The organism is Aquicoccus sp. SU-CL01552 (assembly GCF_040365005.1).
GTDB lineage: Bacteria > Pseudomonadota > Alphaproteobacteria > Rhodobacterales > Rhodobacteraceae > Antarcticimicrobium.
Genome location: NZ_BAABWV010000001.1, coordinates 505,785 through 562,120 on the forward strand (window position 1 = coordinate 505,785; position 56,336 = coordinate 562,120).

General features: G+C 67.0%; 51 protein-coding genes and 1 pseudogene (2 of these 52 cut by a window edge). 20 read left to right on the forward strand and 32 right to left on the reverse strand.

Annotated elements, in window-relative coordinates; translation table 11 throughout:
- Together ABWV23_RS02415 and ABWV23_RS02420 are read left to right on the forward strand one after the other, a co-directional pair.
- A protein-coding gene (locus tag ABWV23_RS02415) for a DUF983 domain-containing protein (RefSeq protein ID WP_353344539.1) crosses the window boundary here: on the forward strand, positions 1-300 show its 3' portion. It extends 99 nt beyond the left edge of the window; the window shows 300 of its 399 coding nt (coding positions 100-399); the start codon falls outside the window, past its left edge; it ends in the stop codon at positions 298-300.
- Between the two features lie 26 nt (positions 301-326).
- Positions 327-1,034 carry an NUDIX hydrolase gene (locus tag ABWV23_RS02420; protein WP_353344541.1) on the forward strand — a complete coding sequence of 236 codons (708 nt, stop codon included), beginning with the start codon at positions 327-329 and terminating at the stop codon, positions 1,032-1,034.
- A gap of 15 nt (positions 1,035-1,049) precedes the next feature.
- On the opposite strand, the gene ABWV23_RS02425 is transcribed toward ABWV23_RS02420, so the two are convergent.
- From ABWV23_RS02425 to ABWV23_RS02435, 3 genes are read right to left on the reverse strand one after another with little or no spacing between them, the layout of a single operon-like run.
- The gene (locus ABWV23_RS02425; RefSeq protein WP_353344543.1) at positions 1,050-1,952 is read right to left on the reverse strand and encodes a DMT family transporter; all 903 of its coding nucleotides are present in this window, start codon (positions 1,950-1,952) and stop codon (positions 1,050-1,052) included.
- Between the two features lie 21 nt (positions 1,953-1,973).
- On the reverse strand, positions 1,974-2,870 hold the full coding sequence (locus ABWV23_RS02430) for a fatty acid desaturase (RefSeq protein ID WP_353344545.1): 897 nt from the start codon (positions 2,868-2,870) through the stop codon (positions 1,974-1,976).
- Positions 2,863-3,066, reverse strand: a complete 204-nt coding sequence (locus tag ABWV23_RS02435) for a DUF2061 domain-containing protein (protein WP_353344547.1) — start codon at positions 3,064-3,066, stop codon at positions 2,863-2,865. Before ABWV23_RS02435 ends, ABWV23_RS02430 begins: the two co-directional genes overlap by 8 nt.
- 106 nt (positions 3,067-3,172) lie before the next feature.
- On the opposite strand from ABWV23_RS02435, the gene ABWV23_RS02440 reads away from it, so the two are divergent.
- Positions 3,173-4,033, forward strand: a complete 861-nt coding sequence (locus ABWV23_RS02440; RefSeq protein WP_353344549.1) for a helix-turn-helix domain-containing protein — start codon at positions 3,173-3,175, stop codon at positions 4,031-4,033.
- A gap of 11 nt (positions 4,034-4,044) precedes the next feature.
- On the opposite strand, the pseudogene ABWV23_RS02445 reads toward ABWV23_RS02440, so the two are convergent.
- The 3 genes and pseudogenes from ABWV23_RS02445 to bcoG all read right to left on the reverse strand — a co-directional run.
- Positions 4,045-4,158 (reverse strand): annotated as a pseudogene (locus ABWV23_RS02445) (3-oxoacyl-[acyl-carrier-protein] reductase); the annotation flags it as partial.
- 26 nt (positions 4,159-4,184) lie between these two features.
- Positions 4,185-5,660, reverse strand: a complete 1,476-nt coding sequence (locus ABWV23_RS02450) for a carnitine 3-dehydrogenase (protein ID WP_353344551.1) — start codon at positions 5,658-5,660, stop codon at positions 4,185-4,187.
- A gap of 81 nt (positions 5,661-5,741) precedes the next feature.
- The gene (gene bcoG, locus ABWV23_RS02455; RefSeq protein WP_353344553.1) at positions 5,742-6,659 is read right to left on the reverse strand and encodes a 3-dehydrocarnitine:acetyl-CoA trimethylamine transferase BcoG; all 918 of its coding nucleotides are present in this window, start codon (positions 6,657-6,659) and stop codon (positions 5,742-5,744) included.
- Between the two features lie 78 nt (positions 6,660-6,737).
- On the opposite strand from bcoG, the gene ABWV23_RS02460 reads away from it, so the two are divergent.
- Positions 6,738-7,724, forward strand: coding sequence for a GlxA family transcriptional regulator (locus ABWV23_RS02460; protein WP_353344555.1), 987 nt, complete (start codon positions 6,738-6,740; stop codon positions 7,722-7,724).
- A gap of 54 nt (positions 7,725-7,778) precedes the next feature.
- Here ABWV23_RS02460 and ABWV23_RS02465 read toward each other — a convergent pair whose 3' ends face one another.
- Positions 7,779-8,825 carry an aldo/keto reductase gene (locus ABWV23_RS02465; RefSeq protein ID WP_353344557.1) on the reverse strand — a complete coding sequence of 349 codons (1,047 nt, stop codon included), beginning with the start codon at positions 8,823-8,825 and terminating at the stop codon, positions 7,779-7,781.
- Between the two features lie 195 nt (positions 8,826-9,020).
- Between ABWV23_RS02465 and ABWV23_RS02470 the strand changes: the two genes are divergently transcribed.
- The 3 genes from ABWV23_RS02470 (at position 9,021) to metG (ending at position 12,738) form a co-directional block, all read left to right on the forward strand.
- Complete coding sequence (locus tag ABWV23_RS02470; protein ID WP_353344559.1) at positions 9,021-9,632, forward strand: ImuA family protein; 612 nt, start codon at positions 9,021-9,023, stop codon at positions 9,630-9,632.
- A 94-nt stretch (positions 9,633-9,726) separates the two neighbouring features.
- Complete coding sequence (locus ABWV23_RS02475; RefSeq protein WP_353344561.1) at positions 9,727-10,971, forward strand: MFS transporter; 1,245 nt, start codon at positions 9,727-9,729, stop codon at positions 10,969-10,971.
- A 54-nt stretch (positions 10,972-11,025) separates the two neighbouring features.
- Positions 11,026-12,738 carry a methionine--tRNA ligase gene (metG, locus tag ABWV23_RS02480; RefSeq protein WP_353344563.1) on the forward strand — a complete coding sequence of 571 codons (1,713 nt, stop codon included), beginning with the start codon at positions 11,026-11,028 and terminating at the stop codon, positions 12,736-12,738.
- Positions 12,739-12,815: 77 nt separating this feature from the next.
- Here the strand turns inward: metG and ABWV23_RS02485 are convergent, their stop codons facing one another.
- From ABWV23_RS02485 to atpD, 19 genes are all read right to left on the reverse strand, one after another.
- Positions 12,816-13,034 (reverse strand): hypothetical protein, encoded by a 219-nt coding sequence (locus ABWV23_RS02485; protein ID WP_353344565.1) that lies wholly within the window; start codon positions 13,032-13,034, stop codon positions 12,816-12,818.
- Between the two features lie 207 nt (positions 13,035-13,241).
- Positions 13,242-14,612, reverse strand: a complete 1,371-nt coding sequence (locus ABWV23_RS02490) for an aspartate aminotransferase family protein (protein WP_353344567.1) — start codon at positions 14,610-14,612, stop codon at positions 13,242-13,244.
- 36 nt (positions 14,613-14,648) lie between these two features.
- Entirely contained in the window at positions 14,649-16,124 is a 1,476-nt protein-coding gene (locus tag ABWV23_RS02495; protein WP_353344569.1) for an NAD-dependent succinate-semialdehyde dehydrogenase, read from the reverse strand.
- Between the two features lie 103 nt (positions 16,125-16,227).
- Positions 16,228-16,722 carry an Lrp/AsnC family transcriptional regulator gene (locus ABWV23_RS02500; RefSeq protein ID WP_353344571.1) on the reverse strand — a complete coding sequence of 165 codons (495 nt, stop codon included), beginning with the start codon at positions 16,720-16,722 and terminating at the stop codon, positions 16,228-16,230.
- A gap of 108 nt (positions 16,723-16,830) precedes the next feature.
- A complete protein-coding gene (locus tag ABWV23_RS02505) occupies positions 16,831-17,085 on the reverse strand; it encodes a hypothetical protein (RefSeq protein ID WP_353344573.1) in 255 nt (84 codons plus the stop codon).
- A 144-nt stretch (positions 17,086-17,229) separates the two neighbouring features.
- Positions 17,230-18,492, reverse strand: a complete 1,263-nt coding sequence (locus ABWV23_RS02510; RefSeq protein WP_353344575.1) for an FAD-dependent oxidoreductase — start codon at positions 18,490-18,492, stop codon at positions 17,230-17,232.
- Positions 18,489-19,322: an ABC transporter permease gene (locus ABWV23_RS02515; RefSeq protein WP_353344577.1), complete on the reverse strand. Its 834-nt coding sequence runs from the start codon at positions 19,320-19,322 to the stop codon at positions 18,489-18,491. The genes ABWV23_RS02510 and ABWV23_RS02515 overlap by 4 nt, the downstream gene beginning before the upstream one ends.
- Positions 19,315-20,082 (reverse strand): ABC transporter ATP-binding protein, encoded by a 768-nt coding sequence (locus ABWV23_RS02520; protein WP_353344579.1) that lies wholly within the window; start codon positions 20,080-20,082, stop codon positions 19,315-19,317. The genes ABWV23_RS02515 and ABWV23_RS02520 overlap by 8 nt, the downstream gene beginning before the upstream one ends.
- A 64-nt stretch (positions 20,083-20,146) precedes the next feature.
- Positions 20,147-21,166: an ABC transporter substrate-binding protein gene (locus ABWV23_RS02525; RefSeq protein ID WP_353344581.1), complete on the reverse strand. Its 1,020-nt coding sequence runs from the start codon at positions 21,164-21,166 to the stop codon at positions 20,147-20,149.
- Between the two features lie 37 nt (positions 21,167-21,203).
- Positions 21,204-21,875: an FCD domain-containing protein gene (locus ABWV23_RS02530; RefSeq protein WP_353344666.1), complete on the reverse strand. Its 672-nt coding sequence runs from the start codon at positions 21,873-21,875 to the stop codon at positions 21,204-21,206.
- Between the two features lie 127 nt (positions 21,876-22,002).
- A complete protein-coding gene (locus ABWV23_RS02535; RefSeq protein ID WP_353344583.1) occupies positions 22,003-22,899 on the reverse strand; it encodes a F0F1 ATP synthase subunit gamma in 897 nt (298 codons plus the stop codon).
- Positions 22,886-24,400, reverse strand: coding sequence for a F0F1 ATP synthase subunit alpha (locus ABWV23_RS02540; RefSeq protein WP_353344585.1), 1,515 nt, complete (start codon positions 24,398-24,400; stop codon positions 22,886-22,888). Before ABWV23_RS02540 ends, ABWV23_RS02535 begins: the two co-directional genes overlap by 14 nt.
- The gene (locus ABWV23_RS02545; protein WP_353344587.1) at positions 24,397-25,182 is read right to left on the reverse strand and encodes a F0F1 ATP synthase subunit B family protein; all 786 of its coding nucleotides are present in this window, start codon (positions 25,180-25,182) and stop codon (positions 24,397-24,399) included. Before ABWV23_RS02545 ends, ABWV23_RS02540 begins: the two co-directional genes overlap by 4 nt.
- A gap of 3 nt (positions 25,183-25,185) precedes the next feature.
- On the reverse strand, positions 25,186-25,476 hold the full coding sequence (locus ABWV23_RS02550) for a F0F1 ATP synthase subunit C (protein WP_353344589.1): 291 nt from the start codon (positions 25,474-25,476) through the stop codon (positions 25,186-25,188).
- Positions 25,477-25,504: 28 nt separating this feature from the next.
- Positions 25,505-26,242 (reverse strand): F0F1 ATP synthase subunit A, encoded by a 738-nt coding sequence (locus ABWV23_RS02555; RefSeq protein ID WP_353344591.1) that lies wholly within the window; start codon positions 26,240-26,242, stop codon positions 25,505-25,507.
- Positions 26,243-26,246: 4 nt separating this feature from the next.
- Complete coding sequence (locus ABWV23_RS02560) at positions 26,247-26,531, reverse strand: N-ATPase subunit AtpR (RefSeq protein ID WP_353344593.1); 285 nt, start codon at positions 26,529-26,531, stop codon at positions 26,247-26,249.
- A complete protein-coding gene (locus tag ABWV23_RS02565; RefSeq protein ID WP_353344595.1) occupies positions 26,521-26,859 on the reverse strand; it encodes an AtpZ/AtpI family protein in 339 nt (112 codons plus the stop codon). Before ABWV23_RS02565 ends, ABWV23_RS02560 begins: the two co-directional genes overlap by 11 nt.
- Positions 26,856-27,260, reverse strand: coding sequence for a hypothetical protein (locus ABWV23_RS02570; RefSeq protein WP_353344597.1), 405 nt, complete (start codon positions 27,258-27,260; stop codon positions 26,856-26,858). The genes ABWV23_RS02565 and ABWV23_RS02570 overlap by 4 nt, the downstream gene beginning before the upstream one ends.
- The gene (gene atpD, locus ABWV23_RS02575; RefSeq protein ID WP_353344598.1) at positions 27,257-28,699 is read right to left on the reverse strand and encodes a F0F1 ATP synthase subunit beta; all 1,443 of its coding nucleotides are present in this window, start codon (positions 28,697-28,699) and stop codon (positions 27,257-27,259) included. The genes ABWV23_RS02570 and atpD overlap by 4 nt, the downstream gene beginning before the upstream one ends.
- Before the next feature lie 229 nt (positions 28,700-28,928).
- Here atpD and ABWV23_RS02580 point away from each other — a divergent pair, with 229 nt between their 5' ends.
- On the forward strand, positions 28,929-30,236 hold the full coding sequence (locus tag ABWV23_RS02580; RefSeq protein ID WP_353344599.1) for a Glu/Leu/Phe/Val family dehydrogenase: 1,308 nt from the start codon (positions 28,929-28,931) through the stop codon (positions 30,234-30,236).
- Between the two features lie 61 nt (positions 30,237-30,297).
- On the opposite strand, the gene ABWV23_RS02585 is transcribed toward ABWV23_RS02580, so the two are convergent.
- The gene (locus ABWV23_RS02585; RefSeq protein WP_353344600.1) at positions 30,298-31,203 is read right to left on the reverse strand and encodes a GlxA family transcriptional regulator; all 906 of its coding nucleotides are present in this window, start codon (positions 31,201-31,203) and stop codon (positions 30,298-30,300) included.
- Positions 31,204-31,326: 123 nt separating this feature from the next.
- On the opposite strand from ABWV23_RS02585, the gene ABWV23_RS02590 reads away from it, so the two are divergent.
- The 4 genes from ABWV23_RS02590 (at position 31,327) to ABWV23_RS02605 (ending at position 36,392) form a co-directional block, all read left to right on the forward strand.
- Positions 31,327-32,487, forward strand: coding sequence for an acyl-CoA dehydrogenase family protein (locus ABWV23_RS02590; RefSeq protein ID WP_353344601.1), 1,161 nt, complete (start codon positions 31,327-31,329; stop codon positions 32,485-32,487).
- Positions 32,487-34,523: an acetate--CoA ligase family protein gene (locus ABWV23_RS02595; RefSeq protein WP_353344602.1), complete on the forward strand. Its 2,037-nt coding sequence runs from the start codon at positions 32,487-32,489 to the stop codon at positions 34,521-34,523. The genes ABWV23_RS02590 and ABWV23_RS02595 overlap by 1 nt, the downstream gene beginning before the upstream one ends.
- Complete coding sequence (locus ABWV23_RS02600) at positions 34,516-35,301, forward strand: carnitinyl-CoA dehydratase (RefSeq protein WP_353344603.1); 786 nt, start codon at positions 34,516-34,518, stop codon at positions 35,299-35,301. Before ABWV23_RS02595 ends, ABWV23_RS02600 begins: the two co-directional genes overlap by 8 nt.
- A 110-nt stretch (positions 35,302-35,411) precedes the next feature.
- A complete protein-coding gene (locus tag ABWV23_RS02605) occupies positions 35,412-36,392 on the forward strand; it encodes a ribose-phosphate diphosphokinase (RefSeq protein ID WP_353344604.1) in 981 nt (326 codons plus the stop codon).
- Here ABWV23_RS02605 and ABWV23_RS02610 read toward each other — a convergent pair.
- Positions 36,364-37,416, reverse strand: coding sequence for a hypothetical protein (locus ABWV23_RS02610; protein WP_353344605.1), 1,053 nt, complete (start codon positions 37,414-37,416; stop codon positions 36,364-36,366). The genes ABWV23_RS02605 and ABWV23_RS02610 overlap by 29 nt on opposite strands.
- 411 nt (positions 37,417-37,827) lie before the next feature.
- Between ABWV23_RS02610 and ABWV23_RS02615 the strand changes: the two genes are divergently transcribed.
- Positions 37,828-38,622 carry an HAD-IIB family hydrolase gene (locus ABWV23_RS02615; RefSeq protein ID WP_353344606.1) on the forward strand — a complete coding sequence of 265 codons (795 nt, stop codon included), beginning with the start codon at positions 37,828-37,830 and terminating at the stop codon, positions 38,620-38,622.
- Positions 38,615-39,841 (forward strand): glycosyltransferase family protein, encoded by a 1,227-nt coding sequence (locus tag ABWV23_RS02620; RefSeq protein ID WP_353344607.1) that lies wholly within the window; start codon positions 38,615-38,617, stop codon positions 39,839-39,841. Before ABWV23_RS02615 ends, ABWV23_RS02620 begins: the two co-directional genes overlap by 8 nt.
- Before the next feature lie 24 nt (positions 39,842-39,865).
- Here ABWV23_RS02620 and ABWV23_RS02625 read toward each other — a convergent pair whose 3' ends face one another.
- Positions 39,866-41,608: a sugar phosphorylase gene (locus tag ABWV23_RS02625; protein ID WP_353344608.1), complete on the reverse strand. Its 1,743-nt coding sequence runs from the start codon at positions 41,606-41,608 to the stop codon at positions 39,866-39,868.
- A 555-nt stretch (positions 41,609-42,163) separates the two neighbouring features.
- Between ABWV23_RS02625 and urtA the strand changes: the two genes are divergently transcribed.
- The 5 genes from urtA to urtE are packed head-to-tail and all read left to right on the forward strand — an operon-like array spanning position 42,164 to position 48,164.
- Positions 42,164-43,444, forward strand: a complete 1,281-nt coding sequence (gene urtA, locus ABWV23_RS02630) for an urea ABC transporter substrate-binding protein (protein WP_353344609.1) — start codon at positions 42,164-42,166, stop codon at positions 43,442-43,444.
- A gap of 60 nt (positions 43,445-43,504) precedes the next feature.
- Positions 43,505-45,469: an urea ABC transporter permease subunit UrtB gene (gene urtB, locus ABWV23_RS02635; protein WP_353344610.1), complete on the forward strand. Its 1,965-nt coding sequence runs from the start codon at positions 43,505-43,507 to the stop codon at positions 45,467-45,469.
- Between the two features lies 1 nt (position 45,470).
- A complete protein-coding gene (gene urtC / locus ABWV23_RS02640) occupies positions 45,471-46,730 on the forward strand; it encodes an urea ABC transporter permease subunit UrtC (RefSeq protein WP_353344611.1) in 1,260 nt (419 codons plus the stop codon).
- Positions 46,727-47,467 carry an urea ABC transporter ATP-binding protein UrtD gene (gene urtD / locus ABWV23_RS02645; protein WP_353344613.1) on the forward strand — a complete coding sequence of 247 codons (741 nt, stop codon included), beginning with the start codon at positions 46,727-46,729 and terminating at the stop codon, positions 47,465-47,467. The genes urtC and urtD overlap by 4 nt, the downstream gene beginning before the upstream one ends.
- 1 nt (position 47,468) lies before the next feature.
- Positions 47,469-48,164: an urea ABC transporter ATP-binding subunit UrtE gene (gene urtE, locus ABWV23_RS02650; RefSeq protein WP_353344615.1), complete on the forward strand. Its 696-nt coding sequence runs from the start codon at positions 47,469-47,471 to the stop codon at positions 48,162-48,164.
- Positions 48,165-48,227: 63 nt separating this feature from the next.
- Here the strand turns inward: urtE and ABWV23_RS02655 are convergent, their stop codons facing one another.
- Complete coding sequence (locus tag ABWV23_RS02655; protein ID WP_353344617.1) at positions 48,228-49,019, reverse strand: alpha/beta fold hydrolase; 792 nt, start codon at positions 49,017-49,019, stop codon at positions 48,228-48,230.
- 434 nt (positions 49,020-49,453) lie between these two features.
- Between ABWV23_RS02655 and ABWV23_RS02660 the strand changes: the two genes are divergently transcribed.
- Positions 49,454-51,382 (forward strand): FAD-binding monooxygenase, encoded by a 1,929-nt coding sequence (locus tag ABWV23_RS02660; RefSeq protein WP_353344619.1) that lies wholly within the window; start codon positions 49,454-49,456, stop codon positions 51,380-51,382.
- Between the two features lie 19 nt (positions 51,383-51,401).
- Here ABWV23_RS02660 and ABWV23_RS02665 read toward each other — a convergent pair whose 3' ends face one another.
- Positions 51,402-54,554 (reverse strand): FliH/SctL family protein, encoded by a 3,153-nt coding sequence (locus ABWV23_RS02665; protein ID WP_353344621.1) that lies wholly within the window; start codon positions 54,552-54,554, stop codon positions 51,402-51,404.
- Positions 54,555-54,566: 12 nt separating this feature from the next.
- Positions 54,567-56,336, reverse strand: the 3' portion of a protein-coding gene (locus tag ABWV23_RS02670) for a hypothetical protein (RefSeq protein WP_353344623.1). It continues 1,752 nt past the right edge of the window; only the last 1,770 of its 3,522 coding nucleotides appear in the window; its start codon lies off the right edge, out of view — the gene reads right to left on this strand; its stop codon occupies positions 54,567-54,569.

Sequence of the window (56,336 nt, forward strand, 5' to 3'; positions counted from 1 at the left end):
GGGGCGGTGCTGCACAGCTATCTCAAGGTGAATGACTCCTGCCCGGTGTGCAAGGAGGCGTTTCACCACCACCGCGCCGACGACGGCCCGGCCTATCTGACCATCCTGATCGTCGGTCACCTGATGGGCCCGCTTTTGCTGGTCGTGTTCGAGGCCTTTCGTCCCGAACCACTGGTGTTGTTCACCATCTTTGCGGTTGGCTGCCTCAGCCTCTCGCTTTACCTTCTGCCCAGACTGAAGGGCGCGGTGGTTGCTTTCCAATGGGCGCGACGCATGCACGGGTTCGACGAACTCACCTGACCCTTCCAACACGAAACGGAGGGGACATGAGCACAACGACACAGGACAAGACCGCGATCCGCAACGCCGCCACGGTGATCGTGCTGCGCGACCGGATGGAGAATCCCTCCATCCTGATGGGCCAGCGCGGCGCCAAGGCCGCCTTCATGCCCAACAAGTTCGTATTCCCCGGCGGCGCGGTGGATGCCGGCGATGCGCAGATCCCGCTGGCCAGCCCCCTGCCCCGGGTCTGCCACGACCGGCTGGAGGAGAACGCACCGGCCGGCATGCAGACCGCACTGGCCGCCGCCGCGATCCGCGAGCTGTGGGAAGAGACCGGCCTTGTCCTGGGCCAGCCCGGCACGTGGCCCGGCGCGGTTCCCGACGACTGGCGCGGCTTTGCCGACACCGGCCATGTGCCCACCGCCGAGCCGCTGCAGTTCGTGTTTCGCGCCCTGACTCCGCCGGGCCGTCCACGCCGGTTCGACGCGCGCTTCTTCCTTGTCGATGCGGGCGCGATCCAGGGCGACCTAGACGATTTCGCCCATGCCTGCGACGAGCTTTCGCACCTGCAGTGGATTCCGCTGACCGAGGCGCGCCGCTTTGACCTGCCGTTCATCACCGAGGTGGTGCTGGCCGAGGTCGCCGCCCGCGCCGATGACCCGGCGCCGCCCCAGTCGGTGCCCTATTTCCGCAACGACGACGAGGAAAGCCTGTTCCTGCGGTTGCGGGGCCATCCCATGCCGGAAAGCTGAGCGGACCGGCGCCCGTCAGATCGTCAGCACCAGCGCGAGAATCGACAGCCCCAACAGGGCCATCCCCGCGATCTCGCGCGCCGTGATCCTTTCGCGGAACACCAGCACCGAGGCCAGCAGGCTCAGGATCAGCTCCACCTGCCCCAGCGCCTTGACATAGGCGGCGTTCTGCAAGGTGAAGGCCAGGAACCAGCAGAACGAACCGCCCATGCTGGTCAGCCCGACAAAGGCGGCGGTCCGGCGCGCTGCCCAGACCGCGCGCAACTGCGCCCGGTCGCGCCAGGCCATCCACAGCCCCATGGAAAGCATCTGGAAGCTCACCACGCAGGCCAGCGTCACGCCGGCACGGAACACCGGATCGGGGTCGGTCAATTGCAGCGAGGCGCCGCGATAGCCCACCGCCGAAAAGGCGAACAACACCCCCGAGCCCAGCCCGAGGCCGGCGGCGCGGTTGGTCAGGTGCCGCCACCATGGGCCGGTGCTGTCGGGGGCACGCGACAGCACCAGCACCGCCGTCAGCCCCAACAGGATCGCGCCCCAGCCGCCGGCGCTGATCCGGTCGCCCAGAACCACCAGCCCGACCAGCGCGGTCTGGATAACCTCGGTCTTCTTGAAGGTGATGCCGACGGCGAAATTGCGTTGCTTGAACAGCGCCACGACGCAGATGGTGGCGAGGATCTGCGCGGTTCCGCCGATCACCGCGAACAGCCAGAACCGACCCGAGAGCGGCGGCAGCCCCCGATCGGTCGCCCAGAGATAGGCGGCCAGCCCGATCAGGATCAGCGGCGCCGAATAGGCAAACCGCGCAAAGGTGGCGCCGGCGGGCGACAGCCGCGCCGAACTCAGCACCTTTTGCAGCATGAAGCGCGCGGTCTGAAAGGTCGCCGCGGCCAGGGTGACGGGGATCCACAAAGCCATGGTTTCCCCTATGGCGCGAAATCAGCCCCGGTGCCAGAGCGGATGCGCCACCGGATCCTTGGGCCGCAGCAGGTAGCGCCGGAACACCTCGCCGTATGACCGATAGAGATAGCCCTCGTTGCTGGTCAGGAACCGCGCCCGCCCGGCCCGGTAGAGCGCCGGCAACCGGTACCAGGGTGCGGCGGGATTCATGTGATGCACCACGTGCAGGTTGTTGTTCAGAAACAGAAAGGCCAGCGGCCCGCGATCCTCGATGATCACCGTGCGGGCGCGACAGGCCTGGTGCGCACGGTGCTCGAGGAAGGTGCGGATCTTCAGAACGCCGAGCGCACCATAGGCCGCCAGCAGGTAGGACCAGAGCGGCAGCGGTGCCAGAGCCACCAGCACCAGAACCGCGACCATCCCCGGCAGGTGCAGCGCCCAGGCCCGCCAGACCGCCCGATCGCCTCGTTGTTCCCAGTCCTGCGCCATGAACCGAACCTGCCCGATCGCCGGCCCCAGAAGGATGCGCCCCAGCAGGGTGTTGTTCACCGTGAAAAGTCCGCGTTTCCATCCCGGCAGCGCCGACCAGACACCGGGATCGAGGTAGTTCGACTCCGGATCGTCATAGGGGTCGGTCAGCCGCGAATCCATGTGGTGCGCCAGGTGCAGGTCGCGAAACCGGCCATAGGGGATGCACAGCGTCAGCGGCAGCGCCATCAGCGCCTCGTTCAGGCGATGTGACCGGAACGGGTGACCGTGCAGCACCTCATGCGTCAGCGAGGAATGCAGCGCCAGCACCGGGATCAGAAGCACCGCCGCGATCCATGCCGGCAACGGCGCGAACAACAGCGCCAGCCAGATCGCATAGCAGGCCAGGATCAGTGCGAAGGTGCCCCACTCCGGGGCCTGCGGGGTCGGCGCGCGCCGCTCAGACATGGCGGCCCCAGCGGATCCGCGACCAGATACGCTCGTAGACCAGGTACATCACCAGCCCCACCGCCGTGTTGACCAACGCCATCGCGCCGCCCACCGCCGCCGAGCCCGTGGCCACCAGCCCGACGAGGGCCATCACCGCCAGTCCGATCAGGTTCCAGATCACCGCCTTGACCAGGGATCTCCTGCGCGTCTCCATGCTGCCTCCGATTGTTTTGGTTTCCTCCGTGGTACCGCCTCGGCACAGCCTGTGACCATTCGGAATATGATTAACAAGACTCACGGAATGTGATATTTATCACCGTATGCCGGGAAAAATCGACAAACGCCTGCGGGCCACCCAGTTTCGCGACCGTCTGGCCCAGGCCATGCGCCACGGCGGGCTGAGCCAGAGTGCGCTGGCCCGTGCCGTCGGGGTCGATCGGTCGACCATTTCGCAACTGCTCACCGATGATGGCGCGCGCCTGCCCAATGCCCATGTGGTCGGCGCCTGCGCCGCCGCGTTGGGGGTCTCCGCCGACTGGTTGCTCAGCCTGTCGGATCGCCCCGAAAGCGCGGCCCAGCTGCTCTCGGCCAGCCTGTCTCTCAGCGAAGCGCCCCGCGCGCTGGTGGACCAGCAGATTTTCGACTGGCATCGCGAGGCCGCCGGTTACAAGATTCGCCATGTTCCGGCCGCCCTGCCCGACATGCTCAAGACCCGCGCCATGCTGGAATGGGAGTATGCCCCGCACCTGGGCCGCACCGCCGACCAGGCGATCGGCGCCTCCGAGGACCGGCTCAACTGGATGCGCAGCGCTCAATCGGACTACGAGATTGCCATGCCGATCTACGAGTTGGACAGTTTCGCCCGCGCCACCGGCTATTACGCCGGCGTCCCCGCCGCGCTACGCCGCGACCAGCTTGACCGGTTCCTGGAACTGTCCGAACAGCTTTACCCGCGCCTGCGGATCTACCTGTTCGACTCGCGCCGCCTGTATTCGGCGCCGGTGACGATCTTTGGCCCGCTCTTGTGCGTGTTCTATGCCGGAGGTCACTACCTCGCCTTTCGAGACAGCGACCGGATCGAGATCTTTTCGCGTCACTTCGATCACCTGGTGCGCGAATCCACCCTGACCGCGCGCGCCCTGCCCGACCACCTGCGCCGCCTGCGCGCCGAGATCGCCTGACGCCCCGCCCGCTAGAGCGTGGGGTCGGGGTTCACGGTAAGGCCGTCCACCGCGATCACCTGCCCCGACACCATCCGTGCCGCATCCGGGGCCAGGAACCCCGCCATGTCGGCGATCCCGCCGGCCCCGGCGGTGATCAGAACCCGCTGGCTCACCTCGGCGCGCCGATGAACCGCCCCACCCCCTCGGGTCGGGGCAATTCGGCGTGCGCCGCCGCGATGCGGGCCATGTTGGCCTCGATCCGGTCGCTCGGCGCCGACGGGCGGCGGGTTTCAAGGCTGACGTGGATCAGCATATGCTCGCCCGTCGCCACCGGTTCGTCGCCGCGATACATGGTATGGAACAGGTGCATCTTCTTGCCCTGCCCCATCAGCAGATGCGTGCGCACCTCGATCAGATCGCCCGCATGCGCCTCGGCCAGGTGACGGATATGGGTCTCGGCGGTGAAATAGCTGCCGCCCGAGGCGATATACTCCGCGTCGCAACCCACCAGTTCCATGAACCGGTCCGAGGCATCGCAGAAGCTTTGCAGATAGCGGCTCTCGTTCATGTGGCCGTTGTAATCGGTCCAGTCCAGCGGCACCGCCCGGCGCATGGTCACGATGGGCTGCGAGACATCCGCCATGTCCTCTGCATAACCGGCCAGGTCGGTGCCCGCCTTTTGCCGCGCGTCCTGTTCGGCCAGCACCGCGCCCGCGCCCCAATTCTGCGCCTTGAGCGCGCGCAGGATGCCGACAAGGTTGTCGTCGCGATGGCGTTCCATCTCGCGGATGGACATATGCCCCGATTGCGCGTCCGATTGCCCGGCAATCAGGTCGACCAGCTCATCGTTGAACTCCGGCACGTCCATCAGCTTGGTCCAGGGCCATTCCAGGCAGGGGCCGAACTGCGCCATGAAGTGTTTCATCCCGGCCTCGCCGCCGGCCACGCGATAGGTGTCGAAAATCCCCATCTGCGCCCAGCGCAGGCCAAAGCCCATGCGGATCGCCTCGTCGATCTCCTGCGTGGTGGCGACCCCGTCCTTGACCAGCCAGAGGCATTCACGCCAGACCGCCTCGAGCATCCGGTCGGCGATATGCGCGTCGATCTCCTTGCGCACATGCAGCGGGAACATCCCGAGACCTTGCAGCACCCCCTTGGCGGTCTCGATCCCCTCGGGCGCATTGACCGGGCTGGGCACCAGTTCCACCAGCGGCAACAGGTAGACCGGGTTGAACGGATGCGCGACAAGGATCTGCTCCGGCCGCGCCGCGCCCTGCTGCAACTCGCTGGGCTTGAACCCCGAGGTCGAGGAGCCGATCACCGCCTGCGGATCACAGGCCGCCTGCACCTCGGCAAACACCCGGTGCTTGATTTCCAGCCGCTCCGGCACGCTCTCCTGGATCCAGGCGGCGCCCTGCACCGCCTCGGCGATCTCGGCGTGGAAGCTCAGCTTGCCTTCCGCCGGCAGGGCCACGTCGCTCAGCCCCGGCAGCGACCGCCGGGCATTGGCCAACACCTCGCCGATCTTGCGTGTCGCCTCCGGATCGGGGTCGAAAACCCGCACATCCCAACCGTTCAGAAGAAAGCGCGCGGCCCATCCGCCACCGATCACGCCCCCGCCAATGATGCTTGCCACCCGTGTCATGCCTGCATTCCCCGTTTCTCGTTTCCACATTGCCGATCCCGGGGGCATGCCCGATGCCCCCGGGTCCGTCCATTCACGGCCTCAGGACGCCGCCGGCGCGCGTTTGACCAGCCCCAGCTTGTCGCGCACCTCTTGCGGGCCGATCACCCGCGCGCCCATGTTCTCGACGACGGTCGCCGCCCGCTCGACCAGTTGCGCATTGGTCGCCATCACACCCTTGTCGAGCCAGAGGTTATCCTCCAGCCCCACCCGCACGTTGCCGCCGGCCAGCACGCTGGCTGCCGCATAGGCCATCTGGTTGCGCCCCAGCGCAAAGGCGGAAAAGGTCCAGTCGTCGGGCACGTTGTTGACCATCGCCATGAAGGTGTTGAGGTCATCCGGCGCGCCCCAGGGCACCCCCATGCACAGCTGCACCAGCGCCGGGCTGTCCAGCACACCGTCCTTGACCAGCTGTTTCGCATACCAAAGGTGCCCGGTGTCAAACGCCTCGATCTCCGGCTTCACCCCCAGCGCGGTCATCATCCGGCCCATCGCCTGCAACATGCCCGGCGTGTTGGTCATCACGTAATCGGCCTCGGCAAAGTTCATCGTGCCGCAATCCAGCGTGCAGATCTCCGGCAGGCATTGCGCCACGTGCTCCACCCGCTCGGCGGCGCCGATCATGTCGGTGCCCTCGTCCTTGAGCGGCAGCGGGCTTTCGGTCGGGCCGAACACCATGTCGCCGCCCATTCCGGCGGTCAGGTTCAGCACCACGTCCACCTCCGCCTCGCGGATGCGGTCGGTCACCTCGCGATACAGATCCAACCGGCGACTCGGCACGCCGGTCTCGGGGTCGCGCACGTGGCAATGCACCACCGCCGCTCCGGCGCGGGCGGCGTCGATCGCGCTTTCGGCGATCTGGGCCGGGCTGCGCGGCACATGCGGGCTGCGGTCCTGGGTGCTGCCCGATCCGGTAACGGCACAGGTAATGAAAACCTCGCGGTTCATGGCAAGCGGCATCTCGATCTCTCCTTTGGTTCCGCGCCGAAAATGACGCGGCTTTGCCTGACAGTCTTCACATGATACGAATTATACTTGATGAAAATCGAAAGAAACATCTTCACCCCCTCGGAAGCCGCGCTGTCCACCGCGGTGCTGGTTCTGGATGATTGCAACACGCTCTCCTTCGCCGCCGGGGTCGACCCGATGCGCGCCACCAACCGGCTGGCCGGGCGCCGCCTGTTCGACTGGTCCTATGTCACCGCCACCGGCCAGCCCGCACATCTGACCAGCGGCATCGAGGTGCCGGGGCCACCGCTGGCGCGGCTCGACCGTTGCGAGTTGTTGCTGGTGATCGCGGGCTTCGGGCTGGAGCGGCACGACACCCCCGCCCTGCGCGCCAGCCTGCGCCGCATCGCCTCGGGCGGCACCACCCTGGCCGGGATCGACGGCGGCCCCTGGCTGCTGGCCGCGGCCGGGGTACTCGACGGGCACGGCGCCACCACCCATTGGGAGGATCTGGACCGCCTCGCCACCCGGTTCCCCGAGGTCCGCGTGCTGCAGGACCGGTTCCACATCGACGGCGCGCGGATGACCTGCGGCGGCGCACTGCCGGCCATCGACATGATGCTGCACCTGACCCGCGCCCGTTACGGCGCGGCACTCGCTGCCCGGGTCGCCGGTCTTTTCCTTCACGACAGCCCGGGCGATCCGGCCCGTGCCCAGCGGCGCGGCGGCGACCCGCGCCATTCGCCGCTGACCGCGCGGGCCGACACGCTGATGGAACAGACGCTCGACGCGCCGCTGCCGATCGCCGCGATCGCGCGCCGCTGCGGCGTCAGCCCCCGCACGCTGGAGCTGCAGTTCCGCGCCCGGCTGGAAACCACGCCGCAAGCCCACTACCTGGACCTGCGCCTGGCCGAGGCACGGCGGCTGGCGCTGGAAACCGACATGCCCCTGACCGAGGTGGCGCTGGCCACCGGCTTTGCCTCGCAGGCCAGCTTTTCCCGCGCCTTCCGCGCCGCGCATGGTCAACCGGCCCGGACCCTGCGCAAGAGGCGAACCAGGATGAACGACGCCCCCTGACCCCTTCTTTTCTTTAAAAATATTCACGCCGGAGGCCGGCCGCGCAAGCGGCCGTCAATAGGGCATCGGATGCGCCCGGTGCGCGCTGTCGATCTCCTCCAGGACCGCGTCGCTCAACACCACCTCGACCGACCCCAGCGCGCGCTCCAACTGGTCAATATGGGTCGCGCCGAAGATCGCCGAGGCCATGAAGGGCCGCGTCCTGCACCATGCCAGCGCCATGTGCACCGGGTCCAGCCCGTGGCGTTCGGCAATCTCAAGGTAGGCCGCCACTGCCGCAAAGGCACGCGGCCCCTTGCGCCCGCCCAGTTCCGGTACCAGCGACATGCGCGACCCCTCGGGCACCGCACCGGACTGGTACTTGCCGGTGAGCAACCCGGCGGCCAGCGGAGAGAACGCCAGCAGCCCCACGTCCTCGTTGACGCTGAGTTCGGCCAGATCGGTGTCGTACAGCCGGCACATCAGCGAATACTCGTTCTGGATCGAGGCCACGCGCGGCGCGCCGCTCTCTTCGGCCAGCCGCAGCCATTGGGCAGTGCCCCAGGCGCTCTCGTTCGACAGGCCGAAATGGCGGATATTGCCCTTGTCTACCTGCTCTTGCAGCGCGTCCAGGCACTCGGCCAAGTTGGCCAGGGTCTCTTCCCGGTTCTGGCCGGAGGGGTCAAAGGTCCAGTTCTTGCGGAACATGTAGCTGCCGCGATTGGGCCAGTGGAACTGGTAGAGGTCGATATAGTCGGTCTGCAACCGCCGCAGCGAGCCCTCGATGGCCTGCGGGATCGTCGCCGCGCTGATCGGGGCGCCGTCGCGGGCGTGCATCATCCCCTCGCCCGAATGCTTGGTGGCGAGGACATAGTCGCCCCTCCGCGCCGCGTTGGCCGCGTTCCAGGTGCCGACGATCTCCTCGGTACGGCCCACGGTCTCCTTGCTCACCGGGTTCACCGGGTACATCTCGGCGGTATCGACGAAATTGATGCCGGCGGCCAGCGCCCGGTCGATCTGGGCGTGCCCCTCTGCCTCGGAGGTCTGGGTGCCGAAGGTCATCGTGCCCAGGCACAGTTCCGATACGGTCAGGCCGGTGCGGCCCAGCGGGTTCATCTTCATGGGGTGTCCTCGGTTTGGGTCGCGCGGACCCTAGCGGCTGGCACGGCAGGGGCAACCCGAAGCGGCGGCTTTCGAAGATGCAGCCGGTGCGGCAGGCCTTCGATGCGCGTATTTTGAGCCCGAGGACGGCGCGGGTCGGCCGGACGACACCTGCGCAGCATTGAGAACATTACGCGAACATTCTATCCTGTTCCCATGCCGACTCACCTGCTCACCCGCGCGCCGGAGCGCAAGCGCCCGCAACTCGCGCTGCACCCCGAGATCACGCTCACCTGCGCCCGGGCGCATGAGGTCTGCGGCCCGGCGCGCTGGACCTTTGCCCTGGCGCTGGCCGGGCAAAGCCGGGGGCCGGTGCTGTGGATCGCCCCGGGGTGGGAGCGCGCCAGTCTGAACCCCGACGGCATGGCGGAATTTGCCGATCCCGGTCGATTCCTCTTCGTGCATCCGCGCCGGGGCGAGGATCTGCTGTGGTGCGCCGAGGAGGCGCTGCGCGCCGGCGCGGTGGCGCTGGTGGTGGCCGAGCTGCCCGACCCGCCGGCGCTGACCCCGGTGCGACGGCTGCACCTGGCGGCCGAGACCGGGGCCGAGATCGGGACCGGGCCGGGCGCGCCGCCGCTGGGGCTGTTGCTGACCCCCGGGGAGGGCGGCGCCCCGGGAATCGAGAGTCGCTGGCACATGGCCCCGGCCCACGACGGCAATGCGCGCCGCTGGCGGCTGGAGCGGCGCCGCGCCCGCACCGCCCCGCCCAAGACCTGGACCCTGGCCTGGTCCCCGGCCCGGGGGCGCGGCGGGCTGGAAGTGATGTAGATCGCACCGCCCGGCGCGCCGCCGGTCCATCCGCGACAGGAAAAGTCGAGAAACCGCTCGACACCGCGGAACGCTGCGCCATTGTGGCCCTGTCATGCGCCTGATCATCTCCTTCTCCGCCCTCTTCCTCTCGGTCCTCCTGCTGCAACTGTCCTCTGGCGGCGTCAGCCCGCTCGACGCGCTCTCGGGCATGGCGCTGGGATTCTCCACCGCGCAGATCGGCCTGCTCGGCTCGTCGCATTTCCTGGGGTTTTTCGTCGGCTGCTGGTGGGCGCCGCGCCTGATGGGCACGGTCGGCCATCCGCGCGCCTTCGCCGCCTTTACCGCCGCTGGCGCGATCGGGCTGCTGGCGCATATGCTGCTGGTCAATCCGGTGGCCTGGGCGATCATGCGGGTGGCCACCGGGCTGTGCATCGCCGGCTGTTATACCATCATCGAGGCCTGGCTTCAGGCCAAGGTCACCAACGAGAGCCGCGGTCGCACCATGGGGGTCTACCGGGTGGTGGACATGACAGCCTCGCTGCTGGCGCAGCTGATGATCGGCGTGCTCGAGCCGGCCAGCTATGTTTCGTACAATTTCCTCGCCATCTTGTGCTGTGCCGCGCTGCTGCCGCTGACGCTGACCCGGGTGAAACAGCCCGACACCCCCGCCGCGCCCCGGCTGCGCCCGATGCTGCCGATCCAGCGCTCGCCGCTGGCGGTGGCCGGCGTGCTGGTGGCGGCGCTTTCCTCGTCCAGTTTCCGCATGGTCGGCCCGGTCTATGGCCAGGAGGTGGGGCTGAGCGCGGACCAGATCGCCACCTTCCTTGCCGCCTTCGTCCTCGGCGGCGCGGTGGCGCAATACCCGGTGGGCTGGCTGGCCGACAAGTTCGACCGCCGCTGGGTGCTGATCTGGCTCTCGGCGGCCACCATCGGCGCCTCGGCCATCACCATCCTGGCCGAGAACAGCGGCACCTGGGGGGTGATGGGCACGGCCTTCCTGTTCGGGCTGATGAGCTTTCCGATCTACTCGGTCTCGGCCGCCCATGCCCATGACTTCGCCGATGCGAGCGAACGGGTGGAACTGTCGGCGGCGCTGATGTTCTACTTCGCGCTCGGCGCCATCGCCGCGCCCTATGTCGCCTCGCTGCTGATCGACGCCTACGGGCCGGCGGCGATGTTCACCCTGATCTCGGCCGCGCATCTGCTGCTGGTGGGATTCGGCCTGTGGCGCATGCGCGCACGTCCCGGCGCAAAACAGCGGACCCCCTATGTCTACAGCCCGCGCACCTCGTTCCTGATCGGACGGCTGACCGGTCGGCAGCGCGAGCCGCGGCAGCAGGACGACGACAGGGGGTGACGGCCCCGCATGGCTGCGTTACACACGCCGCGCAGTCAGGCAAGGCGACGGAACATGGCACGCATTCTCATCACCTCGGCGATCCCCTACATCAACGGGATCAAGCATCTGGGCAATCTCGTGGGCTCGCAATTGCCCGCCGACCTCTTTGCCCGCTACCAGCGCGGCCGTGGCAACGAGGTGATGTACCTCTGCGCCACCGACGAACACGGCACCCCGGCGGAACTGGCCGCCGCCAAGGCCGGCAAGCCGGTGGCCGAGTATTGCACCGAGATGCACGAGGTGCAGGCCGATATCGCCGCGCGCTTCGGCCTCAGCTTCGATCACTTCGGGCGCTCCTCCAGCCCCCGGAACCATGAGCTGACCCAGCATTTCGCCGTGAAGCTCTACGAGAACGGGCTGATCGAGGAACGCTCCGAGACCCAGATGTATTCGCCCACCGATGGCCGCTTCCTGCCCGACCGCTATATCGAGGGCACCTGCCCCAATTGCGGTTTTGAAAGCGCGCGCGGCGATCAATGCGACAACTGCACCAAGCAGCTCGACCCGGTCGACCTGATCAACCCGCGCTCCACCGTCTCGGGTGCGACCGACCTGGAAATGCGCGAGACCAAGCACCTCTACCTGCTGCAGTCCAAGATGAAGGACCAGCTCGAGGAATGGATCGACACCCGCGAGGGCTGGCCGCTGCTGACCACCTCGATCGCCAAGAAATGGCTGACCGACGGCGACGGGCTGCAGGATCGCGGCATCACCCGTGACCTGAACTGGGGCATCCCGGTGCAATTCGACGGCGCGCCGTGGAGCGGCATGGACGGCAAGGTCTTTTACGTCTGGTTCGACGCCCCGATCGAGTACATAGCCTGCGCGCTGGAATGGGTCGAGGCCGGCAAGGGCACCGACTGGGAACGCTGGTGGCGCACCGACAAGGGCGCCTCTGACGTGACCTACGTACAGTTCATGGGCAAGGACAACGTGCCGTTCCACACCCTCAGCTTTCCCGCCACGATCCTCGGCAGCGAGGAGCCGTGGAAGCTGGTCGATTACATCAAGTCGTTCAACTACCTCAACTATGACGGCGGCCAGTTCTCCACCTCGCGCGGGTGCGGCGTGTTCATGGACCAGGCGTTGGAGATCCTGCCGGCGGATTACTGGCGCTGGTGGCTGCTGTCCCACGCCCCGGAAAGCTCGGATTCCGAGTTCACCTGGGAAAACTTCCAGACCTCGGTCAACAAGGACCTCGCCGACGTGCTGGGCAATTTCGTCTCGCGCATCACCAAGTTCTGCCGCTCCAAGTTCGGCGAGGCGGTGCCCGAGGGCGGCGCATACGGCGCACAGGAACAGGCGGTGATCGACGAGTTGGCCACTCGCATCCGCGCCTACGAGGCGCACATGGAGGCGATGGAGGTGCGCAAATCGGCGCAGGAGCTGCGGGCGATCTGGGTCGCGGGCAACGAGTACCTGCAATCCGCCGCCCCCTGGGCCACCTTCAAGGAAGACCCCGAGCAGGCCGCCGCACAGGTGCGACTGGGGCTGAACCTGATCCGGCTTTACGCGGTGCTCTCGGCGCCCTTCATCCCCTTTGCCTCGGCGCAGATGCTGACGGCGATGAGCGTGGAGGATGCCGCCTGGCCGGGCGACGTGGCCGAGGCGCTCTCGGCCCTGCCCGCCGGCCATGTGTTCACCGTGCCCGACAACCTGTTCCGCAAGATCACCGACGACGAACGCGCGGACTGGCAGGAACGTTTCGCCGGGGTCCGCGCCTGAGGCGACCTCCGGTCGAACCAAGCAAAACGGGGCGTGCCACGGCGCGCCCCGTTTTTCGTTCACCCGTTCAGGCAGCGTCAGTCGATGATCGGTTCCGACAGCGGCCCCTGGAACGGGGGCGACTGTTCCAGCGTGGTGCCGCCCTGTGCCGCGCGGGCCTGGTGGCCGATCTCGGAACAGGCGATGAAATCACCGTTCGTGCATTGCGCCTTGCGGGCATACCACCCCTCGGCATAGCGTTGGCCGCATCCCGCGACGGTGAGCGTCAAAACGATCAGAGCAATACCCGTTTTCATGTCCCCGGACCCCTTGAAATACCTTTCGCCCAGTTTGCGGGATTTTGACCGAAACGGCAAAGGGAGAATTCGCCCATGGGGCGAAACCGCGCAGAAATTTGCAGGTGAGCTGATAAGCTCAATGATATCTGCACCTTGCGGTGAAGTCTTGATTGAAAACTTGAGGAAAAAAGGGCCGCACCGCAGCGGCGGCACGGCCCGTCCGGCCTAAAGCCCGGCGGCGCTAACCGCCTTGACCAGCTTGCCGGCGATCTCGTCGGCCTCGTCGCGGGTCACGCAGAACGGCGGCGCAAAACCGATGATATCGCCCTGCGGCATGGCGCGACCGATCACCCCCTGTTCCAGCAGCTTGGCGGCCACGGTCGGCCCCACCTTGTCGCCGGCGTCGAAGAAGGTGCGGCTGTCACGGTCCTTGACGAACTCCACCGCGCAAAGAAGCCCCTCGCCGCGGATCTCTCCCACATGGGCGTGATCGCCCAGCGCCTGCGTCAGCACCTGTTTGAAATAGGCGCCGGTCTCGCCCGCGTTGCGGATCAGGTCCAGATCGTCGATCAGTTTCAGGTTGGCCACCCCGGCGGCCGCCCCGATCGGATGCGCCGAATAGGTCCAGCCGTGGCCGATCGGGCCGTTCTCGTCGGTGCCCTGCTCCAGCACCGCCCAGACCTTGTCCGAGACGATCGAACCGGACAGCGGTGCATAGGCGCTGGTCAGCCCCTTGGCGATGGTGATGATATCGGGCTTGAGGCCATAATGCTCGGAGCCGAACATGGTGCCCAGACGCCCGAAGCCGGTGACCACCTCGTCGGCGATCAGCAGGATGTCGTGACGGTCCAGCACCGCCTGGATCGCCGGCCAGTAGCCTGCCGGCGGCGGCACCAATCCGCCGGTGCCCAGCGCCGGTTCCCCGATAAAGGCGGCGATGGTATCGGCGCCCTCCTTTTCGATCAGCGCCTCGAGGTTCGCCACGCATTGGGCGGTGAACTGCTCCTCGGTCTGATCAAGGGTCTCGCGGCGGAAATAATAGGGCGCGTCGGTGTGGATCACCCGGTCGAGCGGCAGGTCGAATTTCTTCTGGAACGCCTCCAGCCCGGTGAGCGAGCCGGTCATCAGCCCCGAGCCGTGATATCCGCGCCAACGGCTGATGATCTTTTTCTTCTCGGGCCGCCCGAGGATGTTGTTATAGTACCAGACCAGCTTGATATTGGTCTCGTTCGCGTCCGACCCGGACTGGCCGAAATAGACCTTGCTCATGTGATCGGGCGCCCGGTCCAGCACCATCTTGGCCAGCGTGATGCTGGCCTCGGTGCCGTGGCCGACATAGGCGTGGTAATAAGCCAGTTCGCGCGCCTGATCCGCGATCGCCTCGGCGATTTCCTGTCGGCCATAGCCGACGTTGACGCAATAGAGCCCGGCAAAGGCATCGAGCAGCCGGTTGCCGTCACGATCCTCGATATGGCAGCCCGAGCCGCCCGTGATCACCCGCTGCGGCAGATCACCCCGGGCGAACTCGGCCAGGTGGGTCGAGGGGTGGAAAAAGTTGTCGCGGTCCCATTGTTCCAGTTGGTCGTTCTTCAGCATGTCGTTCCCTTTCTTCGGTTTCTGTCTGTCGCAGGCTCAGGCCCAGTCGCGGCAGACGTATTTGAGCTCCATGAATTCCTGCATGCCCAGCCGCGCCCCTTCGCGGCCCAGCCCCGATTGCTTGGTGCCGCCGAACGGGATCGGCGCGCCGGTGACCTTGGTGCGGTTGACCGCCACCATGCCGAAGTTCAGCGCCCGGCTGACCCGGTAGATCCGGCGCGGGTCCAGTGAATGCACATAGGCGACCAGCCCGTATTCGGTCGCGTTGGCGCGCGCGATTACCTCCTCCTCGCTGTCGAAGGGGGTGATGGGGGCAACCGGGCCAAAGGTCTCTTCGCGCATGATCAAGGCGGTATCGGGCACGTCGGTCAGCACCGTGGGCTGATAGAACAGCGGCCCCAGCGCGTGCCGCGTGCCACCGCAGGCCAGTGTCGCGCCCTTGTCCAGCGCGTCGGCGACATGGGCCTCCTGCTTGGCGACGGCGCCTTCGTTCATCAGCGGGCCGATATCGGGGTCATCCATGCCGCGCCCGAGGGTCAGGGCACGGGTGGCCTCGGTGAACTTGGTACAAAACGCGTCGTAAATCGGACGTTCGACGTAGATCCGGTTGGCGCCCAGGCAATCCTGCCCCGAGGTGGCGAATTTCGCCTTGATCGTCTCGGCCACCGCCTCGTCCAGATCGGCGCCCTTGAACACGATCACCGGCGCGTGGCCGCCCAGTTCCATCACCAGTTTCTTGATCGTCGCCGCCGAGTCCCGGTAAAGGATGCGCCCCACTTCGGTCGAGCCGGTGAAGGACAGCGCACGTACCCGCGCATCGGCGGTCCAGGGCGGCACCACGGTACTGGCCCGGCCCGTCACCACGTTGAACACCCCCGCCGGCACCCCGGCCCGTTCGGCCAGTTCAGCCAGTGCGAGGGCCGACAGCGGGGTCTCGGAGGCGGGATGCGCCACCACCGCGCAGCCGGCGGCCAGCGCGGCGGCGGCCTTGCGCGTCAGCATGGCGGCGGGAAAGTTCCACGGCGTGATCAGGGCCACGACACCGATCGGCTCCAGCCATAGCTCCACCTCGGCATCGGGCAGATGGCTGGTGACCCCCTCGATATTGGGGCGCTTGGCCTCTTCGGCGTAGTACTCGACGAAGGCGGCGGCATAGTCGATCTCGCCCCGCGCCTCGGACAGCGGCTTGCCCTGCTCCAGCACCATGATCCGCGCCAGATCCTCGCGATGCTCGATCATCAGGTCGAACCAGCGGCGCAGGATGGCGGAGCGATCCTGTGGCAACAGGCCAGCCCAACCGGCAAAGGCGGCCTGCGCCGCATCGACCGCCGCCGCGCTTTCTTCGGCCGAGAGGCTGGCCACATCGGCAAGAAAGGCACCGCTAGCCGGGTCGCTCACCACGAAGGTCTCGCCCGAGGCGGCGGCGCACCACTTGCCGTCGATATAGGAAAAGCTGCGCAGCAGACGTTTGTCGGTGATGTCCCTGCGCGCGGATATGGCCGTGTCGGACATGCCTGTGACTCCCTTGTTCGCTGTTGCGAGGGTGTCACGGCCAGGGCAGCAATTGAGACCGAATATCCCGCCGAGAGGAGACGATTCCTCTCATCCGGGTCGGTCAGCCAGAGGAATCCTCTTCCCGCAGCAGAAGATCGAGCGGCGGCACCCCTCCCGATTTCACCGGCTTGGTCACCACATAGGTGAAATAGCGCGCCAGCCCGATCCGGGCCTCGAGCAATTCGTCAATCAGCCGCTGATAGGCGTTGATGTCGCGGGTGACGATCTGGAGCAGGTAATCATAGCCCCCGCCCAGTGCCCAGCAGGAGACGATCTCATCATACCGAGTGACCGACTCCTCGAAGGCGCGGAAACTGGCGGCGGTGTGATCCGAGAGTTCGGCGGCAACGAAAACGGTGACATGCGGCGCCAGTTTGTTCAGGTTTATCCGCGCGTTATAGCTTTCGATCAATCCGGATTTCTCGAGCTTCTTCTGCCGGTTCCAGCAGGGCGTCGGCGACAGGCCGACCCGGTCGGCCAGCGCCGCCTTTGTGATGCGGCCCTCCCCGGCCAGCACCTTGAGAATCTCGATATCGCGTGCGTCGGGCTTGGCCATCTCGCCTCACTGGGTCATCGGTCATCGGGGCACCCCGGGCAGGAACCGGGGCACGGTCCTGCCTATCAGAGCGGCGCAAGAGACGAAACATCTCTTGCGCGCCGCACATCAGGCGCGGATCCGGGTCCCCGCATCGCCGATGGTCTTCATCACGTGGGTCGCGCTGGCGGTGTCCTGCGCCCCGGTGCCGGTCAGATCGACGGTGGTGATATCCTCCGGCGCCTGCCGCCCTGCCCGCATTCCCGCAATCACCTCACGCAGTTCGGTGGGGTTTGGCAGCTTGCCCACCAGCAGCGCGGCAAGGCCGGTGATGCTCCCCCCCCCTTTGGCGACCATTCGATCCTCGCACAAAATCACCTGCATGGCATCGGCCACGCCGCGAATAACCTGCCGTGCGACGAGAATGTCGGACGGGGTGAGAGAGAGGCATCGGCGTCCGCCTTGATGCTGGTGGTTCGGCTGTCCGCGCAGAACACCGACTTGGCCCCCTTGCTGTCAAGGGGCGGCTCAGGCCGGTTCCAACGCCGCGACCTCCAGCAATGCGCCCGCGGCGCGCAGGGTGTCACGCACCGCATCCGGCGTGAAGCGGCCCCGTGCGGTCAGCGCAGCGGCGGTGCCGGCGGCCTGTCCGGTGGCCATGGCGGTGCCCATCACCCGGATCGCCGCGCCCGCCTTGCGGTCTCCATCGGCCAGCCGCCCGGCGCAAAACAGGTTCGGCGTATCGACCGAATGCAGGCAGCCGAGCGGGATCTGATAGGCGGATTTCTCCGGCGGGTAGTCAAAGCTGCTCTTGTAGCTGCCCCGGTCATGCCACTCCGCCCCCCAGGCGCCCAGCGCGATGCAATCGTCGACCCCCTTGCGCGCGACGATCTCATCCCATGTCAGCTGGTGACGGCAATTCATATGGCGCGATTCCCGCGTACCGATCTCTGGCCCGGTCGAGGCGAGATAGGCGTTTTCACAGCCCGGGATGCAGCGCACCACGTCGAGATAGGCCCAGGCCTGGCGCCGCGCATCCGCCTCGGCCCGGCTGAGCGAGCCGGCATCGCGCGGATCGTAATCGACCGAGGCGAGGTAGAGCACCATGTCGCCCGAGACCGGCAGCCGCACGATCACGCAGCGATCCTTGGTCACCGTGCCGGGGGCAAAGCCCTGTGCCGCGATGGCCGCCGCGATCTGGTCGGCGGTGACGGTCACATCCTTGGGGATGCCGCCGAACCGCGTGCCCAGCGTGCCGAGGTTCACGCCGTCGGCGTTGCCGTACCGGGTGCTTGCGCCGCCCAGCGCGGCAAGATCGCCCTCGCCCGTGCAATCGACAAAGGCACCGGCCTGCACCGTGGTCTTGCCGCCGTGATCGGCAAAGCTCAACCCGGTGATCCGGTCGCCGTCGCGCACCGCATCGGTGACGAAGCCGCCGAACCGCACCTCGACACCGGCCTCTGCCGTCATCTCGTCAAACACCCGCTTGAGCGCCTCGGGCTCAAAGGCGGCAAAGACGCCGCGAAACCGCTGCGGTGGGGTCACCGCGCCCCGGGCGCGCAGCCGGTCGATCACCTCGGCGCCGATGCCGCCCACCGCCCTGCGCGGCGGATCGCCCAGCGTGTAGAGGCCGCAGAAGGTCAGCACGTTGCGCATCGTCGCCGCGCCGCCAAGACAGCCGTGACGCTCCAACAGCAGGGTTCTGGCCCCGCTGCGCGCGCTGGCGATGGCGGCGGCACTGCCGGCGGTGCCACCCCCGGCGACGATCACGTCATAGTGGTCCATGCTCATGTCCGCCAACCCAGCAGCCGGCGCTCGATCATGCCGATGACAGTGCTCACCACCACCCCCAGCAGCGACAGGATCACCACCCCGGCGAACAGCCGTTCGAGGTCATAGAGCGAGCCGGCCTGAAGGATATAGGCGCCGATGCCGTATTCCGCGCCCAGCATCTCGGCCGCGACCAGAAGGATGATGGCGATGGCAAGGCTGATGCGCAGCCCCGACAGGATACCCGGCATCGCCCCCGGCAGCACGATCTTGCGCACGATCGACCACCACGACAGGCCAAAGCTCTGGCCCATGCGGATCAGCGTGCGATCGACGTTGTCCACCGCGCCGTAGGTGGCGACCACCGTGGGGGTAAAGGTGCCGAAAGCGATCAGCGCGTATTTCGAGCCCTCGCCGATACCGAACCAGATCACGAACAATGGCAACAGCGCGATCTTGGGGATCGGGAACAGCGCCGCGACCAGCGGCACGAGGCCGGAGCGGACATAGGAGAACAGCCCGATCAGGATGCCGACGCTGACACCGACGCTGGCGCCGATGGCCGCGCCCACCGCCAGCCGCGACAGTGACGGGGCCAGATGCTTGAACAGCAGGCCCGAACTGTACAATTCGCCAAAGGTCTTGAACACGTCCGAAGGCTTGGGCAGGGTCAGCGCGGAAATCCAGCCGGTCCGCGTGCCCCATTCGGCGATCAGGATCAGCACGACAAAGACCGCCACCCCGACCCAGCGCTGCGATCGCGGGGCAAAGCCGCCGCCGCGAAAGGCGATGGTCCGGGTCGGCGGCGTGTCGGCGGCGGGGGGGGGCGAGGTCAGTGTCGCATCAGACATTGAGAAGCTCCGCATCCGCCGCGCGGGCCTCGTCGCGCATCAGTTGCCAAAGGTATTGCTGTTTCAGGTCGAGGTCGGGGTCGCCCATCTGGCGCGCCTCCAGCGGTGTGTCGATCTCCACGATCTCGCGGATCTGGCCCGGGCGGCGGGACAGGACGACGATGGAATGGCCCAGCCGCACCGCCTCGTGCAGGTTGTGGGTGACATAGACGGCCGTGAACGGCTGGCGCACCCAGAGGCTCACCAGATCGTCCATCAGCAGTTCGCGGGTCTGGCTGTCCAGCGCCGAGAGCGGTTCGTCCATCAGCATGACGGCGGGGTTCACCGCCAGCGCGCGGGCAATGGCCACGCGCTGTTTCATGCCGCCCGAAAGCTGTTTCGGCAGCGCATCGGCGAAATCGGTCAGCTTGGTGCGGGCCAGCACGTCGTCGATGATCCGCTTGGCCTGCGCCCCGCGAATGCGATGATCCTCCAGCACCAGCGAGATGTTGCCGCGCACGCTGCGCCAGGGCAGCAGGGCGAAATCCTGGAACACGTAGGTGAGCGGGTTGAGGCAATTCTCCGGCGGTGTGCCGACCTGCAGCACGCGGCCCGATCCGGGCCGCTCCAGCCCACCGATCAGCCGCAGCAACGTGGATTTCCCGCAGCCCGAGGGGCCGACGATACACACGATCTTTCCCGTCGGGATGTTCAGGGTGATGTCGCGCAACACCTCGAACTCCTTGTAGGAATGGCCGATCGCCTCGAGCCTGATGTCCATTGGGGGCCTCCGGAATGGGAATCGGGGCGCGATCCAAGCCGCGCCCCGGGGTCTTGGGGGTGGGTCAGCCGATGGTCTCGACGTAGGAGGGATCGACCAGCGTCTCCAGGGTGACCGCGCTGTCGACCAGCCCCTCGGACTTGAACCAGTCAAGCTGATCCTTGACCGAAGCGATATTGAGCGCCGCGTTCTGGTTCAGGCGCATGGTGCCGTTGATGATCGACGGCGCCGCCTTTTCGCGCGGCCGGTCGGTATAGACATACTTGTGGATCAGGTCGACCATCTCGTTCACGCCGGCATCGCCGCCGGACTTGTCGATCATCGCCGCGTTGTAATCCGCGACCCCGCGCGAGAAACCGGCAAGGAAGCTTTCGGTCATCGCCCGTTCCTCACCGGCATTCTTGGCCGAGGTGAACACGGTGGTGACCTGGTAGTTCGGGATGTAATCCTGCACCGCGCCGATGATATGCACCGCGCCAGAGCCGGCCAGCGGCTTGGCGATATGGGGCACGATGTTCCAGGCGTCGATCTGTCCCGATTTCAGCGCCCCGATCACCGCGCCGACCTTTTGCAGCGGCTTGAACCTCAGCTCGATCCCCTCGGCCTTGGCGACCTGCGAACCGACGTAGTGGAAGGACGAGCCGGTCTGCGTCACCCCGTAGCTCTTGCCGTCCAGTTTCGACGGGTGGTCGATCCCGGCTTGGAAAGCGGCGTCGGAGACCAGGATCTGCTGGCCGTCGATGCCCTCTTCCTCGGCCAGCGCGCCACCGATCACCTTGATCGCACCTTTTTGCGCCAAGGAGATCAGCCCGCCGGAAATCGCGGTGACCGCATAGTCGATATCGCCACTGGCAATGGCCACGGCCATCGGCTGGGCCGCCTGGAAAAAGACCAGCTCGGCATCGAGGCCGGCCTCGGTGAAATAATCACGCTCGACGGCGACAAAGCTGCCCGAATGCGAGGTGAAGCGCAGCGCGCCCACCTTGATCTTGCGATTGGCGGCGATGGCCGGGGCGGCCAGGGCCGTTGCGGCGGCGGTGCCCCCCATCAGGGCCAGTGCCTTGCGGCGGTTCAGTTTGATCATGGTATCCTCCCTAGTGATCTTTTCGTGGTTTTCGGGGTCAGCCCCCGTCTCTCAGCTCGGCCTCGATATCGCGTTCCAGGATGGTGGTCGCGGCGGTTTCGTCACGCACCAGCACCGCGTCGAGCAGCGCCTTTTGCCGCGCCTCGCGAGCCGCGAAATCCAGCCTCCCCTCGCGCAAAAGGGCCAGCCGGAAGCGGCGGCTCTGGTCAAAGAACTTGCGTTGCAGATCGGTCAGCCGCGGGCTGCCGCAGGCCTCGATCAGCGTGGCGGAAAAGGCGCGGCAGGCCTCGTCCCATTCCAGCGCGGTCAGGTCGTCCGGGGTGGCCTGCACCGCCTGTTCGGCCTTGCGCAGGGCATGGTGGGCGGCGATCACCCGCCCCTCCCAGGCGACGGTGCCATGGGTGATGGCAAGGCCCAGCGCCAGCTTTTCAAGCTCGGCGCGCACCATGATGATGTCGCGCAGATCGTCCTCGGTCGCCGAGGTCACGCGAAAGCCGCGCTGCGCGGTGGCCTCGACCAGCCCCTCGGCGCTGAGCATCCGCAGGGTTTCGCGCATCGAGTGGTTCGACCCGCCGTAGCGCCGCCGCAGCGCCTCGATCTTGAGTTTCTGGTTGGGCTGGAGCGCGCCAAAGGAAATGTCGCGCCGCACGGCCGAGGCCAGCATCGCCACAACGGTTTCGTCCTCCTTGGCGTCGCGGCCGAATACCATTGTCATCCTTGCGCAAAAATATTGGACATTTTGCCATTTGTTTCATCATCCGGAAAATCGCGCAAGACTATTTCCGGGACCCGGGCGCCGCGCAGCTATCCTTCGCCAATCTCGATTCGGGTTTCGGTCAGGCGTCATCCGGGCGTTGAGAGGCCGCCTCGTAGCCGCCGATGATGTCCAGAAGTTCCGCCGTGATGACCGCCTGGCGCTGCTGGTTGTGGGTCTTGCGCAACTCCTCGAGCCGGTCGCCGATGCTCTTGTCGGCCGCCTGCATCGCCGACAGACGCTCGGCATGTTCGGCGGCGTGCGACTGGATCAGGGCGCCGATGACCCGCGCCAGCAGCAACTGCCGGATCAACGTGCGGGTCACGCCCTCGGCCGGGCCGAACCGCAGCGGAAGGCGGCGCGAGGGCCAGCGGCGGGCACGTAGCGATGCCAGCCAGTCGGGCGCGATGGGAAACAGCGGCACCTCAACCGGTTCGCTGATCTGTGGCCCGTCCATGCGGTGGTGGAACAGCAGCAGGCGGGAAACACCCTCTTCCGCGCGCCAGTGATCCAGAAGGGTCAGCACCCGCCCGACCGTGGCGGGCAGCGCCTCGATCGTCGCCGGCGCTTCCTCGAGATGCGCCGGCCGGCCCGATTTCACCTGCCATGCGGCCTCGGCGCGGGTCCCGATCACCAGCACCTGGCACAGGTCGGCGTCGATCCCGCTCGCCGCCAGACGCGCCAACGTGAACGCGACCAGCCGTTCGTTGAAGCCGCCGCACAACCCGATTTCCGAGCCGATGACGACGATGCCCACGCGCCCCTCGTCCTCGCCGGCAAACCACGGCGCGCTGTCGGGCAGGTCGCGCAGCGCCGCCTGCAGACCGAGTTCCACGGTTTCGAGATAGTGCCGCAGCGCCTGTTCGGCGGCCTCGTGGCGGCGGATGCCCACTGCCGAGACCGCCTTCATCGTGCGCACCACCGATTGCAGGTCATGGGCGACCTCGATGTGGCGGCTCAGATCCTCAAGCGTTTCCATCCGCCACCCCGTCCAAAGCCGCGCGCAGCGCCAACAGGATCGCCGCGCGGCGCGCCCCTTCGAGCGGCAGGCCACGGGCGATCTCCTCTGCCTCGGGCAGGTCGGAGACCGCCGCACGTACCGCGCCGGCGACGGCGGGAAAGGCGGACAGCGCGATATCGTCCAGAAGCCCCTCGGACACCGCCAGCAACAGGGCGATCTGCTGCGCCACCGGGATCGGTGCGCCCTCGTCCTGTTTCAGGGCCTCGCGCACGGCGCGGCCCCGGACCAGCTGGGCGCGGGTGTCGTCATCCAACCGGGCGCCAAAGCGGGCAAAGGATTCCAGCTCCTCGAACTGCGCGTAGGACAGTTTCAGCGGCCCGGCCACGGCGCGAAACGCGGCAAGCTGCGCCTTGCCCCCCACCCTTGAGACCGAGCGCCCCACATCCACCGCCGGCAGTTGCCCCCGCCGGAACAGCGCCGGCGACAGGTAGATCTGCCCGTCGGTGATCGAGATCAGGTTGGTCGGGATATAGGCCGAAAGGTTCTGCGCCTGGGTCTCGACGATGGGCAGCGCGGTCAGCGATCCGCCCCCGGCGGCCTCGCACAGTTGCGTCGAGCGTTCCAGCAGCCGCGAATGCAGGTAGAAGATATCGCCCGGATAGGCCTCGCGCCCCGGCGGGCGGCGCAGCAGCAGCGACAGCTCGCGATAGGCGCGCGCATGGCGGGTGAGGTCGTCGTAGACGATCAGCACGTCGCGGCCAGCGCGCATGAAGCCCTCGGCGATGGTGGTCGCGGCATAGGGGGCCACGTATTGCAGCCCCGCCGGATCCTCGCCCCCCGCCACCACGACGACGCATTTGTCCATCGCGCCCGCCGCGCGCAGCCGCGCGATCACCCGCGCGGTGGCATCGCCGCGCTGGCCGATGGTGCAATAGACCGAGATCACGTCGCTGCCGACATGGTTCAGGATGGTGTCCACCGCCACCGCCGTCTTGCCGGTCTGGCGGTCGCCCACGATCAGCTCGCGCTGGCCGCGCCCGATCGGCACCAGCGCATCGACCGCCTTGATCCCGGTCTGCAGCGGGCGGGTCACCGGGGCCCGCTCGATGATGCCGGGGGCCGGCGCCTCGACCGGTGCCAGCCGGTCCGCCGCCACCGGCGGGCCATCGTCCAGCGCCGTGCCGAAGGGGTCGATGACCCGGCCGAGCAGCGCCTCGCCAATGGGCACCGAGGCGACCCGACCGCTTCGCCGCGCCCCCTGCCCCGGACGCAACCCTTGTGGATCATGCATCAGCACCACGCCGGTCCGCCCCGGTGCCAGCTCAAGGGCCAGGCCACGTGCACCGCCGTCGAACTCGATCACCTCTTCCGACAGCCCCTCGCGAAAGCCTTCGACCTCGACCACGCCATGCAACACGCGCGAGACCTCGCCGCGTTCCTGCCGTGACAGCGGGACCGGGCGCGCGGCCTCGCGGTCGAGCCGGTCGAACAGGGAATCTGCCAGCCCCTTGAGCGTCATGCGTCCTCCTGCGTTTCTGTTTGCGCCTGCGTGCCATCAAGCAGGGTCGAAACCTCCTGCGCGAAGCGATCCAGGTGGTCGGAGATGGTCCAACCCACGTGTTGCGCGCCCAGCCGCAGCACCAATCCGCAGGGCAGATCGGGATCCTCGGCAAAGACCGGCGTCACCGGCTTGCCCAACAGATCGCCCAGCGCCGCCGCCACCGTCCCCCGCGCCGCCTCGGACAGCGGCAGCGAGGCATGGATTTCCGGCGGCTTGCCGGCGTCAAAGGCCTGGCGCAGCCGGTCGCGATCCGCCTGCGCCAGCCCGCCGAGCCGCGCGGCAAAGGTCCGTGCCATGCGGTCGACAAGGTCCTGGTCGGCCATCTCGGACAGGATGTTGCGCGCCATGATCACGAAGCTGTCGCCGGCGCGATGCCGCAGACGGTCGAGAAAGGCGGATTTCTCCTCCGCGATCTGCGCCTGCCACGCCGTCCGCTGGGCGGTGACCTCGGCCTTGGCGGCGTCGACCAGCGCGCTGCGCCGGACCTCGGCCTCGGCCTCGGCAGCCAGCAACCGGTCGTGGCGCGCCTGCTCCAGCGCATGAATGGCGGCGCGGTGCTCCTCGGCGGCTGCCTCGGCCTTGGCGCGGGCCTGTTCGGCCTCGGTCAGGCGCTGCGCCACGGCCTCCTGCCGGGCCTGCAGGGCGCGGGCCAGCGGACGGTAGAGCGCCCAGCGCAACAGCAGCACCAGGACCAGGAAGTTCACGATCTGGGCGCTGACCGTGAGCCAGTCGATCTGCACCGGTCAGCCCCCCGCGCCCTGTGCGGCGGCCTCGATCGCCCAGTTCCAGAACGGGTTGGCGAACAGCAGGATCATCGCCACCACGAAACAATAGATGGCGGTGGATTCGATCATGGCGAGGCTGACGAACAGGGTTCGGGTGATGGTATTGGCCTCGTCCGGTTGCTGGGCGATGGCCTGCAATGCCTGGGCGGCGGCGCGGGCCTCGCCCAGGGCGGGGCCAATCGAGCCGATGGCAATGGTCAGCCCGGCGGTGATGATCGAAACGGTGGCAATCAGGGTCAGCGCATCCATACGATCCGTCCTTTCGCGTTCAGGCGCGTCATGCGCCGGTTTCCTTGTTTTTTATCTGGTTCTCGGCGGCGCCCGGCTCATCGCCGCTGGCCGAGGCGATATAGACCATCGCCAGAACCGCGATGATATAGGCCTGCACCACCCCGGTCAGCAGCCCCAGGAGCTGCAACAACACCGGGAAAAAGAACGGCACCACCGCCAGCAGCACGGCGACGACAACGGTGCCGCTCATCACGTTGCCATAGAGCCGCACGGCAAGCGCGATGGTGCGCGACAGCTCTCCGATCACGTTGAAGGGGGCCATCAGCGGCGTCGGTTCGAAGTAATGGCGCAGGTATCCCAGCAGCCCGTCCTCGGCGATGCCATAGATCGGCACCGCCAACAGTACGCAAAGCGCCAGTGCCACGGTGGTGGAGAGCGACCCGGTTGGCGACATGAAGCCGGGGATCACCCCCATCAGGTTGGACAGCAGCGTGAACAGGAACAGCGTGCCGATGAACGGCAGGTAACGGCCCGGATCGCCGCCGCCGATCTCGCGGATCTGGTCACGGATCATCCCGATCACCGTCTCGACCCCGAGGCGCCAGCGCGATGTCGGCTCCGGTGTCGCCGCCGCGGCCAGGAGGCCCCAGGTGGCAATGCGACCGCCGATCACCAGCACTGCCATCACCACCCAGGTGTTGACGATGGTGGCCGAGACGCCCCAGTCGCCCAACGGCCCCAGTGGCAGGGTAAAGACGATCTGGCTGTCCGGTGAGATCTGCATCGCCCTAGCCCCGCCGCGCCCGGCGCACCGCGACCGCACGGATCAGCGCGAACCCCGCCAGCGCACCGACCAGCGCCAAAGCCGGCTGCGTTGCAATTGACAGCAGCCCGGCAAACCCCGCCAGCACCACCGCCAGGCGCAGCACCGCCCCGCCGACCAGCGCCAGCGCCCCGGAGCCATCCGGGCGCAGTCGCGCCGCGGCCCGCCAGAGCCACGCCAAATGCAGCGCCCCCAGTGCCGCGCCGGTGAGCACCCCGAGGGCCAGATCGAGCATCATTTCAACGGTCATCCCCGGTCTCCCTTGTTTCCTGCGCCCCGTTGCCCGGTCGCATCCCGGTGCGGCGCACCCACCACCAGGCGTTGAGCGATCCCAGCGCCACCCCGGCCAGCAACCCCATGATGGTCCAGGACGGGCCATCGGCAAATCGCGCGTCGAGCCAGCGACCCAGTGCCACCCCGGCCAGCGTCGGCACCGCGACGGCCCAGCCCACCAGCCCGAACATGCCGACCCCGAACCAGACTGTGTGGTGCCCCTCGCGCCGGGCGCGGACGCGCTGCTCGGCCTTGCGGCCGATGGTGCGGTCCAGCGGTTCGGTCTCGCCCTCCCGACGCGTCATCGCTCGAACTCCATCATGCCGCGAATGGCCCCGGCCTCGAGCCGGGCCAGCGCGGTGCGCGCCGCGCGTTCGCTGTCGTCAAGGGCCAGGAACCGGCGCGCCACCGCATCGCGCAGGGTGGCCAGGTCATCGCCCTCGATGGCGTCGAGCACTGCGACCCGGACCGTGGCGCCGCATTTGACCAGCGTCCCCTCGTCGATGCCCAGCACCCGCTCCTGTCCCGCGTCGTCGATATAGAACAGCAGCCCGGGCGCCAGCGTGGTCACCATGTCGATGTGGCGCGGCAGCAGGGTGAAGGCCCCCTGCGCCCCCTCGGCCGAGAGCTTGCGAATGGCGGTTTTGACCAACCCGGCCGCCGGAACGTACAGTTCCAGCTCCATCCTGTCCGACGGCGCGCTCATGTGGCGGCCTCCGCGTCGGTGATGGAGCCGATCATGAACAGCGCCCGCTCGGGCCGGTCGTTGAAGGCCCCGGACAGGATCTGTTCACAACCCTCCAGCGTCTGGTTCAGCGGGACGCGCCGGCCCTTGGCGGTGGTGAACCGCTCGGTCGCGCGGAACGGCTGGGTGAGGAACCGTTCCAGCCGCCGGGCGATGGCGACGGTGCGGCGATCCTCGACCGAAAGCTGCTCCAGCCCCAGCATGGCGATCACGTCCTTGAGGCTTTCGTATTCCGCCAGCGTCCGGCGTACCGCCCGCGCCACCTTGACGTGACGGGCGGAGGCGGTCGTGGGGGTCAGCATCTTCGAGGCCGATTCCAGCGGATCGACGGCGGGATAAAGCCCCTGCGCCGCCCGCTTGCGCGACAGCACGATGGACGAGGACAGATGCCCGAACACATGGGTCGCCGCCGGGTCGGTAAAATCGTCGGCCGGCACATAGACCGCCTGGATCGAGGTCAGCGCCCCCGAGGCGGTGGAGCAGATCCGTTCCTCCAGTTCGGCGATCTCGGTGCCAAGCGAGGGCTGGTAGCCCACCCGCGACGGCAGTTGCCCCAGCAACCCCGAAACCTCGGCCCCGGCCTGGACAAAGCGATAGATGTTGTCGATCAGCACCAGCACGTCGGTGTTCAGCTCGTCCCGGAAATGCTCGGCAATCGACATCGCCGCATGGCCGACGCGAAACCGCACGGCGGGGCGTTCGTTCATCTGGCCAAACACCATCACCGTGTTGTCGAGCACCCCGGCCTCGGCCATCTCGCGGTGAAATTCCTCGGCCTCGCGCGAGCGTTCGCCAATGCCGCAGAACAGGCTGACCCCGTCGTAGGCCCCCGACATGTTGTAGATCATCTCGGCGATCAGCACCGTCTTGCCCACGCCGGCGCCGCCGAACAGGCCGGCCTTGCCGCCCCGCTCGATCGGGCAGAGCAGGTCGATGGCTTTGATCCCGGTCTCGAAGATCTCGGACTGGGTGCGGCGGTGTTTCAGCGCCGGCGGAGCGTTGAAGATCGAGCGGCGCGGCGCGGCGTCCAACGGCGCACCACCGTCGATCGCCGTGCCGAACAGGTCGAGCATCCGCCCCAGCGTGTCGCGCCCCACCGGAACCTGAAGCCCCTGCCCGGTCCCTCGCAGGCGCGCGCCGAGCCGCACCGGCGCCCCGGCCGACAGCACGAGACCCCGGGCCAGATCCTCGGCCGGGAAAGAGGCGATCTCGATCCGCAACTCGGGATCGTCGAGGCCGACGAAAAGCTCTTGCGCGCGCGGGGCCGGCCCCTCGAGCCTCAACTCGATCATCTGGCCCGAAATCCGCACGATCCGCGCGACCGTATCAGTGGGCGCGCCGGCGCCCTCGGGGGCGCCGGCGGTCGCAGGGGGATCGGATTGCCGCAGATCGGTGGTCATGCACGCTCCGCCTGTCGCGGAACGCGCGCGGGCCAGTCCGGCGCCATCCGCTACCAGAGCAGTCAATCAGGGTTCGGGCCGGGAATCCAGAGCCCATTTGCCGCAGCGCAGCAAGGCCCGGGCCACAACCGATCCGCGACAGATCGGCACGGCACAATGGACCCTGCGGCGCGTTTGGCCTAACACATCATCGGATCATCCAGGTATTTCGTGAGGGGGCAGCAGGACGATGGCGACCAAGAAAACCGAAGAGACACCCGAACAGGTGGCACAGCCCGCCGGGATGTTCGAGACCGCGCGCGAGAACCTGCGCATCGCCTGCGAAAAACTCAACATCCACCCCGATGTCTACGAAGAACTCCAGTTCCCGCGCGAGACCCTGGCCGTCACCCTGCTGATCCGGATGGACGATGGCCGCCGCCGGGCGTTCAAGGCCTGGCGCTGCCGCTACAACGACCGGCGCGGCCCGACCAAGGGCGGCGTGCGGTTTCACCCCAATGTCTCGCTCGACGAGGTGGAGACGCTGTCGTTCTGGATGACGTTCAAATGCGCGGTGGCCAACCTGCCCTTTGGCGGTGGCAAGGGGGGCGTCTGCGTCGATACCAAGACCCTGTCACCGACCGAGCTGGAGCGGCTGAGCCGCGCCTATATCGAGGCCTTCGCCTCGTTCATCGGGCCGGACCGCGACATCATGGCGCCGGACATGTACACCAACGGCATCGTCATGGCCTGGATGTCGGATGAATACGCCTCAATCACCGGCGCGCCGCTGCCGATGGCGATCACCGGAAAGCCGATCGCCTTCGGCGGCACAACCGGGCGCACCGACGCCACCGCGCGCGGCGGCTACCTGGCACTGCGGCACCTGGAATCCTCGCTGGGGCTGGAGCCGGACAAGGCGACCGTGGCGATCCAGGGCTTCGGCAACGTCGGCTATCACTGTGCCAAGCTGCTGCACGCGGACGGCTACAAGATCGTGGCGATCAGCGATTCCAGCGGCGCGATCCACGATCCCGACGGGCTCGATCCGCTGGCGGTGATGGAGCACAAGCATTCCAACCATGGCGTCACCGGCGCCAAGGGCCACGGCAAGACCCGCAAGATCTCGAACGAAGAGCTGCTGGAGCTGGACTGCGACGTGCTGGTGCCCGCCGCGCTGGAGCGCCAGATCACCGAGGAGAACGCAGGCCGGATCCGGGCGCCGATCATCCTGGAGATGGCCAACGGCCCGATCACCCCCGAGGCCGACGCCATCCTGACCGAGGCCGGCTGCGTGATCATCCCCGACATCCTGGCCAATTCCGGCGGCGTGACGGTGTCGCACCTGGAATGGGTGCAGAACCGCTCCGGATTCTACTGGGACGGCTCGCGGGTGCGCGATCACCTGAAAACCACCATGACGACCGAAACCCAGGCGGTCTGGGCGCTGCACAACGAGATGGACCTGTCGATGCGCGAGGCGGCCTATGTCCACGGGCTGCGCCGCATCGCCGAGGCGGTCGAGGCGCGCGGCACCCAGGCCTATTTCGAGCAGTAACCCCCGGCCCGGCGCAGTGCCGCGCTAACCGTCACGCAGGGCGGCGGCCCCGGCGACACCGTCATCCGCCCTGCCGAAACGCCGAGGGCGGCTTGCCGAACTCCTGCGCAAAGGCGCGGGTCATCGCCGCCGGGGTCTGGTAGCCGCAACGCAGCGCGATCTCGGCAATTGAATAGCCCGACTGCTCGGCATAGCGCCGCGCCGTCGTCAGCCGCAGACGCTTGTACACCACCTGCGGCCCGGCGCCGAGATGGGCGTGAAAGGCGCGCGCCAGCGTCTTGGGGTGCGCCCCCATCCGCGCCGCCAGCTGCGGAATCGACAGCGGCTCTTCCAGGTGGGACGACATCAGCGCGATGCAGCCATCGACCAGTTTCGACCCGGTGCTGCGCACCATCCGCCCCGGTGGCGGATCGCCGCGCGCGAACATGAAGAACGAGGCCACCTCGAGGCGCATCGCCTCGCCATGGGCGCGGGCGATCAGCTCCAGCACCAGGTCAAAGGCGGTCATCGCCCCGCCGCAGGTCAGCATCCGCCGATCCATGACGAACCGGCTCTCCTCGGCCTCGACCGCGTCGAAGGTCTCGAAGAACCCGGTCAGCTCGTTCGGGTGGATGGTGGCGCGGTGCCCGTCCAGCAGCCCCGCCGCCGCCATCAGCCAACTGCCGGTGTCCATGCCCGCCACCGCCCCGAAGCGCCGCGCGGCGGCCTTGAGCGCGCGCAGCACCGGCGGGGTGGCGTGACGCTGCACGTCGTAACTGGGCAGCACGAACAGATAATCGCCGCCCGCATGGTCGGACAGGCGGCAATCCGGCAGCACCGGCAAACCGCTGGACGAGGCCACCGGCGCCCCGTCGACAGTGACGAATCTCCAGCGGTACAGCTCCCGGCGGCCCAGCTCGTTGGCAGCGCGCAGCGGCTCGACCGCGTTGGCAAGGCAATGGTTGGAGAACCGCGGGAACAAGAGCACCGCGATCTCCTCTGGTTTTGACGATTGGATGTGCCATTTTCGCATGATTTCAGTCTAATTCCGCATAACCCTGCCCTGCAAGCGCCCTAACTTGAGCGCGAAACGCGACAGGAGGACCCCGCGATGCATTTCGGTTTGAGCGACGAGCAGGAGATGATCGTCTCCACCGTCCGCAGCTTTGTCGAGAACGAGATCTACCCGCACGAGGCCGAGGTCGAGCGTACCGGTCAGGTCCCCGAGGAGCTGGGGCAAGCGATCAAGCAGAAGGTCATCGACCTAGGCTTCTATGCCTGCAATTTCCCCGAAGAGGTCGGCGGCGCCGGCCTGTCGCACCTGGATTTCACCCTGGTCGAACGCGAGCTTGGCCGCGGGTCGATGGCGCTGACGCATTTCTTCGGGCGGCCGCAGAACATCCTGATGGCCTGCAAGGGCGACCAGCGCGAGCGTTACCTGCTGCCGGCGGTGCGGGGCGAGCGGATGGACGCGCTTGCGATGACCGAACCGGACGCGGGCTCGGACGTGCGTGGCATGAAATGCCAGGCGGTGCGGGATGGCGGCGACTGGGTGCTGAACGGCTCCAAGCATTTCATCTCGGGGGCCGATCACGCGGATTTCTTCATCGTCTTCGTCGCCACCGGCGTCGACGAGACGCCCAAGGGCCCCAAGAAACGCATCACCACCTTCCTTGTCGATCGCGGCACCCCGGGGTTCGAGGTGCGCGACGGCTATCGCTCGGTCAGCCATCGCGGCTACAAGAACTGCATTCTCTACTTCGACAACTGCCGCCTGCCTGACGCGCAGGTGCTGGGCGAGGTCGACGGCGGTTTCGACGTGATGAACGAATGGCTTTACGCCACGCGGGTGACGGTCGCGGCCTTTTGCGTGGGGCGCGCACGGCGCTGCTTCGACCATGCGCTGAGCTATGCCGCCGAGCGCAAGCAGTTCGGCCAGCCGATCGGCAAGTTCCAGGGCGTCGGCTTCCAGATCGCCGACATGATCACCGAGATCGACGCCGCCGACTGGCTGACGCTGGCGTCGGCCTGGCGGCTGGACCAGGGGCTGCCCGCCAACCGCGAGATTGCCAGTGCCAAGGTCTATGCCTCGGAAATGCTGGCGCGGGTCACTGACGCCACCCTGCAGATCCACGGCGGCATGGGCCTGATGGACGATTTTCCGATCGAACGGTTCTGGCGCGACGCGCGGGTGGAGCGGATCTGGGACGGCACCAGCGAGATCCAGCGCCACATCATCAGCCGCGACCTCCTGCGCCCGCTGGGGGCGTGATGCGCGGGCTGGACCGACTGCTGCGGCCCCACAGTATCGCCGTTGTCGGCGGCGGGGGCTGGTGCGCCAACGTCATCGAGCAATGCCGCAAGATCGGCTTTTCCGGCGAGATCTGGCCGGTGCACCCCCGCCGCGACACGGTGGCCGGGCTGACCGCCTATGCCGACATCGACAGCCTGCCGAACGCCCCCGACGCCGCCTTTGTCGGCGTCAACCGCGATGCAACGATCGAGGTTGTCGGGCAACTGTCGGCGCGCGGCGCGGGCGGCGCGGTCTGTTTCGCCTCGGGCTTTCGCGAGGCCCAGCAGGAGACCGGCGACGGCCATGCCAAGCAGGAGGCGCTGCTGGCGGCGGCCGGCGACATGACGATCCTCGGGCCCAATTGCTACGGGATGCTGAACTATCTCGACGGCGCCGCGCTCTGGCCCGACCAGCATGGCGGGGTGCCGGTCGAGCGCGGCGTGGCGCTGATCACCCAATCTTCCAACATCGCGATCAACCTGACGATGCAGAACCGGGGCCTGCCGCTGGCCTATGTGGTGACCGCCGGAAACCAGGCCCAGACCGGGCTGTCGGAGATCGCCGCCGCCCTGCTGCGCGACCCGCGCGTGACCGCGCTGGGACTGCATATCGAGGGGATCGACGACCTGCGCGGGTTCGAAGCGATGGCCGAGGCCGCCCGCACCCTGGGCAAGCCGATCGTTGCGCTCAAGATCGGGCGGTCGGACCAGGCCCGGGCGGCAACGGTCTCGCACACTGCCTCGCTCGCCGGCAGCGACGCCGGTGCCGACGCGCTCCTGGCGCGGCTGGGGATCGGGCGGGTGCGTTCGCTGTCCGGCCTGCTGGAGACGCTGAAGCTGTTGCACGTCACCGGACCGCTCAGCTCGCCGCGCATCGCCTCGATGTCCTGTTCGGGCGGCGAGGCCAGCCTGATCGCCGACACCGCGCATGGCAGCGGCCTGGTCTTTCCGCCGCTGGGCGAGCGGCAGCGACAGGCGTTGCGCACCGTGCTGGGGCCCAAGGTGGCACTGGCCAACCCATTGGATTACCACACCTATATCTGGAACGACGAGGATGGGCTGGGCCGAACCTTTGCCGCGATGATGGACGCCGACCTCGCGCTCGGGGTGGTGGTGCTGGACTTTCCCCGCGCCGACCGCTGCTCGGCCGCGGATTGGACCCGGGTGATCCGCGCCGTCGCCCGCGCCGGCAAGATCAGCGGGCGGCCGATGGCGATCCTCGCCTCGCTGGCCGAATTGATGCCCGAGGAGGTCGCGCAACAGATCATCGAACTGGGCATCGTGCCGTTCTCGGGCCTGTCCGAGGCGGTCGAGGCGATGGACGTCGCCGCCGAACTGGGCCGCGCCCGGCCTGCGCCGATGCCGCTTCTGCTGCCACGGCCCGGCGAGGCCGGCACCACCCTGAGCGAGGCCGAGGCCAAGTCCTCGCTGGCCGCCCACGGGGTGCGCATCCCCGCCGCCGAACGCGCGACCGGGGCCGAGGCCGCCGCCACGGCGGCCGCCCGCATCGGCTTTCCCGTCGTGCTCAAGGGCGAGGGCATCGCGCACAAGACCGAGGCCGGCGCGGTGGCGCTGAACCTCCGCTCGGCCGGGGCCGTGGCCGAGGCAGCCCGCGCCATGCCGAGCGAACAGTTCCTGGTCGAACAGATGGTGACCGGCACGGTGGCCGAACTGCTGATCGGGGTGCTGCGCGACCCCGCCCATGGCTACGTTCTGACCCTTGCCTCCGGCGGCACCCTGACCGAGCTGGTCGAGGACAGCGTCAGCCTTTTGGTGCCCAGCCCGCCCGAGGCGGTGCGCGAGGCTCTGGGCCGGCTCAAGCTGTTCCGGCTGCTTTGCGGCTATCGCGGCGCGCCGGCAGCGGATATCGAGGCGATCGTATCGGCTGTCATGGCCGTGCAATCCTATGTCCAGGCGGCGCACCCGCATGAGATTGAAATCAACCCCCTCCTCTGTGGCCCGCATGGTGCGGTCGCGGCGGATGCCCTGATCAGGATCGGAGACTCCCATGACTGACAGCCCCATCAAGACCCACCGCGACGGCCATGTGCTCGAGGTCACGCTGGACCGGCCCAAGGCGAACGCCATCGACCTGGCCACCAGCAAGATCATGGGCGAGGTGTTCACCGATTTCCGCGACGACCCCGAGTTGCGGGTCGCCATCGTCACCGGCGCGGGGGAGAAGTTCTTTTGCCCCGGCTGGGATCTCAAGGCCGCCGCAGACGGTGACGCGGTCGACGGCGACTATGGCAAGGGCGGCTTCGGCGGATTGCAGGAATTGCGCGGGCTGAACAAGCCGGTGATTGCGGCGGTCAACGGGATCTGCTGTGGCGGCGGGCTGGAACTGGCGCTGTCGGCCGATATCATCCTGGCCGCCGATCACGCCAGCTTTGCCCTGCCCGAGATCCGCTCCGGCACGGTGGCGGATGCGGCGACGGTCAAGCTGCCCAAGCGGATCCCCTATCACATCGCGATGGAGATGCTGTTCACCGGCCGCTGGATCGACACCGAAGAGGCCGCGCGCTGGGGCATGATCAACCATGTCTACCCCGCCGCCGACCTGATGGCCGAGGCGCGCAAGCTGGCTGCGCTGCTGGCCTCCGGCCCGCCGCTGGTCTACGCCGCGATCAAGGAGATCGTGCGCGAGGCCGAGGACATGAAGTTCCAGGACGCCATGAACCGCATCACCAAGAGCCAGTTCGCCACGGTCGAGACCCTCTACCGCTCCGACGACCAGCTCGAAGGCGCCCGCGCCTTTGCCGAGAAACGCGATCCGGTCTGGACCGGGCGTTGAGCCGCCGCCCACCCGGCTGACACAGGTCAATGCGCGGTCCCGCTGCTATCAGCCACACTCAAGGCGGCAGTTCGCGCAGGACTCGTCAACAACCGAAGAGGAGCGGCAGGATGGACAGCAGGATTTTCGCGCTGGAGGGGGCACAGTCCCTGGGCGCGGCGGTGGCGGCGGAGCTGGGCCAGCCGCTGGCCGCGCTCGAGGAACGCGGTTTCGAGGACGGCGAACACAAGATCCGCCCGCTCGACGAGGTACGCGGCGCCGATACCTACGTGATCCAGGGGCTGCACGGGGGACCCGACGACAGCCCCAACGACAGGCTGTGCAAGCTGCTGTTCTTCATCGCCACCCTGCGCACCAACGGTGCCGCCCGGGTCACGGCGGTGGTTCCCTACCTCGCCTATGCCCGCAAGGACCGCCAGACCAAGCCGCGCGATCCGTTGACCGCGCGCTACGTGGCGCAGCTTTTCGAGGCGGTCGGCGCCGACCGGGTGATCACGCTGGAATGCCATAACCTCGCGGCCTTCCAGAACGCGTTCCGCTGCGAGACTCTCGCGCTCGACACCCGCGGCGCCCTGCTAGAGCGGGCGGCAGAGCTGGCCGGGGATGGCGCGATCAGCGTCGCCTCGCCCGATCCCGGCGGGGTCAAGCGGGCGCAGCTGTTCCGCGAGGCGCTGGAGGCGCGGCTGCAACGCCCGGTGGGCTTCGCGCTGATGGAAAAACGGCGCAGCGGCGGCACCGTCACCGGCAGCCTGATCGCCGGCGACGTGGCCGGCGCGCGGGTTCTCATCATCGACGACATGATCGCCTCGGGCGGGACGATGACCCGCGCGGCGCGGGCGATCCTGGACCTGGGCGCGCGCGATGTCTGGGCGCTGGCCGCGCACGGGCTGTTCACCGGCGGCGCGGAGGCGGCGCTGGCCGACCCGGCGATCACCGGCTGGATCGTCACCGACACGGTGCCGCCGTTCCGGCTGACCGAAGCGATGGCGCAAAGGGTCGAGATCGTCAGCGCGGCGCCGCTGCTGGCGCGGGCCATCGACCGGCTACAGCGCAACCGCCCGGTCACCGACCTTCCGGCGGCGGGCGCATGAACTCGGGCCGGCACGACAGCGCGACATAGCCCCGCGCCTGCGGGCGCCACTTCCACGGGGTGCGTTCCGGCTGCACCACCAGATGCAGCAGCGCCAGCCGCGCCCGCAACAGCGCCCGGTAGCGCCAGTAGAACTCGGCCAGAACCGGCGGCGGATCGCCCAGCGCGGCGCCAAGACCACGACAGAGCGCGCCGGCCACCCACTCCGGCCCCAGCTTGGCGCATTCCATCCCCAGAAAGGCGATCTCGTCCAGCGGATCGACCAGCCGCAGGGCACGGTTGAACTCGAGGCAGTCGATGATCACCGGCGGGTCGGTCAGGAACACGTGCTCGGGCCGCAGATCGCCATGCCCCTCGACCACCTGCCCCTCCTCCGCCCGTCGCAGCAGAAGCGGACGCGCCTGGGCGTAGGCCCGGTCATAGGCGTCGAGGGCGGCGTCAAGCTCAGGCGCGCCCAGCGCCAGCGCCGGATCGGTCAGCACCGCGTGCGTCTTTGCGAACTCGGCGGCGAATTGCGCGGCATAATCCTCCGGCACGATCTCGGCCGGGGGCAGCGCGCGATAGAACCCCTGCAACACCCCGGCAACCTGCCCGATATGCGCCGGCGTCAGCTCCCCGGCCCCGATCATGCGCTCGAGGTTGCGCGCCTCGGGCAGCCGGCGCATTTCCACCAGCCACTCCACCACCTGCCCGCCCGGTGCATCGAGCGACAGCCGCCCCTCCGGCCCCATCACCAGCGGGCGCGGCACGGCGTAGACTTCGGCTGCGAGGCGGCGGTTCAGATCCACCTCGTCACGCACCGCGACGGCGCGTTTCTCCAGCGTCGAGAAATCGAGGAAATCATAGTGAACCGGCTTTTTCAGCTTGAACACCTTGGGACCAGCCAGGAACACCCAGGACATGTGGGTTTCCACGATCTCCACCTCGGCCGGGCCGTGGCTGTAGATGCCGGGATCGGACAGGAACCGGACCTTGTCCCCGACCGGGACCTCGGCGCCGGCAAGGGCGGTCTTGTTTTCCGTCATGTCGCGCTTTTCGTGTCCCTGCCCCAACCCTCGCACAGGTGTGCCATCGACGCGGCGCGGCGCCAACAGCGAATTCCGTCGCAGGGGACGGATGGTCGCCCGACCCCCGGCGCCTGTTTTTTACTCAAACAGATCCGAATTTCGAAATATGTCAACGGACAGCTGCCGCGTTCCCAATATGGCAGGCCGACAAGGACGCCCGATCGGCCCGCGCGCGGGCTGCGACAAAGCTCGTCTCGCCACTGCGCGGTTTTTCTGGCACAGTCACCCGGCGCCCCGGGGTGCCGCCGCGACCGATTGGCGTTTTGCCATTGCAGATCCCGGACCGGCACCGTCTTCTGGAGGTGAACCGGCGGAACTTCCATCCGTTGGCCGGGCGTACAAAACGGCCCTGGAATTGTACGGAACACGATGACCGCGAAACTTGACCTGCTGGTGTTCTCCGACCTCGACGGAACCCTCCTGTCCCACCACGATTACAAATGGACCGCCGCCGAGGCCGGTTTGCGCGCATTGCGACGGCTCGGCGCCGGGGTGATCCTGGCCACCAGCAAGACCGCCGCCGAGGTCGCACCGTTGCGGGCCGCGATCGGGTTTGCCGACTGGCCCGCCATCGTCGAGAATGGCGGTGGCCTGCTGGAGCCGGGCCAAACCGGCGATGCCGACGCGGGCACCTACGCGCAGGTCCGCGCGCGTCTCGCCACCCTGCCGCGCGGCTTTCGCGGCTTCGGGGACATGACCGCGACAGAGATCGCCGCCGAAACCGGCCTTGCGACCGGGGCCGCCGCCGATGCCAAGGTGCGGCAGTACAGCGAACCGGGGCTCTGGAACGGGTCGGAGGAAGGGTTGGCCCGGTTTCTCGAGGCCGCCAGCGCCGCCGGGCTCACCGCGCGGCGCGGTGGGCGGTTCCTCAGCCTGTCGCTGGGCGGGACCAAGGCCGACCGGATGGACGCGCTGTTGCGCCGCTATGCCCCGCGCCATTCCATCGCGCTGGGGGATGCGCCAAATGACGTCGAGATGCTGGAGCGCGCGGAGTACGGCGTGATCGTGCGCAATGACCATTCGTCACCGCTGCCGCCACTGGCCGGCGAGGACAGCGGGCGGATCCGCCGCACCGCGCACGAGGGACCACAGGGCTGGGCCGAGGCGATCTCGGCGCTGCTGCAAGACTTGAAACTGACCAAGGAGCCGATCGGGCATGGCTGATTTCCACCAGAACGGAAACATCACGACACTGCACAACCTGCGCACGCGCTCGCTCGATGATCTGACATACGAGCTGTCGACCTATGCCGAGACCCGCAAGATCACCCTGATCCTGCCCAGCCTCTATTCCGAGTTGGAGGGGCCGGCGCTGGCGCATATCGTCGACGAGCTGACCCAGGTGCCCTACCTGCACCGGATCGTGATCGGGCTGGACCAGGCCGACGAGGACCAGTTCCGCAACGCGCAGCGGTTCTTTGCCCGCCTGCCGCAGACCCACACGGTGATCTGGAACGACAGCCCGCGCATGCAGGCGTTGCTGCAACGGCTCGACGCGCTTGGCCTTGCCCCGAAGGAGCCGGGAAAGGGGCGCAACGTCTGGACCTGCATGGGCTATCTCATCGCCTGCGCCGACAGTTCAGTGATGGCGCTGCACGATTGCGATATCCTCACCTATGATCGCGAGATGCTGGCGCGGCTGATCTACCCGGTGGCCAACCCGGCGTTCCCCTATCAGATGGCCAAGGGCTATTACCCGCGCATCGGTGACGGCAAGCTCAACGGCCGGGTGACGCGGCTGCTGGTCAGCCCGCTGCTGATCGCGCTCAAGCGGGTGGTGGGGGATCGCGACTACCTCGATTACCTCCGCAGCTTCCGCTACCCGCTGTCGGGCGAATTCGCCATGCGCACCCCCACCCTGCCCGACCTGCGCATTCCCTCGGACTGGGGCCTTGAGATCGGCGTGCTGTCCGAGGCCTGGCGCAACCTGGCGCCGCAATCGGTCTGCCAGGTGGAAATCTCGGATGCCTATGACCACAAGCACCAGGAACTATCGCCCGAGGACGCCGACCGGGGGCTGAGCCGGATGTCCACAGACATCTGCAAGGCGATCTTCCGCAAGCTGGCCGCCGATGGCACGGTGTTCACCCCGAACGTGTTCCGCACGCTCAAGGCCACCTATTACCGCTGCGCGCTGGATCTGCTGGACGGCTATTATGCCGATGCGCGGATGAACGGGCTGGCGGTGGACCGCCACAAGGAAGAGAAGTCCATCGAGCTTTTCGCCGAGAACATCATCCGCGCCGGGCAGATATTTCTCGACTACCCGCACGAAAGCCCGTTCATCCCGACCTGGAACCGGGTCCACGCGGCCGACCCGGAGTTCCTGCCGGACATGCGGCGAGCGGCGGCGGCGGATCTCGAGGAGTTCGGCGCGGGTTGAAGCCCGTCCACGCGCCCTGCCCGTTCAGCGGTTCGAGATCCAGCGGCACTGGTAGGGCGCAAAGGGGATGTCCGGCCCGGTCGCGACGATCTCCTTGCCGGTCAGAAGGTCGACCCAGCTGTCGTCCTCGATCAGGTTGATGCGGGGCGGGCTCAACAGCACCGTCTCGCTGCTGACGTTGTGGATGGCAAAGATCGACTGGCTGCGATCGAGGCTCTGGCGCCAGACCCCGAACAACCTGTCATCGAGGCTCAGGGTGAACTGGGTGGCGTTGGGGTGGAACGCGGGCTGTTTGGCGCGGATGCGCAGCCGCTCGGACATCCCGTGCAGCACGTGCGACTGCTCCGAGGTGGGATCGTCCAGCAACGCCAGCAAATCCGGGTAATGCCAGCGGTGCCGGTTGATGGCACGGTTCATGCCGCGCCGCTCGACGCCCTCGTGATCGTTGGGCGTGGCCAGCAGCGAGTGGATGTAGAAGGCCGGTATCCCCTCGAGCGACATGACGATGGTCTGCGAACACAGAAACCGCGCGATGTGATGCGCGTCCTCGCCGTCGAAGGTTCGACGCATCGCATCGAACAGCGAACAGTTCAGCTCATAGGGCTCCTCGCCGCCCTGCGGCAGCGCCCGCATCGAGACCAGCCCGCCAGCCTGCTGCACGGTGTCGATCATCCGCGCCTTTTCCTCGGGCGGCAGCACCCCCTCGGCCGGGCGCATGCCGATGCCGTCATGGCTGGCGGTGAAGTTGAGATAGGCACAGCCCAGTTGCGCCGGGGGCATCGCCGATTGCCACTTGTGCAGATAGCGCGCGGTGCCCGATTGCATTGCGTGCAGGATCAGCGGCGGCAGCGGGAAATTGTAGACCGCATGCGCCTCGTTCCGGTTGCCGAAGTAACTGAGGTTCTCGGTCCGCGGAACGTTGGTCTCGGTCAGCAGCACGACGGTTTCCACCGCGTAATCGCACAGCAGCCGCATCAGTTGCACGATCGCGTGGGTCTGCGGCAGGTGGATGCAGGAGGTGCCCGCCTCCTTCCACAGGAAGGCCACCGCATCGAGCCGCAGGATGCGCACGCCCGCGTCGATATGCAGGCGGATGATCCGCAGCATTTCCAGCAGCACCTCGGGGTTGCGGAAATCGAGGTCCACCTGATCGTGGCTGAAGGTGCACCAGACATGGCGCGGCCCGTCCTTGGTTTCCACCTCCTGCAACAGCGGCGTGGTGCGGGGGCGGACCACCGCCGAGAGATCCTCTTTCGGGTCGGCCTCGAAAAAGAACCGGTCATAGGGCGCCTGCCGCTGGCGATAGGCGTTGAACCACGGCCCCTGGCTGGACACGTGGTTGAGCACCAGGTCCGACATCAGGTGGAATTCCGACGCGATCCGCCCGATGTCGGCCCAATCGCCCAGTTGCGGATTGACCGCCCGGTAATCGGTCACCGCGAACCCGTCGTCCGAGGTGTGCGGAAAGAACGGCAGGATATGCACGCCGCTGACCACGTCGGACAGGTGACGGCGGAGAAAGTCGTGCAGCAGGTCCAGTGGCTTGTGGCTGCCGTCGGTGATCGAGTTTCCATAGGTGATCAGCAGCGCGTCCTGCTGCGACCAGAGCCGGTTGCTGGGGGTGCGGGCGCGTTGTCGGCGGTGGGTGCCCTCGGGCCAGAACGCCTCGACGATCTGGCTGACCACGATATCGGCGTCATAGTCGGGATAGATCCGTCGCACCCTGTCGGTGAGCCGCGCGTTGAAGGCATTGATCGTTTGGGACACCTTTGGGCGGCTCCTGCGTTGTTGCGCGTCGGTTCGGTCGGCGCGGTCCCGGTGCGCGCTTTGCACCGGTCGTCCGACCCGCCCCAGTAGGTCCGCGAAGATGCCGCATCGTCAAGGGGGCGGACGGCCCGGCCCGGCGGTCCGCGCGGGCGCCTGATCGCGGGATCTCTGGCCCGCCCCCGGCACAAGACAGGCCGAAACCTTGGGAAACCGCGCGCAATACCGGGCGGCGGCCCTCTCTTCACGCCGCATTGACTGCGCGTCATGTGCCCACAAAACAGGCGGACCGACGCTGTGTGACTGAAAATTAGCCACCCCGACGCACTGTACCCGGAAAATCTGCAAGAACCGTTCCCGGATTTGCGGACCCCCATGCCACCAAAAGGGCGCTGCAACGCAGAAGACTGTGCCAATGCGGTGCCCGGCGCCCCTCCTTCAGGCCGCCGCGTCACCGCATCGGTGCACAAGAATACCAAGGGGGGACGCATGCCGCCGATCCGGCGTCATGACCACGGTCGCCCCACATAAACGGGTTCAACAAGGGGACATTTTTTAATGACACGTAAACTACTTCTCACCACCGCGGCCGCTGCCATCGCCGCCGCCGGCCTTCCGGCCTTTGCGCAGGACTGCCCGATCAAGGTGGGGGTTCTGCACTCGCTTTCCGGCACCATGGCGATCTCGGAAACCACGCTCAAGGACACCATGTTGATGCTGATCGACGAGCAGAACGCCAAGGGCGGTCTGCTGGGCTGCGAGTTGGAGGCGGTGGTGGTCGACCCTGCCTCGGACTGGCCGCTGTTCGCGGAAAAGGCGCGCGAACTGCTGACCGTGCACGAGGTCGACGTGATGTTCGGCAACTGGACCAGCGTCAGCCGCAAATCGGTGCTGCCGGTGATCGAGGAGTTGAACGGGCTGCTGTTCTACCCGGTGCAATACGAGGGCGAGGAAAGCTCGAAGAACGTGTTCTACACCGGCGCCGCGCCGAACCAGCAGGCGATCCCGGCGACCGATTATTTCCTCGACGAGCTCGGGGTCGAGAAATTCGCGCTGCTGGGCACTGATTACGTCTATCCGCGGACCACCAACAACATCCTCGAAAGCTATCTCAAGTCCAAGGGCATCGCCGAAGAGGATATCTTCGTCAACTACACCCCCTTCGGTCATTCCGACTGGTCCAAGATCGTCGCCGACGTGGTGGCACTGGGGGCCGACGGCAAGAAGGTCGGCGTGATCAGCACCATCAACGGTGACGCCAACGTCGGCTTTTACAAGGAGTTGGCGGCGGCCGGCATCTCGGCCGATGACATCCCCGTGGTCGCCTTCTCGGTCGGCGAAGAGGAGCTTTCGGGCCTCGACACCGCCAACCTGGTCGGCCACCTGGCGGCGTGGAACTACTTCCAGTCGGCGGAGTCCGAGGCCAACGACGCCTTCATCGCCGCGTGGAAGGCGAAGATGGGCGAGGAGCGCGTCACCAACGACCCGATGGAGGCCCATTTCATCGGCTTCAACATGTGGGTGAACGCCGCGACAGAGGCCGGCACCACCGAGGTGGACGCGGTGCGCGAAAAGATGTGGGGGCAGGAATTCCCCAACCTGACCGGCGGCACCGCCGTGATGGGCGTGAACCACCACCTCGCCAAGCCGGTGCTGATCGGCGAGATCCAGGACGACGGACAGTTCGACATCATCAGCCAGACCACCGAAGTGCCGGGCGACGCCTGGACCGACTATCTGCCGGAATCGGCGGTCCTGATCTCGGATTGGAAGGATCTCGGCTGCGGGATGTACAACACCGAGACCAAGTCCTGCGTGCAGATCAAGTCGAACTACTGATGTGACACCTGAAACCTACCGGGGGCGCAGCCGTGCCCCCGGCCTTTTCCGGGGTGACGCATGACCAAGACCTTTCAGAAGCTGATTTTCTGCCTGTCCTTCCTGCTGGCCGCGCCCGCGCTGGCGCAGGACGCGCAGGCCCCGATCCAGCAATTGTTGCAGGCCCATGGCGAGGTGATCGCCAAAAGCTCGCGCAAGACCATCGGCCCGGCCATCGACGCGCTGGCCGCCAGCGGGCTGCCCGCCGCGCAGCGGGTGCTGGAACGCTGGCAGGCCAAGCAGATGTGGCGCGACAAGAAAAGCGGCCTGTTCGTGCTGGCCGAAGAGATCGACCGCGACACGATCCGCATCTTCGATCCCGCCGACGGCACCGAGATCGGCGCGGTCCCCGACAAGGGCTTCAAACAGCTCAAGCCCAACTCCGGCATTCGCGGCATGATCGGCGCGGCGCTGGTGCAATTCCAACTTGGCGATCCCGACCCGATCACCCGCGCCACCGCGCTGGATGCCATCGAACGCGATCCCGAGGCCTCGCATCTTGCCGCGCTGCGCAAGGTTGTCGGCAACGAGGGCGACCCGGCGCTCAAGGCCCGCAAGGCCCGACTGGAACGGCTGCTGACCATCCGCTTCGACGAGGATGACGCCGCCCGCATCAAGGCCATCGAGAGCTTTGCCGGCGATCCGGCGGTGGACGTGCGCGCCACGCTGAACCCGCTGGTTGCGACCCGGATCGAACTCGCCGAGACCGCGCCGCAGGGTGACGACGTCGCCCGCGTTCTGAAACCGGGCGATCCCGCCCTGCCCCGGACCGAGGCCTATGCGCTTTTGGTCGAGGCGGGCATCGCCCCCCCCATCCTGACCCGCGCGGACAAGCGCGCGGCCCTTGTCGCCAACATCCGCGACGGCGCCGTCGGCGGCTACCGGGTGGCCCAGCTCGATACCGAGGCCAATCGCGACGCCGCCTATGCCAGGCTGGTCGCCACCGGCGACGCTCCCGCCGCCGCCAGCGAAGACGAGATCAACGCCACGCTGGCCGCTTACGTGTTTTTCGAACGCTTCACCGGCGCGCCCCCGGCAGTGGCCCGCGCGGCGCTGGCCGCGCTCGGGGACATCGAGACCAAGGTCAACCTGAACCGCACCGCCGATCTGGTGCTGGACGCGCTGTCGCTGGCCTCGATCTATTTCCTTGCCGCCATCGGACTGGCCATCACCTTTGGCGTGATGGGCGTGATCAACATGGCGCATGGCGAATTCATCATGATGGGCGCCTATACCGGCTATGTCGTGCAGCAAATCATCCCCGACTACACGATCTCGATCCTCGTGGCGCTGCCGGTGGCCTTTGCGGTGACCTTCGGCGCCGGGGTGGCGATGGAGCGTCTGGTGATCCGCTGGCTGCGTCACCGTCCGCTGGAAACCCTGCTGGCGACCTTCGGCATCTCCATCGCCCTGCAACAGATCGCCAAGAACATCTTTGGCACCCAGGCCCGTCCGCTGACCTCGCCCGCATGGCTGGACGGGTCGCTGGTACTCAACGACATCGTCTCGATCAGCTATATCCGCATCGCGATCTTCGTTCTGGCGCTGCTGTTCCTCGGGCTGTTCCTCTTCGTGATGAACCGCACGCGGATCGGGCTCGAGGTGCGCTCGGTCACCCAGAACCCGCGCATGGCCGGCTCGATGGGGATCAACCCGGACCGGATCAACATGCTGACCTTCGGCCTCGGCTCGGGCATCGCCGGGATCGCCGGCGTCGCGATCGGGCTTTACGCCAAGGTCACCTCGGAGATGGGACAGGATTACATCGTGCAAAGCTTCATGACCGTGGTGGTCGGCGGCGTCGGCAACATCTGGGGCACGCTGGTCGGCGCCACGCTGGTCGGCACGATGCAAAAGGGGATCGAATGGTTCAACCCGTCGAACACGCTGGCGGCGCAGACCTACATGATCCTGTTCATCATCCTGTTCATCCAGTTCCGTCCCCGGGGCATCATCGCCCTCAAGGGCCGTGCGGCGGAGGCATGAGATGAGCGATATGACCCTCTCCGCCCCCGCCCGCCGCGCGCTGGTGCTGCGCCACCCCTCGGTGCTGGTGTTCCTTGTCGTGCTGGCGCTGTTCACGCTGGGCGTGACACTCCTGTCCGAGGGCATGGGTGTGGGCGTGATCTCGACCAGTTTCGTCAAGACGCTGGGCAAGACCCTGTGTTTCTGCCTTGTCGCGCTGGCGATGGACCTGGTCTGGGGCTATTGCGGGATCCTGTCGCTGGGGCACATGGCGTTTTTCGGCCTTGGCGGCTATGCCATCGGCATGTGGCTGATGTACGAGCGCACCCGACAGATCGTCGCCGAAAGCCTCACCGCCGCCGAGCTGCCCCCCACCGCGCAGGAAATCTCGGACGGCATCGCCAGCCAGATCTTCGGCGTTGTCGGCGCCTCGGAGTTTCCGCCGATCTGGTCCTTTGCCCAATTCCTTCCGCTGCAACTGGCCGCCGTCGTGGTGGTGCCGGGACTGCTGGCGCTGGTGTTCGGCTGGCTGGCGTTCCGCAGCCGGGTGACCGGGGTGTACCTGTCGATCCTGACCCAGGCGATGACGCTGGCGCTGTCGCTTTACCTGTTCCAGAACGACAGCGGCTTGCGCGGCAACAACGGCTTGTCGGGGCTGCAGAACCTGCCCGGCCTCGATCACGTCCCGCAGGCAACGGTGTCGCTGTGGTTCTTCTGGGCCTCGGCGCTTGCGCTGGGGGCGGGTTACCTGTTCTGCGCCTGGCTGGTGTCGGGCAAGTTCAGCTCGGTCGTGCGCGCCATCCGCGATGACGAGGCACGGGTGCGGTTCCTGGGCTATCCGGTCGAGGCGTTCAAACTGGTGGTCTTTACCCTGACCGCCGTGATCGCCGGGATCGCCGGGGCGCTGTATTACCCGCAGGCGGGCATCATCAACCCGGCCGAGGTAGCCCCGATCGCCTCGATCTACCTTGCGGTCTGGGTCGCCATCGGCGGGCGCGGGCGACTTTACGGCGCGGTGATCGGCGCGGGTTTCGTCTCGCTGCTCTCGACTTGGTTCACCGGCGGACAGGCGCCCGACCTCGTGCTCGGGCCGCTGCGCATCCAGTGGGTCGACTGGTGGACCGTGCTGCTGGGGCTGTCCTTTGTCGCGGTCACCCTGTTCGCGCCCAAGGGCATCGGCGGGTTGGTCGACCTGATCGGCCATATCAAGAGCCCCGACCGCCACGGCGCCGCCCTCGGCCCCGATGCCGGGGCCCTGCGCGAAAAGGAGGCCGACGAATGACCAGCCTGCTCGAGGTCTCCGGCGTCTCCGTCTCCTTCGACGGGTTCAAGGCGATCAACAACCTGTCGTTCCGGATCGGCGAGGGCGAGTTGCGCGCGGTGATCGGACCGAACGGCGCGGGCAAGACCACCTTCATGGATATCGTCACCGGCAAGACCCGCCCGGACGAGGGCAGCGTCACCTTTGGCGAAAAGGGCGTGTCGCTGCTGTCGCTGTCGGAAAGCCGGATCGCGCAGATGGGCGTCGGGCGCAAGTTCCAGCGCCCCACCGTGTTCGAGGATCAAACCGTCGCCGACAACCTGATGATGGCGCTGAAAAAGGACCGCAACCCCTTTGCCGTGCTGCTGTTCCGGCCGAAAGCCTCAGACCTGGCAAGGGTGGAGGAACTGGCCGGTGAAATCGGCCTCTCCGACGCCCTGCATCGAAAGTCGGGCGAGTTGAGCCACGGCCAGAAACAATGGCTGGAGATCGGTATGCTGCTGGCGCAGGAGCCGCGCCTGCTGCTGGTCGACGAACCGGCGGCGGGCATGACACTGACCGAGCGCGAACACACCACCGACCTGCTGAAAGAGGCAGCCAAAACCCGCGCCGTGGTGGTGGTGGAGCATGACATGGAATTCGTGCGCCGCCTCGACTGCAAGGTCACGGTGCTGCACGAGGGGTCGGTGCTGGCCGAGGGGTCGCTGGACCATGTGACGGGAAACGAAGACGTGATCGAGGTCTATCTTGGGCGCTGACATGCTGCATATCGAGGGGCTGACGCTGCATTACGGCGGCAGTCAGATCCTGAACGGAATCGACCTGACCGCAAAGGTGGGCGAGGTCACCTGCGTCATGGGCACCAATGGTGTCGGCAAGACCAGCCTGATGAAGGCGATCTCGGGCACCCACCCCCGCTCGGACGGGAGCTACATGCTCGACGGCGAGACCGTGGGGCGGGCGCCGGCCCATGTCCTCGCGCGCAAGGGGGTCGGCTATGTCCCGCAGGGGCGCGACGTCTTTCCGCTGCTGACGGTACGCGAGAACCTCGAGACCGGCTTTGCCTGCCTGCCCCGCAGCGAGCATTTCGTGCCCGACGAGATCTTCGAGCTGTTCCCGATCCTCAGGGATTTCCTGCACCGGCGCGGCGGCGACCTCTCCGGCGGGCAGCAGCAACAGCTTGCCATCGCGCGGGCGCTGATCGCCAAGCCTAAGCTGCTGTTGCTGGATGAACCGACCGAGGGCATCCAGCCCAACATCATCCAGCAGATCGGCCGGGTCATCGAACGGCTGCGCGACAAGGGCGAGATGGCCATCGTCTTGGTCGAGCAGTACTTCAGCTTTGCCCATGACCTCGGCGACAGCTTTTTCGTAATCGAACGCGGCGCGGTCAAGCTGAGCGGGCGCAAGGAGGCGCTCTCCTGCGACACCCTCATGCAGAGCGTATCGGTCTGAAAACCGCAAATCGGGCGCTGTCCTCAACACGTCGGTTCACCGCCATGCGCCCGATTTGACGTGTCAGCTCAGCCCACGCGCCACGATGGGATTCAGCTTTTCGGGCTCGGACATTATCGCCATATGTCCCCCCCGAACGACCTTTTCAAAGTGCCAGTCCGAGCAGTGACCTCTCATCAACTGAATGATCTGGTCGATTGATCGAACGGTATCCGCAGCTGAAATCACCGTTGTATCCTTCGGCAAGCCCTTGCCCCATTCGGACAGGGGCGTTCCCTCGTTCATCACCGCATCCCATTCGTGGAAATTCGGCTTCATTGCCTCCGCAAACCTCGATCGGCGGTCATCCGGCATTGCCTCCCAGCTTCCGGCCCCCGTCCAATAGTCCGCGAATACCTCGGCAGCGGTTTCCCACGATCCCGATTGTCCGTTTTCCCTGATCGTGTCCCGCAGTCTGACCGCCTCTCGGTAGCCATCTCCAAGTCCTTGCTGTTGAAGGAGGTAGAACGGGTTTGGCTCGATCAGCACCAAGCGCCGCACCCGGTCCTTGTGCATCAGGGCGACCTTCATCGCGACGCTGCCACCGAATGAATGCCCGACCAGTGAAATCTTGCTGCCATCGGACGGCAGGAACGGTTCTACAAGTTTCGCCTGATCCTCCAAAGTCTGCGGCCTGCCGTCTGTCCATGCGCGTGTTTTTCCGTACCCAAACAGATTGACAGCCACCACATGGAAGTCGGGGGCCAACATGGTCATCAAGCTTCGCCATTGCTTGGCACCGGCGGCGCTGGAATGGATCAGAACAACTGTTTCCCCGTGGCCTGCTTCAATAAAGTCAGGTTTTTCCGTCGGCATGAGCCCACCTAAAAATTCAGGATAATCTGTATCTTAACATAAAACGAAGGGGCTTGATACGCGCTTGGTTTGCTTGCGGAACCCACCTGCCGCCTCGTCCGCATGGCCGTGATCCACGAAACGACGCCCACGTGGATTTCCGCGGGGCGGCCCTCCGGTGGCCCCCTGTCGCACCGCGCGCCCATCCGGGGCGGTTCGCCACATCCGGCACGGGGTTGAGCCTGGCCCCTGCCCCATTTTCTGCCCCGAAACACGGCCGGAGTCCGCCAATGCATTCCCAGATATCGTCATAGTTTTCATATTTTCTTATATAAATCAAGATATTGATTGAATTTAATATGCCTACATATTTATTCTTGACGTTATATAGTAAGTACAGATATTGCTTGCACTGTCGATCAAGACACCCATGATGGGACGAGGGAGGAACGGGCATGCAATTTTATCTGGACGGATTTCGCGGCGGCGATCCCGATATCAAGACCGCCGCACCGGGTCGGCGGGACCGCGGACCGCATGCGCCGCTGCCGGAACAGGTCGACGTGCTGATCGCCGGCTGCGGCCCTGCCGGCCTCTGCCTTGGCGCGCAACTGTCCCGGTTCCCCGACATCGACACCATGATCGTCGACCCCAAGCCCGGCCCGATCGAGAAGGGCCAGGCCGACGGCGTCAACACCCGCACGATGGAGATGTTCCAGGCCTTCGGTTTTGCCGAGACGGTCAAGCGCGAGGCCTATTGGGTCAACCAGGCTGCCTTCTGGGCCGCCGACCCCGAGAACCCCGCGCAGATCCGCAGGATCGGCCGGGTGCAGGACGTCGCCGACGATTCCTCCGAAATGCCGCACACGCTGCTCAACCAGGCGCGGGTGCATGAGCTGTTCCTCGACGTGATGCGGAATTCGCCCACGCGACTGGAACCGGATTATTCCTGGGCGGTCAGGGACGTCACCATAGACACCGGCACCGAGGACCACCCGGTGACCGTGACGCTGGAAAACACCGGCGTGAACGCGGGCGAGACCGCCACCGTGCGGGCCAATTACGTGGTGGGCTGCGACGGCGCGCGCTCCAAGGTGCGCAAATCCATCGGCGGCGAGCTTCACGGCGACGCGGCGCACCAGGCTTGGGGCGTGATGGACATCCTCGCCAACACCGATTTCCCCGACGTGCGCCAGAAATGCCTGATCGCCTCGGCGACCGAGGGCAACATCCTGCTGTTGCCGCGCGAGGGCGGCTACCTGTTCCGCCTCTACGTGGAACTGGACAAGCTGAACCCCGACGAGCGGGTCAGCAGCCGCAATTTCACCGCCGCCGACATGATCGCCTCGGCCAACCGGATCCTGGCCCCCTATACCATCGACGTTAAAGAGGTGGTCTGGTGGTCGATCTATGAAATCGGCCACCGGATGACCGACCGCTTCGACGATGTGCCCGAGGGCGCGGCGGACCGGCGCAATCCGCGCGTCTTTACCGCCGGCGACGCCTGCCACACCCACAGCCCCAAGGCCGGGCAAGGCATGAACGTGTCGATGCAGGATACCTTCAACCTGGGCTGGAAACTGGCCCATGTTCTTCAGCATCGCGCCGATCCGGCCCTGTTGCACAGCTATTCCGCCGAACGCTGGGCCGAGGCCAAGCGGCTGGTCGATACCGATCACCAATGGGCGCGGATCATGTCCGCCCCGCCGGGAGAGTCCGAACTGGACGGCACCGACATGCCGCGGTTTCAAAAACAGTTCATCGAGAACCTGGAGTTCACCGGCGGACTGGCGGTGCAATACGCGCCCTCTGCCCTGATCGGGCCAGACACCCACCAGGCGCTTGCCACCGGGCTGGAAATCGGGCGCCGGTTTCATTCGGCCCCGGTGGTGCGGGTGGCGGACGCGATGCGGATGCAGCTCGGGCATGTGGCCGAGGCCGACGGGCGCTGGCGAATCTATGCCTTTGCCGGCAAGCAGGACACATCGGCCCCCGGCTCGGCGATCCACCGGCTGGCCGATTGGCTGGAACGCGATCCGGCCTCACCGGTGGTCAAGCACACCCGCGCGGGCGAGGATATCGACGCGGTGATCGACCTGCGGGCGGTGTTCCAGCAGACCTTCGAGGCGCTCGCCTATGAGGATTTGCCGTCGCTGCTGAAACCGACCAAGGGCAAGCTGGGCCTGCAAGACCACGAGAAGGCCTTTTGCACCGATCACAAGGGCGCCGGCGACATCTTTGACATGCGCGGGATCGACCGCGACCGGGGCTGCATGGTGGTGGTCCGCCCCGACCAGTACATCGCCCATGTCCTGCCGCTGGACGGGGTCGAGGCGCTGTCGACCTTCTTCGCCGGGATCCTGCGCCCCGCCAGCGCCGGGTGATCGCCCGGCCTGCGCCGCCTCACCCCGCGGCGTGCAGCGCGATATAGCCTTCGAGCGCGTCGATATTGGCCGCCACCGTCGCGCTGTTCAGCCGGGCCAGGGTGGCGAAACTGGCCCCGATCTGCGCCATGCCTTCATGCGGAGCGACCGAGGATGCGGCGCTGAGCGGGGCATAGGCGGAGAACGCCGTGTCGGCCCGCTGCAGCAGCTCATAGGCCTCGCGGTTGGCGCTGAGCAGGTCCGCGAACAGCGCCGGGAACGGGGTGTCCGGCGCCGCCACGGTCAGCTTCTCATAGTTGGACCGGGCCAGCTCGATGGCCGACTTGTCCTGCCAGCTGTCCAGCTTGCCCAGTTCCGTCAGCAACCGGTCGAGCCCCGGGGTCTTGGTGCTTTCCGGCGCCAGCAGCGGCTCGGCGCTGCGCGCGGCGGCCCCCTTGAACGTCATCCATGACGTGAGGGTCAGTTCGGGCCGTCCCGGGTGCCATTTGCTGTCCTTGGTGTTGACGACCCGGAGCACGGTGGGATCGTCGGTCAACTCGGTCTCGAGATAGGTGATCAGCTTGACGCAGATGTCCTTGTCGTTCTGCAGCGCCGCCACCGTCAGCCCGCTCGCGCGCATCGCCTGCTGCGCCGAGGGGTCGCCCATGATCGAGGCGCCATAGGCGATACAGCATTTGGCCAGTGTCGAGTTCAGCCGCAACGCCTTGCGCGCCCGCTTGCGGTTGCCGGGATTGTCGCGGGCGTCCTTGTAGGCGCTCCAGCCCACCGAGATCGCCCGCTCGCCGTGCATCTTGTAGCCGAATTCGACCACAGCGTCGGCCATCGAGAGCGAGGCCGACACGATCGACGACGCGCCGGTCGGGTCCATCACCTGCGCCACCGCCGCGCCCGCCTGCGCCGTGTGCAGCACCAGCGACACCTTGGCGTGATCAAGGTGGATCCTGGAGTTCTTCAGGGTGTTCTGAACCGCCGCCGCGACCCCGCTCTGCGCCGCAAAGGCCACCTCCATCGAGTCCACCCAGGCGTTGTGGGTATCGACGCATTTCTTGAGGACATAGATGTCCTTGGCGACCTTCTGCGCCGCCACCACCGCCCCGGTGCCGGGCACCAGCGCCGCCAGCACCCCCGCCCCGGTCGCGGTCAACCCGTTGATCAGGGCGACCTTTTGCCGAAGTGCGGCGGTATTGGCCATGGCACGGTCGATGGCCTGCTGCGCCTGCACGATCTCCTCGGCGGTGCGCTGGGTGATGTCGCCATCGGGATGGGCCTGGGAATACAGCTCCTCGAAACCGACCAACTCCTGGTCCGCCTCCTTCATCATCTCTTCGATCGCCTCGGGGGTGAAGGCCTCGGCCAGCTCGCGCTCGGCCTGCTGGCGCGCGTTGTCCTCGGCCTGCTGCTCGATCTGCTGCGCCAGTTCCTCGGCCGAGGTGCCCGCCAGCGGATCGCTTGCGCTGGCCTTCAACCCGGCCAGCGCCGGCTTGTCCATCTGGTCCAGCGCGCTGGTGATCGCCGCCATCGAGACGGCCGAGCCGGCATCCTGCCCCGCCTCCTGCCCGGCGCCGGTGCCCTCGTGGAACAAGGCCTCGCCGCTGTCCATATCCATGATCTCGCGCGACGCGGCATCCTCGCGCACCCCGTCATAGATCGCCTCGGAGCTGGCCCCGAAGGCCGCCGCGATCGCGGCGCCGCCCAGCAACATGGCAAGCTCGGCCTTGTTGCCGGTCTTGATCGCCTGCAGCACCGCCGGCCCCTTGCCGACCTGAGTGATCGCCAGCTTCAGCGCGCTTGCGACCTGCGACAGCGCGGCGGCCTGGTCCTTGAGCTTCTGCTTCTCGGTGCTGTCCTCCGTGCTGCCGGCCTCGTCGGTGACCCTTCCCGCCACCGAGGTGATCGAGGAGGCCACCGTCTCGGCCAGGTTGCCGATCAGCTTGTCGATCAGCTTAGCGCGCTTGATGTCGTCGGGTTCCTTGACCGCGAGGATCAGCGTCGGCACCATCTTGACCCCCGCGAAGGAGGCGGTGATCGCCGCTGACACGCAGGTGATCATGCCGCTCGAGGCGCCGTTGCCGCGCATCGCGGTATCCACCGTCTTGCCGGCAAGGGTCTGGGTGATCGACAGCGCCCCCTCGATGGTGTTGCACCATTTGACCAGCGGATCGGGCTCTTTCGATGCCACGTGATCCACCACCAGCTCGGTGCCGCTCAACCCGCCCAGCAGGATCGCGGTGGCGTTCTGGGCGTATTTTGTTTCGTTCTGCATCTGCGTGACCTGGTCGGTCAGCGTCTTGCTCTGGGTCTTGATCGCGTCGCGCCGCTCGTTGATCTCGGTAATCCGGTCCTGCGACGGCGGCGGCGTGCCGTCCAGCTCGGTCTTGAGGTCGGCGTCTTCCTTCTTGAGGGACTTGATGTCGCTGTTCTTGTCCGCGACCGTGGTGGCGTTCGAGATGGTGATCGAATTCGAAACGATGGCGCCGGTCACCGTCACCACCTCCTTGGCGATGCGCATCCCGGTCTTGAACTTGTCCATTCCCTTGGAATGGGTCTCGGAATAGGCCGCCAGCTTGTCGCCGTAAAAATCCATCGCGCCCTGAAAGGCGATCGCCTGTTCCGAGCATTTGTCGGGGATCATGTTCTCGGGGATCAGCCCCTCGCGCATCAGAGGCGTCCAAAGCTCCTTTCGGATATCCTCGTCCGAGAACAGCCGCTCGCCGTTGTCGTCCAGCTGGTTTTCCATGTGCGCCTGCAACGCGAGGATCCGCTGGTGCGCCTGCAGGATCGCGGCGGCCTTCTCGGGCGGGATCTCCATCGTGCTCTGGCCAATATCCTCACGGGTATCGACCTCCAGGTCCATCCGCATGGCCCATTTGCCCAGCCCGGACTCGGCCAGTTCATCGTCGGTGGCCCGCCACGGGATATTGTCGGTGCCCACCTCCTGTCCGGTCAGCGACAGCCATAGCGATTTCACCGCGCCGGGGTCCTCCCTGTTCTCGATGACAAGGCCCATGGCACGGTCGATCTCGTCATGGGTGGCGGCCAGGCTGGCGCCGAGTTGGTCCTCGAGGAACGCCTTTTTCTGCGCGGCGCGCTGTTCGGCGGCGGCCATTTCCACGGCCAGGTCACGCTTGGCGACAAAACCGATCCAGGTGATTTCTGCGTCACTCAGGGGCATCTGTTCACTCTCCTACCGACCCGGATTCAGGGATTTGAGCACCTGCGTCTCAAGCGCCAGAAGCGTGGCGCGGAATTGCGGCCAACTGCCCCCGTGATCGAACGGGTTGTCGCGGTAGACCTCCAGCGCGGGATCGTCCTCGATCCGGTTCGCGATCCTGCGGATCTCGGACAGCACCGTTTCGCGCAAGGTTGCCATGTCCGCTTTTTTCTTGACCGGGTCCCGCTCGGCGAGGGTCGTGTCGATCTCCCCCTGCAGGCCGGGCGGAAAGGCGATGACGTTGGACAGCCCCGCCACCTCGCCCAGGATGTTCCGGACCTTGGTCATCGCCGCGTCAAGATCGGCGTCGCCGGATTGGTCCTCGCTTTGCGCCGCGAGGGTGCTCATGACCCTGCCCGCCGCCACCGCGGCCTCTCCGACCTTGCCCATGTTCGTCTTCAGCGCGGCTTCGAACCCGTCGAGATCGACGATTTCGCCCCCGGTCCGAACCGGGGTCAGATTACCGAGGTCCGAGGCAAGCTCCTTCGCGTTGGAGATGACCGGTTCAAAAGCGGAAATCGCCGCCTCGGCGTCACCCTTGCCCTTGTTCCAGGCCTTGTCCGCGCTCTTGTACTGCGCCTCCAGGCTGTCAAAGACCGCCTTGTACTCCACCTTGCTGGCCAGCCGCGTCGCCTCGTCCAGCGCGGTTTTCGCCGCCGCCAGCTCGGTCTTGGCGCTCTCGCGCAGCTCCCCGGCCCTGGTCTTCGCCGCCTCCTTGTCCTCGCAGGCCTTGGCCGCCCCCTTGGTCAGGGCCGCGATCTGGCGAAGATAGGCCATCGGATCGTCCGAGGGCCTGACCTGGACCCGGGCCAGCTCGGCATCGACCAGGCCGTCCAGCGTGGCGGTATCCTGCTCGGCCTTCAGCACGCCCTGTTCGGACTTGGTCTCAAGCGTCTTGCGCACCTCGCCCAGAGACTTGCGCAAGACACCCTGAACCCCGGTGCCGTGCTGGCCCAACTCCTTGATCTTGTCCAGCGCGGCGGTGATCTCCTCCTGCAACCGCTGCACCTCGGTCATTTCCGCGATGCTCAGCGGCCCGGTGCTGACCGCCGCCGGGCCGTTCCTGATCAGATCGGCCAGCACCTTTCCAAGGGTCGCATCATCGCCCTTGGGCTTGGCCGAGAGCTTGTTCTCGATGCCGTCCAGCGTGCCCTTGACGTCTTTGTACTTTTCCTTGAGTGGCCCCGTCGCCGTGACCAGCGCCTCGGCCTCCGACAGCAACTGCTCGGCCTCGGTCGCGGCATCGCCGGGCAGCATCGCACCGGCATAGCTTGACGCGAACTTGTCCTTGCGCGCGGTCAGCGGCTCGGCCCCGTTCATCCGCCATTCCTTGAGCTTCTTGTCAGCCATCTTCCTGTCAAAGGCCAACAGCGCATCGGTGACTCGCTTGTAATCCGCGCCGCCCCCGGCAATGGCCGCACGCATCTCTTCCGCCTTCTGCGCGGCAGCGGCGATGGCCTCGGCGCTGCCCGCAACCTCCGACCCGGCCATCTGGTCCAGCATCTGCATCTGCTGGCGCAGCGCGTCGATTGCCTCGCGCGGGATGTGCTTGTCCTCGCGGCGTTGCACGGTGTCGTCGTCGCGCAGCTTGATGCGATGGTATTCCTTGCTGCCGTCGTCCTGCACCACCACCAACAGATCGTTGGGGTGCACACCGGCGATATCGCCCTCTGCAATCGGCTCGGTACGATAAAGCGACAACAGCGACCCGGCGAGTTTCGACGCGGTTTGCGCCGCCTCTTG

Excerpts from the sequence above, each read along its gene's own strand:
- ABWV23_RS02420 (WP_353344541.1), top strand. The coding sequence starts at position 327 with ATGAGCACAACGACACAGGACAAGACCGCGATCCGCAACGCCGCCACG.
- ABWV23_RS02425 (WP_353344543.1), bottom strand. The coding sequence starts at position 1,952 with ATGGCTTTGTGGATCCCCGTCACCCTGGCCGCGGCGACCTTTCAGACC.
- ABWV23_RS02430 (WP_353344545.1), bottom strand. The coding sequence starts at position 2,870 with ATGTCTGAGCGGCGCGCGCCGACCCCGCAGGCCCCGGAGTGGGGCACC.
- ABWV23_RS02435 (WP_353344547.1), bottom strand. The coding sequence starts at position 3,066 with ATGGAGACGCGCAGGAGATCCCTGGTCAAGGCGGTGATCTGGAACCTG.
- ABWV23_RS02440 (WP_353344549.1), top strand. The coding sequence starts at position 3,173 with ATGCCGGGAAAAATCGACAAACGCCTGCGGGCCACCCAGTTTCGCGAC.
- ABWV23_RS02450 (WP_353344551.1), bottom strand. The coding sequence starts at position 5,660 with ATGACACGGGTGGCAAGCATCATTGGCGGGGGCGTGATCGGTGGCGGA.
- bcoG (WP_353344553.1), bottom strand. The coding sequence starts at position 6,659 with ATGCCGCTTGCCATGAACCGCGAGGTTTTCATTACCTGTGCCGTTACC.
- ABWV23_RS02460 (WP_353344555.1), top strand. The coding sequence starts at position 6,738 with ATGAAAATCGAAAGAAACATCTTCACCCCCTCGGAAGCCGCGCTGTCC.
- ABWV23_RS02465 (WP_353344557.1), bottom strand. The coding sequence starts at position 8,825 with ATGAAGATGAACCCGCTGGGCCGCACCGGCCTGACCGTATCGGAACTG.
- ABWV23_RS02470 (WP_353344559.1), top strand. The coding sequence starts at position 9,021 with ATGCCGACTCACCTGCTCACCCGCGCGCCGGAGCGCAAGCGCCCGCAA.
- ABWV23_RS02475 (WP_353344561.1), top strand. The coding sequence starts at position 9,727 with ATGCGCCTGATCATCTCCTTCTCCGCCCTCTTCCTCTCGGTCCTCCTG.
- metG (WP_353344563.1), top strand. The coding sequence starts at position 11,026 with ATGGCACGCATTCTCATCACCTCGGCGATCCCCTACATCAACGGGATC.
- ABWV23_RS02485 (WP_353344565.1), bottom strand. The coding sequence starts at position 13,034 with ATGAAAACGGGTATTGCTCTGATCGTTTTGACGCTCACCGTCGCGGGA.
- ABWV23_RS02490 (WP_353344567.1), bottom strand. The coding sequence starts at position 14,612 with ATGCTGAAGAACGACCAACTGGAACAATGGGACCGCGACAACTTTTTC.
- ABWV23_RS02495 (WP_353344569.1), bottom strand. The coding sequence starts at position 16,124 with ATGTCCGACACGGCCATATCCGCGCGCAGGGACATCACCGACAAACGT.
- ABWV23_RS02500 (WP_353344571.1), bottom strand. The coding sequence starts at position 16,722 with ATGGCCAAGCCCGACGCACGCGATATCGAGATTCTCAAGGTGCTGGCC.
- ABWV23_RS02505 (WP_353344573.1), bottom strand. The coding sequence starts at position 17,085 with ATGCAGGTGATTTTGTGCGAGGATCGAATGGTCGCCAAAGGGGGGGGG.
- ABWV23_RS02510 (WP_353344575.1), bottom strand. The coding sequence starts at position 18,492 with ATGAGCATGGACCACTATGACGTGATCGTCGCCGGGGGTGGCACCGCC.
- ABWV23_RS02515 (WP_353344577.1), bottom strand. The coding sequence starts at position 19,322 with ATGTCTGATGCGACACTGACCTCGCCCCCCCCCGCCGCCGACACGCCG.
- ABWV23_RS02520 (WP_353344579.1), bottom strand. The coding sequence starts at position 20,082 with ATGGACATCAGGCTCGAGGCGATCGGCCATTCCTACAAGGAGTTCGAG.
- ABWV23_RS02525 (WP_353344581.1), bottom strand. The coding sequence starts at position 21,166 with ATGATCAAACTGAACCGCCGCAAGGCACTGGCCCTGATGGGGGGCACC.
- ABWV23_RS02530 (WP_353344666.1), bottom strand. The coding sequence starts at position 21,875 with ATGGTATTCGGCCGCGACGCCAAGGAGGACGAAACCGTTGTGGCGATG.
- ABWV23_RS02535 (WP_353344583.1), bottom strand. The coding sequence starts at position 22,899 with ATGGAAACGCTTGAGGATCTGAGCCGCCACATCGAGGTCGCCCATGAC.
- ABWV23_RS02540 (WP_353344585.1), bottom strand. The coding sequence starts at position 24,400 with ATGACGCTCAAGGGGCTGGCAGATTCCCTGTTCGACCGGCTCGACCGC.
- ABWV23_RS02550 (WP_353344589.1), bottom strand. The coding sequence starts at position 25,476 with ATGGATGCGCTGACCCTGATTGCCACCGTTTCGATCATCACCGCCGGG.
- ABWV23_RS02555 (WP_353344591.1), bottom strand. The coding sequence starts at position 26,242 with ATGCAGATCTCACCGGACAGCCAGATCGTCTTTACCCTGCCACTGGGG.
- ABWV23_RS02560 (WP_353344593.1), bottom strand. The coding sequence starts at position 26,531 with ATGACCGTTGAAATGATGCTCGATCTGGCCCTCGGGGTGCTCACCGGC.
- ABWV23_RS02565 (WP_353344595.1), bottom strand. The coding sequence starts at position 26,859 with ATGACGCGTCGGGAGGGCGAGACCGAACCGCTGGACCGCACCATCGGC.
- ABWV23_RS02570 (WP_353344597.1), bottom strand. The coding sequence starts at position 27,260 with ATGAGCGCGCCGTCGGACAGGATGGAGCTGGAACTGTACGTTCCGGCG.
- atpD (WP_353344598.1), bottom strand. The coding sequence starts at position 28,699 with ATGACCACCGATCTGCGGCAATCCGATCCCCCTGCGACCGCCGGCGCC.
- ABWV23_RS02580 (WP_353344599.1), top strand. The coding sequence starts at position 28,929 with ATGGCGACCAAGAAAACCGAAGAGACACCCGAACAGGTGGCACAGCCC.
- ABWV23_RS02590 (WP_353344601.1), top strand. The coding sequence starts at position 31,327 with ATGCATTTCGGTTTGAGCGACGAGCAGGAGATGATCGTCTCCACCGTC.
- ABWV23_RS02595 (WP_353344602.1), top strand. The coding sequence starts at position 32,487 with ATGCGCGGGCTGGACCGACTGCTGCGGCCCCACAGTATCGCCGTTGTC.
- ABWV23_RS02600 (WP_353344603.1), top strand. The coding sequence starts at position 34,516 with ATGACTGACAGCCCCATCAAGACCCACCGCGACGGCCATGTGCTCGAG.
- ABWV23_RS02605 (WP_353344604.1), top strand. The coding sequence starts at position 35,412 with ATGGACAGCAGGATTTTCGCGCTGGAGGGGGCACAGTCCCTGGGCGCG.
- ABWV23_RS02610 (WP_353344605.1), bottom strand. The coding sequence starts at position 37,416 with ATGACGGAAAACAAGACCGCCCTTGCCGGCGCCGAGGTCCCGGTCGGG.
- ABWV23_RS02615 (WP_353344606.1), top strand. The coding sequence starts at position 37,828 with ATGACCGCGAAACTTGACCTGCTGGTGTTCTCCGACCTCGACGGAACC.
- ABWV23_RS02620 (WP_353344607.1), top strand. The coding sequence starts at position 38,615 with ATGGCTGATTTCCACCAGAACGGAAACATCACGACACTGCACAACCTG.
- urtA (WP_353344609.1), top strand. The coding sequence starts at position 42,164 with ATGACACGTAAACTACTTCTCACCACCGCGGCCGCTGCCATCGCCGCC.
- urtB (WP_353344610.1), top strand. The coding sequence starts at position 43,505 with ATGACCAAGACCTTTCAGAAGCTGATTTTCTGCCTGTCCTTCCTGCTG.
- urtC (WP_353344611.1), top strand. The coding sequence starts at position 45,471 with ATGAGCGATATGACCCTCTCCGCCCCCGCCCGCCGCGCGCTGGTGCTG.
- urtD (WP_353344613.1), top strand. The coding sequence starts at position 46,727 with ATGACCAGCCTGCTCGAGGTCTCCGGCGTCTCCGTCTCCTTCGACGGG.
- urtE (WP_353344615.1), top strand. The coding sequence starts at position 47,469 with ATGCTGCATATCGAGGGGCTGACGCTGCATTACGGCGGCAGTCAGATC.
- ABWV23_RS02655 (WP_353344617.1), bottom strand. The coding sequence starts at position 49,019 with ATGCCGACGGAAAAACCTGACTTTATTGAAGCAGGCCACGGGGAAACA.
- ABWV23_RS02660 (WP_353344619.1), top strand. The coding sequence starts at position 49,454 with ATGCAATTTTATCTGGACGGATTTCGCGGCGGCGATCCCGATATCAAG.
- ABWV23_RS02665 (WP_353344621.1), bottom strand. The coding sequence starts at position 54,554 with ATGCCCCTGAGTGACGCAGAAATCACCTGGATCGGTTTTGTCGCCAAG.